Annotated in this window: 49 protein-coding genes and 1 pseudogene (2 of these 50 cut by a window edge); 23 read left to right on the plus strand and 27 right to left on the minus strand. The window is 63.7% G+C overall.

Annotation, left to right across the window (positions count from 1 at the left end):
• The 5 genes from BLT92_RS13690 to BLT92_RS13710 form a co-directional block, all read right to left on the minus strand.
• On the minus strand, positions 1-975 hold the 5' portion of the coding sequence (locus tag BLT92_RS13690) for a hypothetical protein (RefSeq protein ID WP_092106402.1). The gene continues 198 nt to the left of window position 1, outside the view; the window shows 975 of its 1,173 coding nt (coding positions 1-975); it begins with the start codon at positions 973-975; the stop codon falls past the left edge of the window.
• Positions 975-1,922, minus strand: coding sequence for a cytochrome c biogenesis CcdA family protein (locus BLT92_RS13695; RefSeq protein ID WP_231938833.1), 948 nt, complete (start codon positions 1,920-1,922; stop codon positions 975-977). Before BLT92_RS13695 ends, BLT92_RS13690 begins: the two co-directional genes overlap by 1 nt.
• A complete protein-coding gene (locus tag BLT92_RS13700) occupies positions 1,922-2,665 on the minus strand; it encodes a DsbA family protein (protein ID WP_092106404.1) in 744 nt (247 codons plus the stop codon). Before BLT92_RS13700 ends, BLT92_RS13695 begins: the two co-directional genes overlap by 1 nt.
• A 67-nt stretch (positions 2,666-2,732) precedes the next feature.
• Positions 2,733-4,022, minus strand: a complete 1,290-nt coding sequence (locus BLT92_RS13705) for a hypothetical protein (RefSeq protein WP_092106406.1) — start codon at positions 4,020-4,022, stop codon at positions 2,733-2,735.
• A gap of 6 nt (positions 4,023-4,028) precedes the next feature.
• Positions 4,029-4,763 carry a DsbA family protein gene (locus BLT92_RS13710; protein WP_197679616.1) on the minus strand — a complete coding sequence of 245 codons (735 nt, stop codon included), beginning with the start codon at positions 4,761-4,763 and terminating at the stop codon, positions 4,029-4,031.
• A 143-nt stretch (positions 4,764-4,906) separates the two neighbouring features.
• Between BLT92_RS13710 and BLT92_RS13715 the strand changes: the two genes are divergently transcribed.
• The 6 genes from BLT92_RS13715 (at position 4,907) to BLT92_RS13735 (ending at position 10,219) form a co-directional block, all read left to right on the plus strand.
• A complete protein-coding gene (locus tag BLT92_RS13715) occupies positions 4,907-5,497 on the plus strand; it encodes a hypothetical protein (RefSeq protein WP_092106410.1) in 591 nt (196 codons plus the stop codon).
• Positions 5,494-5,883 (plus strand): BlaI/MecI/CopY family transcriptional regulator, encoded by a 390-nt coding sequence (locus tag BLT92_RS13720; RefSeq protein WP_092106412.1) that lies wholly within the window; start codon positions 5,494-5,496, stop codon positions 5,881-5,883. The genes BLT92_RS13715 and BLT92_RS13720 overlap by 4 nt, the downstream gene beginning before the upstream one ends.
• Positions 5,880-6,866 (plus strand): M56 family metallopeptidase, encoded by a 987-nt coding sequence (locus BLT92_RS13725; RefSeq protein ID WP_092106414.1) that lies wholly within the window; start codon positions 5,880-5,882, stop codon positions 6,864-6,866. Before BLT92_RS13720 ends, BLT92_RS13725 begins: the two co-directional genes overlap by 4 nt.
• A 164-nt stretch (positions 6,867-7,030) precedes the next feature.
• On the plus strand, positions 7,031-7,636 hold the full coding sequence (locus BLT92_RS20910) for an MFS transporter (protein WP_231938834.1): 606 nt from the start codon (positions 7,031-7,033) through the stop codon (positions 7,634-7,636).
• Complete coding sequence (locus tag BLT92_RS20915) at positions 7,596-8,297, plus strand: MFS transporter (RefSeq protein WP_231938835.1); 702 nt, start codon at positions 7,596-7,598, stop codon at positions 8,295-8,297. The genes BLT92_RS20910 and BLT92_RS20915 overlap by 41 nt, the downstream gene beginning before the upstream one ends.
• Before the next feature lie 128 nt (positions 8,298-8,425).
• Positions 8,426-10,219: an MFS transporter gene (locus tag BLT92_RS13735; protein ID WP_092106416.1), complete on the plus strand. Its 1,794-nt coding sequence runs from the start codon at positions 8,426-8,428 to the stop codon at positions 10,217-10,219.
• A 323-nt stretch (positions 10,220-10,542) separates the two neighbouring features.
• Here BLT92_RS13735 and BLT92_RS13740 read toward each other — a convergent pair whose 3' ends face one another.
• The 6 genes from BLT92_RS13740 to BLT92_RS13765 all read right to left on the minus strand — a co-directional run bounded on the left by BLT92_RS13740 (position 10,543) and on the right by BLT92_RS13765 (position 24,173).
• The gene (locus BLT92_RS13740) at positions 10,543-11,295 is read right to left on the minus strand and encodes a 4'-phosphopantetheinyl transferase family protein (protein WP_092106418.1); all 753 of its coding nucleotides are present in this window, start codon (positions 11,293-11,295) and stop codon (positions 10,543-10,545) included.
• Positions 11,292-12,092: an ABC transporter permease gene (locus BLT92_RS13745; protein ID WP_092106420.1), complete on the minus strand. Its 801-nt coding sequence runs from the start codon at positions 12,090-12,092 to the stop codon at positions 11,292-11,294. Before BLT92_RS13745 ends, BLT92_RS13740 begins: the two co-directional genes overlap by 4 nt.
• On the minus strand, positions 12,089-13,024 hold the full coding sequence (locus BLT92_RS13750) for an ATP-binding cassette domain-containing protein (RefSeq protein ID WP_456236396.1): 936 nt from the start codon (positions 13,022-13,024) through the stop codon (positions 12,089-12,091). Before BLT92_RS13750 ends, BLT92_RS13745 begins: the two co-directional genes overlap by 4 nt.
• A 47-nt stretch (positions 13,025-13,071) precedes the next feature.
• On the minus strand, positions 13,072-13,278 hold the full coding sequence (locus BLT92_RS13755; RefSeq protein ID WP_009884248.1) for an MbtH family protein: 207 nt from the start codon (positions 13,276-13,278) through the stop codon (positions 13,072-13,074).
• Positions 13,279-13,316: 38 nt separating this feature from the next.
• Positions 13,317-23,846 (minus strand): non-ribosomal peptide synthetase, encoded by a 10,530-nt coding sequence (locus BLT92_RS13760; RefSeq protein ID WP_092106424.1) that lies wholly within the window; start codon positions 23,844-23,846, stop codon positions 13,317-13,319.
• A gap of 102 nt (positions 23,847-23,948) precedes the next feature.
• The gene (locus tag BLT92_RS13765) at positions 23,949-24,173 is read right to left on the minus strand and encodes a hypothetical protein (RefSeq protein WP_092106426.1); all 225 of its coding nucleotides are present in this window, start codon (positions 24,171-24,173) and stop codon (positions 23,949-23,951) included.
• 239 nt (positions 24,174-24,412) lie between these two features.
• Between BLT92_RS13765 and BLT92_RS13770 the strand changes: the two genes are divergently transcribed.
• A complete protein-coding gene (locus tag BLT92_RS13770) occupies positions 24,413-24,772 on the plus strand; it encodes a hypothetical protein (protein ID WP_092106428.1) in 360 nt (119 codons plus the stop codon).
• A gap of 84 nt (positions 24,773-24,856) precedes the next feature.
• On the plus strand, positions 24,857-27,013 hold the full coding sequence (locus BLT92_RS13775; RefSeq protein WP_092106430.1) for an MMPL family transporter: 2,157 nt from the start codon (positions 24,857-24,859) through the stop codon (positions 27,011-27,013).
• A gap of 4 nt (positions 27,014-27,017) precedes the next feature.
• Here BLT92_RS13775 and BLT92_RS13780 read toward each other — a convergent pair whose 3' ends face one another.
• A complete protein-coding gene (locus BLT92_RS13780) occupies positions 27,018-27,557 on the minus strand; it encodes a MarR family winged helix-turn-helix transcriptional regulator (protein WP_231938836.1) in 540 nt (179 codons plus the stop codon).
• 508 nt (positions 27,558-28,065) lie between these two features.
• Between BLT92_RS13780 and BLT92_RS13785 the strand changes: the two genes are divergently transcribed.
• The 3 genes from BLT92_RS13785 to crtI are packed head-to-tail and all read left to right on the plus strand — an operon-like array spanning position 28,066 to position 32,119.
• Entirely contained in the window at positions 28,066-29,601 is a 1,536-nt protein-coding gene (locus BLT92_RS13785) for an SDR family oxidoreductase (protein ID WP_092106432.1), read from the plus strand.
• Positions 29,602-29,615: 14 nt separating this feature from the next.
• The gene (locus BLT92_RS13790; RefSeq protein WP_092106434.1) at positions 29,616-30,512 is read left to right on the plus strand and encodes a phytoene/squalene synthase family protein; all 897 of its coding nucleotides are present in this window, start codon (positions 29,616-29,618) and stop codon (positions 30,510-30,512) included.
• Positions 30,509-32,119: a phytoene desaturase family protein gene (crtI, locus tag BLT92_RS13795; protein WP_092106436.1), complete on the plus strand. Its 1,611-nt coding sequence runs from the start codon at positions 30,509-30,511 to the stop codon at positions 32,117-32,119. Before BLT92_RS13790 ends, crtI begins: the two co-directional genes overlap by 4 nt.
• Here the strand turns inward: crtI and BLT92_RS20630 are convergent.
• From BLT92_RS20630 to idi, 9 genes are all read right to left on the minus strand, one after another.
• Positions 32,107-32,277 carry a transcription termination/antitermination protein NusG gene (locus BLT92_RS20630; RefSeq protein ID WP_172802599.1) on the minus strand — a complete coding sequence of 57 codons (171 nt, stop codon included), beginning with the start codon at positions 32,275-32,277 and terminating at the stop codon, positions 32,107-32,109. The two genes, crtI and BLT92_RS20630, sit on opposite strands and share 13 nt — an antisense overlap.
• A gap of 3 nt (positions 32,278-32,280) precedes the next feature.
• Entirely contained in the window at positions 32,281-33,108 is an 828-nt protein-coding gene (locus tag BLT92_RS13800) for an SDR family oxidoreductase (RefSeq protein ID WP_092106438.1), read from the minus strand.
• Positions 33,105-34,604 (minus strand): cryptochrome/photolyase family protein, encoded by a 1,500-nt coding sequence (locus BLT92_RS13805; RefSeq protein ID WP_092106440.1) that lies wholly within the window; start codon positions 34,602-34,604, stop codon positions 33,105-33,107. The genes BLT92_RS13800 and BLT92_RS13805 overlap by 4 nt, the downstream gene beginning before the upstream one ends.
• Before the next feature lie 142 nt (positions 34,605-34,746).
• Positions 34,747-36,300: an FAD-dependent oxidoreductase gene (locus BLT92_RS13810; protein ID WP_092106442.1), complete on the minus strand. Its 1,554-nt coding sequence runs from the start codon at positions 36,298-36,300 to the stop codon at positions 34,747-34,749.
• On the minus strand, positions 36,297-36,620 hold the full coding sequence (locus BLT92_RS13815; protein WP_092106444.1) for a lycopene cyclase domain-containing protein: 324 nt from the start codon (positions 36,618-36,620) through the stop codon (positions 36,297-36,299). Before BLT92_RS13815 ends, BLT92_RS13810 begins: the two co-directional genes overlap by 4 nt.
• Positions 36,610-36,963 (minus strand): lycopene cyclase domain-containing protein, encoded by a 354-nt coding sequence (locus BLT92_RS13820; RefSeq protein ID WP_092106446.1) that lies wholly within the window; start codon positions 36,961-36,963, stop codon positions 36,610-36,612. The genes BLT92_RS13815 and BLT92_RS13820 overlap by 11 nt, the downstream gene beginning before the upstream one ends.
• A complete protein-coding gene (locus tag BLT92_RS13825) occupies positions 36,960-38,189 on the minus strand; it encodes a cytochrome P450 (RefSeq protein WP_231938837.1) in 1,230 nt (409 codons plus the stop codon). The genes BLT92_RS13820 and BLT92_RS13825 overlap by 4 nt, the downstream gene beginning before the upstream one ends.
• Positions 38,186-39,250: a polyprenyl synthetase family protein gene (locus tag BLT92_RS13830; RefSeq protein ID WP_092106448.1), complete on the minus strand. Its 1,065-nt coding sequence runs from the start codon at positions 39,248-39,250 to the stop codon at positions 38,186-38,188. Before BLT92_RS13830 ends, BLT92_RS13825 begins: the two co-directional genes overlap by 4 nt.
• Entirely contained in the window at positions 39,243-39,785 is a 543-nt protein-coding gene (gene idi, locus BLT92_RS13835) for an isopentenyl-diphosphate Delta-isomerase (RefSeq protein ID WP_092106450.1), read from the minus strand. Before idi ends, BLT92_RS13830 begins: the two co-directional genes overlap by 8 nt.
• Before the next feature lie 256 nt (positions 39,786-40,041).
• Between idi and BLT92_RS13840 the strand changes: the two genes are divergently transcribed.
• Positions 40,042-40,413: a MarR family winged helix-turn-helix transcriptional regulator gene (locus BLT92_RS13840; RefSeq protein WP_231938838.1), complete on the plus strand. Its 372-nt coding sequence runs from the start codon at positions 40,042-40,044 to the stop codon at positions 40,411-40,413.
• Between the two features lie 184 nt (positions 40,414-40,597).
• On the opposite strand, the gene BLT92_RS13845 is transcribed toward BLT92_RS13840, so the two are convergent.
• Positions 40,598-42,055 carry an MFS transporter gene (locus BLT92_RS13845; RefSeq protein WP_197679617.1) on the minus strand — a complete coding sequence of 486 codons (1,458 nt, stop codon included), beginning with the start codon at positions 42,053-42,055 and terminating at the stop codon, positions 40,598-40,600.
• A 193-nt stretch (positions 42,056-42,248) separates the two neighbouring features.
• Positions 42,249-43,172, minus strand: coding sequence for a non-homologous end joining protein Ku (gene ku, locus BLT92_RS13850; RefSeq protein ID WP_092106454.1), 924 nt, complete (start codon positions 43,170-43,172; stop codon positions 42,249-42,251).
• A 174-nt stretch (positions 43,173-43,346) separates the two neighbouring features.
• Between ku and BLT92_RS13855 the strand changes: the two genes are divergently transcribed.
• A complete protein-coding gene (locus BLT92_RS13855; RefSeq protein ID WP_092106456.1) occupies positions 43,347-45,899 on the plus strand; it encodes an ATP-dependent DNA ligase in 2,553 nt (850 codons plus the stop codon).
• Between the two features lie 174 nt (positions 45,900-46,073).
• Here the strand turns inward: BLT92_RS13855 and BLT92_RS13860 are convergent, their stop codons facing one another.
• Positions 46,074-47,276 carry an IS110 family RNA-guided transposase gene (locus BLT92_RS13860; protein WP_092106458.1) on the minus strand — a complete coding sequence of 401 codons (1,203 nt, stop codon included), beginning with the start codon at positions 47,274-47,276 and terminating at the stop codon, positions 46,074-46,076.
• A gap of 729 nt (positions 47,277-48,005) precedes the next feature.
• On the opposite strand from BLT92_RS13860, the gene BLT92_RS13865 reads away from it, so the two are divergent.
• Complete coding sequence (locus BLT92_RS13865) at positions 48,006-48,311, plus strand: general stress protein (RefSeq protein ID WP_092106460.1); 306 nt, start codon at positions 48,006-48,008, stop codon at positions 48,309-48,311.
• A 56-nt stretch (positions 48,312-48,367) separates the two neighbouring features.
• On the opposite strand, the gene BLT92_RS13870 is transcribed toward BLT92_RS13865, so the two are convergent.
• Entirely contained in the window at positions 48,368-49,261 is an 894-nt protein-coding gene (locus BLT92_RS13870; protein ID WP_092106462.1) for an SDR family oxidoreductase, read from the minus strand.
• A 149-nt stretch (positions 49,262-49,410) separates the two neighbouring features.
• Positions 49,411-49,692: a DUF6480 family protein gene (locus BLT92_RS13875; protein WP_197679618.1), complete on the minus strand. Its 282-nt coding sequence runs from the start codon at positions 49,690-49,692 to the stop codon at positions 49,411-49,413.
• A gap of 142 nt (positions 49,693-49,834) precedes the next feature.
• Here BLT92_RS13875 and BLT92_RS13880 point away from each other — a divergent pair, with 142 nt between their 5' ends.
• The 8 genes and pseudogenes from BLT92_RS13880 (at position 49,835) to BLT92_RS13915 (ending at position 56,811) form a co-directional block, all read left to right on the plus strand.
• Positions 49,835-51,208, plus strand: a complete 1,374-nt coding sequence (locus BLT92_RS13880) for an NAD-dependent succinate-semialdehyde dehydrogenase (protein ID WP_231938839.1) — start codon at positions 49,835-49,837, stop codon at positions 51,206-51,208.
• A gap of 221 nt (positions 51,209-51,429) precedes the next feature.
• Positions 51,430-51,651, plus strand: coding sequence for a hypothetical protein (locus BLT92_RS13885; RefSeq protein WP_092106466.1), 222 nt, complete (start codon positions 51,430-51,432; stop codon positions 51,649-51,651).
• Between the two features lie 23 nt (positions 51,652-51,674).
• Complete coding sequence (locus tag BLT92_RS13890) at positions 51,675-51,935, plus strand: VOC family protein (RefSeq protein ID WP_092106468.1); 261 nt, start codon at positions 51,675-51,677, stop codon at positions 51,933-51,935.
• 205 nt (positions 51,936-52,140) lie between these two features.
• Positions 52,141-52,377 (plus strand): hypothetical protein, encoded by a 237-nt coding sequence (locus BLT92_RS13895; protein ID WP_092106470.1) that lies wholly within the window; start codon positions 52,141-52,143, stop codon positions 52,375-52,377.
• A 55-nt stretch (positions 52,378-52,432) separates the two neighbouring features.
• Positions 52,433-53,506 (plus strand): aldo/keto reductase, encoded by a 1,074-nt coding sequence (locus BLT92_RS13900; RefSeq protein WP_092106472.1) that lies wholly within the window; start codon positions 52,433-52,435, stop codon positions 53,504-53,506.
• Positions 53,507-53,717: 211 nt separating this feature from the next.
• Positions 53,718-54,518: pseudogene (locus BLT92_RS13905) on the plus strand (SDR family NAD(P)-dependent oxidoreductase).
• Between the two features lie 48 nt (positions 54,519-54,566).
• Positions 54,567-55,757 carry an NAD(P)/FAD-dependent oxidoreductase gene (locus BLT92_RS13910; protein WP_092106474.1) on the plus strand — a complete coding sequence of 397 codons (1,191 nt, stop codon included), beginning with the start codon at positions 54,567-54,569 and terminating at the stop codon, positions 55,755-55,757.
• A 115-nt stretch (positions 55,758-55,872) separates the two neighbouring features.
• Positions 55,873-56,811: an NADP-dependent oxidoreductase gene (locus tag BLT92_RS13915; RefSeq protein WP_092106476.1), complete on the plus strand. Its 939-nt coding sequence runs from the start codon at positions 55,873-55,875 to the stop codon at positions 56,809-56,811.
• Positions 56,812-56,869: 58 nt separating this feature from the next.
• On the opposite strand, the gene BLT92_RS13920 is transcribed toward BLT92_RS13915, so the two are convergent.
• Positions 56,870-57,379 carry a flavin reductase family protein gene (locus tag BLT92_RS13920; RefSeq protein ID WP_092106478.1) on the minus strand — a complete coding sequence of 170 codons (510 nt, stop codon included), beginning with the start codon at positions 57,377-57,379 and terminating at the stop codon, positions 56,870-56,872.
• Between the two features lie 193 nt (positions 57,380-57,572).
• Here BLT92_RS13920 and BLT92_RS13925 point away from each other — a divergent pair, with 193 nt between their 5' ends.
• Positions 57,573-57,671, plus strand: partial view of an XdhC family protein gene (locus tag BLT92_RS13925; protein WP_092106480.1) — the 5' portion only. It continues 1,122 nt past the right edge of the window; the window shows 99 of its 1,221 coding nt (coding positions 1-99); it begins with the start codon at positions 57,573-57,575; its stop codon lies off the right edge, out of view.

Raw genomic sequence — 57,671 nt, forward strand, 5'->3', positions numbered from 1 at the left:
GAGCCCGCCGACGGCAGCCTCTAAGACCACGGGCTCGGGCAGAGAGACGGGCAGTTCGTTCGTGCCCGTCTCATCGATGACCGTCAGGCCCTGCTCGTCCCTTGTGATGATCATCTCCGAGTTCGCATCTCGAGCGATCTCGCTGGCGGACTCGTCGAGGACATCACCAGTTTCTGCATCGATGACGGGCCCGGACCCATCGTGGGCATCGAGGTGGATGAGACCGTCGACCTGTTCGGGGAAGGCTGTGAGCCCCTCGACGCTCCAGTTGTGATCCGCCAGCGGAATCTCCCACGCGGTGTCTCCTCCGTCTGAGGCGGAGAGAGTGTCCTGATCAACACTGAGGATCGTCCCCTGATACTCGCCGAGGACGCGCGAGGTCGAGGATTCCTCATCTGCGACTTCACCAGAGTCAGAGTCGAGTGCCACAGCTTCTCCGTCATCGGTCTCGCCGTCATCGTCGGCGGGCGAGAAGACCGTTCCCGGGCCGTGCAGCGGACCGGGCACGTCTGCCGGGCCCCACCGCTGCTCACCCGATTCGAGGTCATAGGCGCTCGCCGTCACCTCGGTGCTGCAGCTTTCGTCAGATGCCGAGTCGGTGAGCACCGCCAGCGGTTTCCCCTCACTGTCGGCGGTCACGGTGAACCCGGTGCAGCCCGTGGGTCGCTGGGCCTGCCACAGGGTGGTGCCGTTGCTGTCGACGGCGCTGAAGTCCAGCCGATCCTCGCTGCTGCCTGCGGACAGGAACACATCGCCGAGGTGCTTGACGTCGAGATCCCAGTCCGGCTCCACGAGCTCGAGCGGTTCGACGATCAGAGGCAGCTGCAGGTCGGAGGCATCGACTGCGTCGAGTTCCGTACCGACCTGCTTCGGTTCGCGTTCGAGCTCGGGCGGTTCCTCGGCCGAGGTGCAGCCAAAGAGGGCCAGTATGGTGGTCAGCCCGATGGTCAGACTGCCGAATCCTCGCCTGGCCATCAGGGCCTTCGCTCGTCTCTGACCCGGTTCGGCGCCTTCGCGGTCTCGGTCCCGGTCTCGGTCTCCGATCCGGTCGCAGTCTCTGTCTGCTCCTGACTCTCGTCCCTGCCCGTCCTGTCCCTGTTGCGACGGCGCTCATGCCGGAACCACAGGGCGATGGCGACGACTGCCAACAGGCAGACGACGAGGATGTCGACCGTGGTCGACGTCCAGGAGCTCGCCCATTCCTGAATATGGGCAAGGGTTGAGGTTGAAACCAGAGACGGCGCCGAGACCAGACCGTTCGTCATCCAGAACACGATGCCGATGAGGATCATCAGGGCTCCGGTGATCATCGAGATGACGGGTAGCCGGCGGCCGAAGAAGTTGACCGAGCCTCCGCGCATGACCGACCTGGCTCGCGGCCCCATCCGCGACCACAGGGCCGCGATGATGAACAGCGGCACGACCATGCCGGCACCATAGATCGCCAGCATCACACCGCCGAGGAACACACTGCCACGTGTGGCCGCCAGAGTCAGGACCGCGCCGAGGATGGGCCCGGAGCAGACTCCGGCGATCCCGCTCGTGGCGCCGAGGAGGAATGTCTTCGTCGCTCCCGTCGCCGTTGCCGACTTGGACCTCATGGCGTCGGCGCCGGGCAGCGCCTTAGCGGGGTCGAAGCCGAAGCCGAAGAACTGGACGATGCCGAGAATGATGAGGATCGCCGAGGCGACGAGGACGATGGTGCCCCGATAGGCGGTGAAGAGCGCTCCCAGGGTTCCTGCCCCCATTCCCAAAGGGATGAGGACGAGCAGCATTCCTACGTAGAAGATGCCGCCGTGGAGCAGCAGTCGTGACCCGACCCCGACTGTGGAGCCGAAGAAGGCCGGCAGCAGCAGGGCCGCGCAGGGGCTGAGCAGAGCGAGGACGCCGCCGATGAAGGCGCTGAGCAATCCGATGTCCATCAGTTCGCTCCTTCCAGTTTCGCTTCGATGGCGTCGACGAAGACGCTGGTGGGCTGGGCCCCGACGTAGGGCTGAGAGTCGAGGATGAATGTCGGAGTCGAGAACGCGCCGAGTTCGGTGCCCATCGCCGCGTTCTTATCGACGGCCTCGGCCGTCTCAGACGAGTTCATGTCTTCCTCGAACTGGTCCATGTCGAGGCCGCTGTCGGCGGCCACGGAGGTCAGCGCTTCGGGCGAGAGCTCCTCCGGCGACCGTGGTTTGCCTCCGGCGAACAGCTTCTCGTGGAACTCCCAGTGCTTGTCCTGCAGGGCTGCGGCGTAGGCTGCCTCGGCTGCCTGTTCGGATGCGGATCCGAAGACGTTTACCTCGCGCCATTCGATGCGCAGATCACCGGAGTCGACGTAGTCGAGCATTGTCGGCAGAGTGTCCTGTGACCAGGCCGCACAGTACGGGCACTGATAGTCGGAGAAGACGACGAGCGTGACCGGGGCATCCACCGGTCCGTCGGCCAGGGGGTCGTCATCGTCAGTGTCGAAGTCGCTGAGATCCTTCTGCTCGGGATCTTCGACCTCGGTGACGACGACGTCCGGTTCCTTCTGTTTGCCGGAGGTCGAGAGGTCAGAATCATCGCCCTGCTCGCGATCCATGAGGAGGATCATGAGCACGAGAGCCAGGGCAATGGCGATGACCGTGAGGGGTATCCACCATCGGTATTGGGGCCTGAGCGCTTCGTGTCTCGGCATATCACCACTCCTGAGTTACTATGCGGCTTAGTAAAGTGTAGATGACGGCGGTCTGGCGCTGCCACCGTCAGCTCCGACTCGTGACCAACAGCGGTGTCTGCGGGTCACCGATGAGCGCGGCACCGGACTCGGAGATGTGGTGGGGCGACCCGAGGCGTTCGATCGCCTCGAGCAGGGCAGTGCCGCCTTCGGCCCGGCTTCCGTCCCGGGCAGATCTGGCAGTGACCGGCCGTTCCGTCTCCGCGCGATCTGAGTCATGACCGCTCGAGGAGCCGCTCCCACTTGTCGAGCGGCTCCCATTTGATGAGCGGCTCCCACTCTCCGAGTCGAAGACGATGAGACCGGCTCCTACGGCAGCGACCTCGGCGTTCTCGGGCAAAGGCGTGTTCCAGCGTTTGGTCCCGTCAGAGTCGAACCCGAGCAGATCGGACCCGGCGGTGACCAGGGTCTCGCTCGATGAGTCGAACCAGGCCCCAGAGATATTCGAATCGACGCTCGCCCCCGAGTCCAGGTCGATGAGCATTCGCTCCTCGCTACCGGCATCGCCCAGCAGCGCGTGGGTTTCACCGATCGGCTCCCAGGGAACCTCCCGGGCCTCGGAGGCAGACAAACCGAAGTCCTCAGCTGCCCGAGTCCAGAGCCTGTGCCCGTCGAGATCCTCCCCGACGATGTCGCCGTCCTGACTGCGAATGAGGTGCTCACCGAACAGCGCGACCACCCGCGGCGAGGCGTCGTCGCTCTCATTCTCGGTTTCGACAGCGGCCACATCTCCGGTGGCCGGGTCGAGCGCGGTGCGGGGCCCGGCGATTCCGATGAAGTCCTTCGGTGCGCCCGCGAAGACGAGGCCGTTGCCCAGCATCGCTCCGGGTGTTTCCACCGGTCCCCACCGTTTCTGGCCGGTTGTGAGGTCATAGCCGCTCGCCGTCGGTGTGAGTGAGTCACCTGTCGCAGAGCCCTGGTCCATGAGGACTGCGATGGGTCCGTCATCGGTGGTGGTGACGAGGTAGGCGGAACAGGCGCGGGGACGCTGTGCCGTCCACAGAACCTGACCACCCGAGTCGACGGCGCGATATTCGAGGCTGTCGTCGTTCTCGTGCATCGACAGGAACGTCCCGTCCGCTTCCTGGGCCGGGGCGTCCCAGCCGGGGTCGACGGTGCGTTCCGCAGCGGAAGCGCTGCCTGATTCACCCGACTCGACGCTCGCAGCTTCACCGGAGTCGAAGCTCGGAGCTTGTGAGCCTGCCGTGCTCGGTTCGGACGACTGTGAGCCCGAGCCGAACCCCGAGCAGGCGCTGAGTCCGAGGGCAACGACGAGAGTGAGGGGGAGAACCGCCGAGGCGGTGGACCGTGGTCGCACGCCTTCTCAGCCTTCCGCCTCGGCGAGGGCTTCGTCAACGGCGCCGACGAATGCCTTGGTCGGCTGCGCACCCACGAGAGGTTTGCCGCCGATGACGAATGTCGGGGTGCTGGCCACGCCCAGCGAGTAGCCCTCTTGGGCCGTGGCGTCGAACTCTTCGTGAGCCTCGACCGAATTCATGTCTCCCTTGAACTTCGTGGGATCGAGGCCGAGGTCCTTGGCGGTCGACACCAGAGAGTCGTCGTCGAGCTCGGACTTCGGGGGATGTTCGCCGCCTTCGAACAGGGTGTTGTGGAACTTCCAGTACTTGCCTTGGAGTCCGGCGGCATAGGCCGCGCGAGCTGCCCTCTCCGACTCCTCACCGAAGACGGCGAGGTCGCGCATCTCGATCCGCAGATCGCCCTTGTCCACGTAGTCCATCATGGCCGGCATCGTCTCCTCGTTCCAGGACGCGCAGTACGGGCACTGATAGTCGGAGAACATCACGAGAGTCACCGGCGCATCGACCTCGCCGAGCGCGTGGCTGTCGCCCTCGACCCTGTGCTCGACGAACGACAGATCGACCTCCTCGGTGCCGGATTCGGACTCGCCGCCGGATCCCGACTCGCTCTGCGAATGCGCGTTCGCGCTGTCCTCGGACGGGCCCTGGTTGACGATGACCACGCCGATGAGCACCGCAGCGAGGATGATGACAGCCAAGGGCACGAGCCACACCATGGGGCCGCGAGCAGAACGGAACACGGGAACCTCCTGAGGAAGTCGGGTCGGAAGAGTCGGATCAGAGCGCAGCCGAGGCAACGCATGATGGAACTTTACTATCTGGCATAGTATACTAACTCCCATAGTAAACAGACTGTTCGACGCTGCGCAAAGAAGGGACCAAGGTGCTGTTCTCATATCTCTCCGACGCGACCCGGGCGCTTCGCATGTGGAACACCCGCCGCATCCTCGTCGCCATTGCGACCGCCGGCGCCTCCGTGTTCATCATCGGAATGTCCACGGTGCTCATCCCCAATTCCTTCTTCTCCAGAGACATTCCACCGGTGTGGTGGGACTATCCGGTCTGGATTCTCATGTCGGTCCTCCTGGGCGTGCTCATCGCCACCTATGTCCGCGAGCCCGGCGCTCGCGCGACGAGTCCCCGTGGGACCCAGGACGTCGCCGATGAGGGAACGGGGACGGTCGAAGGCGCCGAGGCTGCCAAAGCCGAGGTGGTCGATGACCGGTCCGAGCGCCGCGGGGGCACGTTCGGCACCGTCGGCGGCATGCTCGGCTGGTTCGCCGTCGGCTGCCCGGTGTGCAATAAGATCGCGCTCGTCGTGCTCGGTTACACTGGGGCTCTCACATACTTCGCACCGCTTCAGCCCGTGCTGGCGGTCCTGTCGGTCGTCCTGCTGCTGGTCGCGGTGGTCGTCCGTCTCAAGGGGCAGTTCTCCTGCCCGGTGCCCACTCGCGAAAGGAGCCGTCTGCCATGACATCGGAATCGGCCGCGACCGAGAAATCATCGCCGATCCGCCTCGGCGCGCTCGAACAGCAGGTCATGGACCTGCTGTGGGACGAGGGGCCGTTGACGGTCAGGCAGATCATCGAAGCCTCGGACAACGTTCCCGCCTATACGACGATCGCGACAGTGCTGACCAATCTTGAACGCAAGCACCTGGTCCAACGTGAACGTCAGGGCCGATCAGTCCTCCACACCCCGAATATCAGCCGCGAAGAGCACGCCGCGACACTCATGCAGAAAGCACTGGTCAACGGGGGAGACCGGGCGGCATCGATCCTGCACTTCGTCGACGGCATCGGCGCCGAGGACATCGAACTCCTGCGCAGCTACCTCAACTCCAAGGATGAGCACGGATGAGTCTGCTGCTCATCGGCGCGGGAGCGGCCGCACTGTTCGCCCTCATCACCTGGATCGGTCCCTTTCTTGTGAGGACGGCTGCCCCGGTTCTCATGCGAGCACCGCGACTCGCTGTGTTCGGGCTCCTGTCCGTGCCCCTGATGTGGTGGGCGGTCGTCGCCGCCTTGAGCCTGCTGGCCGCCTCACTGTTCCAAGGTCCTGACGTGCTTCCGGTTCCCCTCGCGGACGTCTGTTCGCGCTGCCTCATCGCGGCCAGTCCGTTCCCGGACCTCGCACGAGTCGAAACCCTGATCCCGGTCGTCCTCTTCCTCGTCTTCCCACTCCTGGTCTCCGTCTTCTCCGTCGTGTGGGGTCTTCGCCAGCGCGCACGACGCCGCCGGGAGAACTCCTCCGCTGCGGCGCGGCTGCTGCGCGGCTCGACCATCGCCGATATCAACGGCCGGTCGCTGAACGTCCTCGACAAGGAAACTCCCTTCGCCTTCTCGCTGCCGCATAAGTACGGGGGCGTGGTCGTCTCCCAGGCGCTGTGCTCGAGCCTGGAGAAGGACGAGCTCACCGCCGTGCTCGAACACGAAAGAGCCCACGTCGAGGGCGGGCATCATCGGATCATGGCGATCATCGACACGTTCGTGCGGCCGCTGTCGTTCATTCCCCTGTTCGCCGAGGTGGCCGCCTCCATCCCCCTCTACCTTGAGATCGCCGCCGACGACCGTGCACGACGAACCGCGGGAACTCCGGCTCTGGCCAGCGCCCTGCTCAAGATCGGGCAGCCCACGGACGTGACCGGCCACCTCAGCGGATCCTATGCCCTCAACATCGCCGGACCCGACCGGATCCGGCAATTGGTCTCACCCGCTGACATGACGTCCGGGGTGCTGCCCGTCATGGCACTCGCCAGTGTGCTCGCCGCTTTCGTCACGGTCTTCTCCTCGGTGTTCTACTCCTACGCCACGGTCCTGGCCACCGGTTGCGTCATGCCCTGACCCAAGCACTGTCGGTGCACTGGCTGCGCACGGACGGGCCGACGCTGTCGAACCAGATCCGCGCCTTGTCCACGTGCTGCACGCCGTGGTCACCAGCCGGACTCATTCCACCGCAGCCGAGCCGAGGACTACCATGCTGGAGTGGAGCGCGAGGAGAGTGACGGGTGAACAGGAGAGAGCACGGGGCACCGGGACGAGGCCTTCTGACGGTCCTGTTGGGTGCTGTCGGCTCAGGGCCGCTCCTGCTCTACGGACTCAGCGCTGTCAGCGACTCGATCATCGTCGACCTGGGCATCTCGGAAGCCCAGTTCGGTTTGTTGGCCACTGTCTGTTTCGCCTGCGCAGCCATCGGCAATGCGACCCTGGGGCGGGTAGCGGACAGGCACTCCGACGTGTCTCTGATGACGCTGGTCTTCGTGCTCGCCGCAGCAGCGATGGCGCTGGTCGCAGTCCCTGCAGGTTTTTGGATGCTGCTCGCCGCCGCAGGCATCTCGGGCATCGCCCAATCCTTCCCCAACGGCGTCACCAATCGGGTCCTTCTCGAGCGTGTGCCGGTCACGAAGCGGATCGGTTGGGTGGGGGTCAAGCAGTCCGGAGTTCAGGCCAGTCAGCTGACGGCGAGCCTGGCCTTCCCGATGCTGGCGGCGGCTGCCGGATGGCGGGGCGCGGCGCTGGCCATCGCGATCGTCCCCCCTCATCCTCATGGTGCTGATGTGGCATTCTCTGCGCGTGACACCGCTGTTGACACTCACCGCCTCGCACCCTGCTGACACCACTGAGGCGACCGACACCAGGGCGACCGACACCGGGGCGACCGACACCGGGGCGACCGATGCTGTTCCCACCTCCTCCCCGCGGCACCCGGGTATGGTGTGGGCCCTGGCGGCCTTCGGGCTGCTCAACGGAATCGGGGTCCAGGCGACCAACGTCTACATGCCGCTGTTCTCCGTGCGTGAGCTGGGATTCTCACTCGTGCTCGGCGGCGTCACCGCGGCGGTGGCCGGTGCGATCGGTGTGGCCGCTCGAGTGGGTTGGGCCAGGCAGATGGCCCGTGGTGCTTCCGGTACACACCTGCTGCTGCTTCTTGCGCTGATCGCCACGGCTGGCGCAGCGATGTTCTACGGCGCAGGAGCATCCGGCTGGGTATGGATGCTGTGGGTCGCTGCGGCGCTGCACGGCACCTCGGCGCTCGGTGTCTCTGTGGTGCTGATGAGCGCGCTCATGCGGTCGATCCCCTCGACGTCGATGGCCTCCGCCAGCGGAATGGTCACGGCAGGCATGTTCACCGGGTTCTCCCTGGGACCGTTGGGCATGGGCGTGCTCGTCAGCTCACCCGGCGGCTTCCAGCTGGGCTGGGCCGCTGTCGGGCTGGTCTACCTGCTCTGCGTGCTGTTGGCAGTGGTGCTCATTCGCAAGTCGAGCAGAAACTGAGGAAGGATACTCTCCCTCGGGAATGATCACCAGCCCCTGTCGGGCCCTTCGCGACGTGCTTAAAATCCTCAAAATGGTGCCGGGGCGATACGGTGTCGGTGCGTTGCAGAGATACGGTGAGGTGTCTGATGAGCAAGGATGTCGAACTCGGTACGGTCAGCACAGATGTGCCTGCCCGTTTGGACCGGCTTCCGTGGGCGCGCTTCCACTGGATGGTCGTCGTCGGCCTCGGCAGCGTCTGGATCCTCGACGGACTCGAAGTCACGATGGTCGGCAATGTCGCCGCCCGGATGACCGAAGAGGGCAGCGGCATCGATATGACCGCTGGCCAGATCGGAATGGCGGGTGCGATCTACGTGCTCGGGGCGTGCGTCGGTGCCATCGTCTTCGGCCAGCTCACCGACCGATTCGGGCGGCGAAAGCTCTTCCTCATCACCCTCATCCTCTATCTCGTCGCCACGGTGGCAACGGCGTTCTCATTCTCCGCGTGGTATTTCTTCCTCGTCCGCTTCCTCACGGGTGCTGGGATCGGCGGCGAATACGCAGCAGTGAACTCCGCGATCGATGAACTCATTCCCGCTCGGGTGAGAGGCCGGATCGACCTCATCATCAACGGCTCCTACTGGCTCGGCGCCGCAGGTGGTGCCGCCACGACGCTGTTCTTCCTCAACACCGACATTCTGCCGAAGATGATCGGCTGGCGTCTGGCCTTCGCCGTGGGCATGCTGCTGGCGATCTTCGTCTTCGTCGTCCGCAAGAACGTCCCGGAGAGTCCGCGGTGGCTGTTCATCCATGGCCGGCAGGACGAGGCCGAACGCGTCGTCGGCGAGATCGAGAACGGCATCGAAGCCGAAACCGCGCAGACACTGCCCGCGCCGGACAAGACCATCACTGTGCGGCAGCGGAAGACGATCTCCTTCGTCGAGATCATGCGAGTCGCCTTCAAGCTCTACCCGAAGCGAGCGGTCCTCTGCCTCGTCCTCTTCGTCGGTCAGGCCTTCCTCTACAACGGGATCACGTTCAATCTCGGGACGCTGTTCAACGGCTTCTACGGAGTCGCCGCCACAACTGTGCCGATCTTCATCATCCTGTGGTCGCTGAGCAACTTCGCCGGGCCCGTGATCCTGGGCAGATTCTTCGACACCATCGGGCGCAAACCGATGATCTCCTTCAGCTACATCGGATCAGCGGTCGTCGCCGTCGTTCTCGCGGGCGTCTTCAATGCCGACATCGGAGGAGAATGGCTCTTCCTGCTCATCCTCGTCGTGTGCTTCTTCCTCGCCTCCTCCGGTGCCAGCGCAGCCTACCTCACGGTCAGTGAGATCTTCCCCATGGAGACCAGGGCACTGGCGATCGCGTTCTTCTACGCCATCGGCACGGCCGCTGGCGGCATTGTCGGCCCACTGCTGTTCGGCGGGATGATCGAGTCCGGTGACCGGTCGCTGGTCGCAATGGCGTTCTGCATCGGTGCGGGCGTCATGGCCCTCGGGGGAGTGGCCGAACTCATCTTCGGGGTCAAGGCCGAAGGAGCCGACCTCGAGGCCATCGCCCGTCCGCTGACGGCCGAGGACGCTGACGAAGAAACGGAAGAGACCGCCGAGGCGGGGGAGCGGGATGCGGATCAGAGCCGACGGCAGAAGCTGCGCCCGGGTCCAGGATCGGCGGGCGTGTATGCCCCGTGGCCGTCGGTGTCCTCACGCGATGTGCCACCGGAGGTCTCCGGCAACGAGGTGCAGGGCATCATCGACTACGTCCGCGACATGCAGCCGGTCTCCGAGACGGAGCTGCACCGCGCCATCGGTGCCCGCCGCTGGGGACCGGGTCGGTTCCACTCCGCGGTGCGCGAAGCCATCAGGCAGGGGCACATCAGACGCAGCCGTCGCGGCAGACTGGAGACGACGGACCGGGAATCTGAGGCATAGACACTGCCCCGGCGTCCCACAGTAGGATCGGGAGTATGCGTAAACGTGTGCTCATCATTGTCTTGGCCGTCGTCGCGGTGCTGGCCCTGGTCGCCAGTATGCTCGGCGGCGCTCCCTATTGAGCCCTATTGAGCCCCCAGTCTCAGACAGGGCCTGACGCAGGCACATTGTGAGGAGTGGACCATGGCTCCGTCGGCGGAGCCGAGAGGAATTCGGAGCGTGCCGCACTTCGAATCCAAGCGTCGTGTCGAAGAGTACCTCGGTCTTCTTCACGGACAACGTCGCCGCAACGAGGCCACTCCGAGACCGGATCGAATCGATCGTCACCCGGCGAGGAGATCCGACAGATCCAGTGAGGAGATACGTGGTGCTCCGGGACAGCTCAGAGCTGCACTGTACCCAGGACGGCACGGGACGGAGGCGATGTTCAGCTGGTTCAGGTCCGAGTACGCGGCAGCGCTGATTGAGGCGGTCCACTGCGCAGCAGAATGAGCCGGTGATGTCGCAGCAGCGGCCCGGACGACTTCGAGCTTGTTGGGTGCCACGGCGAGCCCATGTCCTGTTGTCTTCACCGCGGCTTCTTTGGCCACCCAGAGTTCGAGCCGTCTGCGTACCCCGTCCCCACCGTGGGGAACAGATTCCGTCGGAGCGAGTGCGTAGTCATCGAAGCCGGTGAACACCTCGGCGGGAATGCGTTCGACATCGACGCCGATGGGTGAGGAAGGCGGTGCCGAGGCGACCAGCAGCATGTCCCCCGAACGGGACATGCTGAGCTCCGCACCCGCGACCTCCCCAGCGATCTGAGGCTTGCCATGGGGGCCGCCGCAGCTGCGACACGTGCGGGTGAACCTCAGCTCACCGGCGTTGCTCGGATCGAGCCCCAGGCTGCGGGCGGCCAAGAGCCGGAAAATCAGATGCCCACAGCGATAGCCGGCCCGATCGTCGGCACGCCGAAACCGGTTGGAACGATCAATCTCGTCGGATGACAGCACCGAGTCGAGCCAGCTGTGCTCGGCACACGCCCGGCGAACTGTGCCGACATCGCAGAGGATGTACTCGATGGCTGCTGCGGTCATCGCCTGCTGATGCTTCGGTACTGGGACACGGCAACGGTGGAGAAGATCGCAATGACTGCCACGCAGCTGATCACCGCGTAGAGAATCGGATTGTCGGCCGCCCATCCCGAACCCGAGGTGTACCCAGCGGGAGAGACATTGCCGAAGAGTTCTCGGACACTGGTGGCCACGGCCGTGACCGGATTCCACGCGGCGATCGTCTGCAGAGGGCCGGGAAGCGTGTCGATCGAGACGAAGGCACCGGAGAGGAAGGTGACGGGAAAGAGCCAGATCAGGCCGAGGCTCTGAGCCACCTCGACACTTCGCGCCGTCAACGCGATGAACGCACCGATCCACGACATGGCGAAGCCGAAGAGGAGCAGGAGCAGGATGCCGAGGATCGCTGACCCCGGACCCTCGGTGATGCGCCACCCGATGATCAGTCCGCAGACCATGGTGACCACAATGGAGATCGCGCCGGTGGCCAGATCGGATGTGGTCCGGCCCAGGATGACGGCCACCCGAGACATCGGCAGCGACCGGAACCGGTCGATGAGCCCCAGCTGGAGGTCCTTGGCGAGGTAGACGGCGGTGAAGGAGGAATTGAAGGTCAGTGTCTGAGCCAGGATCCCGCCGATGAGGAACTCCCGATACGGCGCACCGCCCAGGCTGCCGCCGAAGACGAACGCGAGCAGGAACACGAAGATCACCGGTTGCACGACTCCGGTGACCAGTGCCCCGGGAGTGCGGCGCACGGTGAGCAGGTTGCGCCAGGCGATGACGGAACTGTCGCGTGCCGCCGAGGTGATGGCGCTCATGCTCCCACCTCGGCTTCCGAACGCGCCTGAGGCGAAGGCTCCGCCGAGGCCGGGTGCCCGGTCAGGTCCAGGAAGACGTCGTCGAGTGTCGGCCGGGTCAGGGCCGCCTCGGTGACGACGATTCCGCCTTGTTCGAGGGCGCCGAGCACCTCAAGCAGAGTTCTCTGCCCCTGGGGGGCCGGGACAGTGAGGTGCTGCCGGGTCGAGTCCAGCTGCGGCCTGACCGAGCCTCCGAGGATGCGTTCGAGGACGCGCAGAGTCTCGTCAAGAGCATCGGGGCTGGTCAGCGTCAGTGCGATCCGTTCGGCGCCGAGGCTGACCTTGAGCTCGTTCGAGGTCCCCTCCGCGATGACTCGGCCGGAGTCGATGACGGCGATGCGATCCGCCAGCTGATCGGCCTCTTCCAGGTATTGGGTCGTCAGCAGCACGGTGGTGCCCTGTCCGACAAGAGTGGAGATGACGTCCCAGGTGTCCAGCCTGCCGCGCGGGTCGAGGCCCGTGGTGGGTTCGTCGAGGATGACCACCGGCGGTCGGAAGACCAGAGCCGAGGCCAGGTCCAGGCGTCGTCGCATGCCACCGGAATAGGCGCCGGCGCGTTTGTCGCGGACGTCGACGAGGGCGAACTCCCGGAGCAGTTCGTGAGCCCGTGCGCGCGAATCGCTGCGGCCCATCCCGTAGAGACGGGCGACCATGAGGAGGTTCTCGTAGCCGGTGAGCTTCTCATCGACGGCCGCATATTGTCCCGACAATCCGATGCTGCGGCGCACAGCGGTGGGATCGGCGATCACCGAATTCCCCGCCACGCTCGCATCGCCGGAGTCGGGACGAATCAGCGTGGACAGAACTTTGACCGTGGTGGTCTTGCCTGCCCCATTGGGCCCCAGCAGCCCGAAGATCTGTCCCTGGTCGACCTGCAGGTCGATTCCGTCCAAGGCTCTGAAGCTTCCGAAGTTCTTTCTCAGTTGGTCAATGCGGATCACTATGACGCGATCTCGGCCAGCCGGCGCGGAGTGATGTCCGTCCAATTCGCCTCGACGAATTCGAGGCATTCATCGCGCTCGGCCGGGCCGAAGGCGATGGCCCACCCCGCGGGAGCATCGGCGAACGACGGCCACAGAGAATGCTGCTGAAGATCATTGACGAGCACGCGGAAAGTCGCTGTGGTGTCATCGAAGGGGTTATTCACGTTTCCTCATCTCCTGTTGAATGCTTGAGATGTATCTCTTACATGTGTGGTTCGGCGTCCTCGTCCACATGGATTGCCAGCACGGGAAGAATTTCGGACAGGGCCGTCGCCGAGAGCATGTCCCCGTGTCGTGCCGGCACCTCGGTGACGTGAATGTGACCAGTGACATAGGGTCGCCATGATTCGGCAGTGGGGGTGCCGGCCGGAACATCCTGGGTGGCGGCGAAGTGCACGAGGTCGCCGTTGAAGCGTTCGATCGGGGCTTCACGGATCAGTCGAGCCATGGTGAAGAAGCCCGCGGTCATTGCCGCAATGGTCTCGGGCGAGACATTGCCCAGCGGGTCGCCGTTCTCGCGCAGAACCTCCAGAGCCCGTTCGTCGTCGAGTCCCTCCGCGCCGACCCGAACGTCAGGATGATTGGCGCCGAGGTAGTCGACCCACAGTTGTGCCCCCTCGCCGACGTCGGCGTTGGTCTCCTGACCGGCGGGGTAGGCATCGAGGATCCCGAGGAAGGCCACCTCTTCACCCATCTCCTGCAGTCGCGTCGCCAGGCGATGTGCCAGGATGCCGCCGAAGGACCAGCCCAGCAGGTGATAGGGCCCCTGCGGCTGCACCGTCCTCATCTGCGTGATGTAGTCGTCGGCGAGTTCGGTCAGCGTGGAGGCAGTGATCTCCTCCGGATCGCCCGGTGCCAGTCCCGGCATCTGCAGGCCGATCAGCGGACGCTGAGGGTCGAGTCCGTGGAGCATCGCCGCGAACCCCCAACTGATGCCAGTGGCCGGGTGCACCGCGAACAGAGGAGGCTTCGCGCCCGCCGTGCGCAGAGGAAGCAGGCGCTGCAGGCTGTCACCGATCGAGTCCGCGGTCCCCGCATCTGCGTCGGCCACCAACTGTTCGACGGTGGGTGAGCGGAAGAGGGACTGGACCGAGAGTTCGGCGCCGAGGGCATCGTTGACGGCTGCGATGAGTGGTCGGGCCAGGAACGAATGCCCGCCGAGTTCGAAGAACGACTCGTCGACGCCGACGCGGGGCAGCGTGAGCACCTCGGCGAAGATCGTCGCCACGGTGTCCTCATGCGGTGTGCGCGGTGCCGAACGCGACCCGACGACAGCCTGCGAGGCGTCTGGCAGTGCTGACTCGTCGATCTTGCCGTGCGCCGTCAGTGGGATTTCGTCGAGGGCCACGACTCTCGGTGGGACCATGTAGCTGGGCACGATCGATCGCACATGTCGCCGCGCCTTGTCTGCGAGAGCTTCCGACCCGGCAGCATTCGTCCGGTCCGGTACAACATAGCCGACCAGCTGCATCGTGTCGGCGTCGGCACCGGATGATCGTACGAGTGCGTCCTTGACTCCCGGTGCTCCGCGCAGGGCTCGCTCGACCTCGCCGAGCTCGACACGGAACCCGCGCAGCTGGATCTGGTTGTCGCTGCGGCCGAGGAAGCTCAGGTCACCATTGCGGTGACGCACGACGAGGTCCCCTGTGCGGTACATGCGCTCGCCCGGTTCGCCGAAGGGATCGCTGACGAAGCGCTCGGCGCTCAGGCCGGGGCGGCCACGGTATCCGTGTGCCAACTGGCGTCCGGCGAGGTAGAGCTCTCCGGTCGTCCCGGCCGGCACGTGATGGAGCCGTTCGTCGAGCACATAGCCGCGCATGTGGTGCAGCGGCGATCCCAGAGTCGGCGTCGACGAGTCGGTGACCGGCCCCGCGAAGGCGTCCACGGTGGCCTCGGTGGGGCCGTAGAGGTTGTGGGCGTTGATGCCGGGGCGCTCGCGCAGCCACTCCCACAGCTCCTCGTCGATCGCCTCGCCGCCGAGGGCGAGAGTGATCGGAGCGTTCGCCGCGGCCGCTCGGTCGAGCAGGTCCGCGAAGTCCGGTTCGGTCCTGAGCGCACGCAGGTAGCTGGGGGTGGTCTCCCAGAACCCGATCCGCAGGTCATGAAGCAGCCGCGCGAGCTCCTGAGGGTCGCGTTGGGTTTCCGCCGAGGCGATGTGGATGCGATGTCCGACCAGCATCCACAGCAGCGGATCCCAGGCGGCGTCGAAGCCGACACCGGTGGTGTGGGCCACGGTGATCTGCTCGGGCTCGGAGGATGGTGTCGGCAGGAACGAGGCACGATGGGCGGCGAGCAGATTCGCGAGGGCGCAATGGCCCACCTCCACGCCCTTGGGCCGACCGGTCGAACCGGAGGTGAAGGTGACATAGGCGGCTGGGTCGTGCTGGAGAGTCGGGTCCGTGGCCGCAGCGGTCGAGGTCGGCCGGGGCCGGGCCGGACGGGTGGTGTCCACGGTGCCGTCGGCTGCTGAGATCTCAACGACGGTGGGCGTGACAGGGGCATCGGCGAGCATCGGCGCCAGTGCCTCGGCGGTTCCGGTCTCGGCCAGAACGATGAGAGGGCCCGCATCGGTCACGATCGCCCGAGCACGTTCGAGCGGATAGTCGATGTCGATCGGGTTGTAGGCCGCACCTGATTTGAGCACGGCCAACGTGGCGACGATGATCCCGACTCCGCGGCTGAGGCGAACGGATACGGTCGACCTCGGCCCCGCACCCAATCCGCGCAGCTCCTGTGCCAGGAGTTCCGCGGCTTCGTCGAGTTCGCGAAACGACATCGAGGTGTCAGCGGATTCGACTGCGGTGGCATGGGGCAGCTGTCGCACAGTGGTGGCGAAGACGTCGAGGACCATGGGCAGCGATGTCACCGGCTCCGGACCGGTGAGCTGGCCGATCGCTTGGGCCGCCTCGGCGGGGTCGAGGAGTGCGATGTCGTGGATCGGGCGTTTCGGGTCCTGCACGAGGCCGTCGGCGAAGCGGGAGAGACCCTGGCACAGGTCGACGATGGTCGCCGGCTCGAACATCGAGGAGTTGTAGTCGAGCACGACGTCGAGTCCCCTATCGGGAGTGTCTGTGCGGAAGGTGAACGAGAGGTCGAATTTGGCGTCGCCGGTCTCGACCTCAGGTTCGATGCTCGTGCGCACTCCTGGAAGGTCGAGGGTCGGCAAGGCCGTGTTCTCCAAGGACAACATGGTCTGGAACAGTGGATGGCGACCCAGCTCACGCGGCGGGTTGACGGTCTCGACAAGGCGTTCGAACGGTACGTCGTCGAGTTCCAGTGCGTCGATGGCCGCCGTGCGAGTCCGCGCCAGAAGTGTGCGGAAATCGGGTTGGTCACAGACATCGGTGCGGATCGGGACGGTGTTGACGAAGAGCCCGACCATGTCCGCAAGCTCTGGGTCCGAACGTCCGGCGCTGGGAGAGCCGATGACGACGTCCTCACTGCCGCTGATTCTGCTGAGGAACCCGGCGAGCACAGCGTGCAGGGCCATGAACAGACTGGCCCCCGCCTCGGCGGCGATCGCATTCAGGCGCTGCGTCGTCCGGTTATCGAGACTGAAGCGATGGTGACGACCCGACTGCCGGGCGGTGTGAGGGCGGGGATGGTCCGAGGGCAGGGGGAGTTCAATGGGTATTCCGTCCAGGCGCTCGCGCCATGACTGGGTCTTGTGGTCGAGGAGCGGACGGTCCTCACCTGGACGTGTCTGCGTCTCAAGCACATGGCGCTGCCACAGGGCGAAGTCCGCGTACTGGACGTCGAGATTGCGCTGCATCGGGCAGGCCGCACCGCGCAGTGCGGCATAGGCGGTGGACAAATCCTGCGTCAGCGGAGCCAACGAGGCGCCGTCGGTGGCGATGTGGTGAATGACGAGATGCAGGACCCACTGGCCGCCTTCGTCGAAGAGGACCGCGCGCAACGGCAGGTCGGTGCTGAGATCGAATCCCTTGGCAGCCTCCCGTGCCATGTCCTCCGAGGTCGCCGCCGGTGAGGACGTGGTCCGGTGGACGAGGATCCCGTGTCCGGCCGCGGGCGGAAGGATGTGTTGTACCGGGGAGCCTCCGAGGCTCGGATAGACGGTGCGCAGGATCTCGTGGCGCGTGATGACCTGGCTCAGGGACTCATCGAGCGTGTCGGGATCCAATTCGCCCTCGAAGCGAACCGCGAGGGAGATGGTGTAGTCGGAGGCCTTGGTGTCGAGCTGATTGAGGAAGTGCATCCGTGCCTGACCGTACGACAGCGGAATCACAGTCGGGCGGGTGCTCGACTGCTTCCAATCGGAGAGGCTGGTCGCCGAGGCAGCACTGCGGTCCGGGGTCGGAACCTGGTCAGACGTCGGGGTCTGCCCGCTGTTCGTGGGCAGCGTCGCGAGCGAAGCACCGGCCGAAACGTCGAGGCGCTTCAGCAGGGCAGCCGGTGTGGGTGCATCGAAGATCGCGCGCAGCGGCAGGTCGGTGTCGAAAGCCTCGCGGATGCGCCCGATGAGGGACACCGCCAGCAGCGAATGGCCTCCCAACTCGAAGAAATCGTCGTCGAGCCCGACCGAATCGGCCTCGAGCACGGTTGAGAACTGTTCGCACATTCTGGCCTCGTCCGTCGTCTCAGCGGCTCGGGAGGTTTCGCCTCCCGACAGCCGGGGAGCCGGCAGCCGGTCGCGGTCGAGTTTGCCGTGGGCGGTCAGGGGCATCGCGTCGACGGCGATCAGCACACGTGGAACCATCGGGGCCGGAAGCGCACTGGCGAGGTGGTCGCGGACGGTGGTCTCCTCTGCGTCCCCTGCGTAGTATCCGACGAGTCGTGCGGACTGCGGGTCCTGGGGATTGTCGACGACGGCTGCTGCCTGTTCGACGCCCGCGCAGGCGAAGAGAGCATTCTCAACATCGCCGAGCTCGATCCGATACCCACGCAGCTTGATCTGGTCGTCATCGCGGGAGACGAAGTCGAGGCTGCCGTCCAAGGTGCGTCGGACCAGGTCACCGGTGCGGTACATGCGCTCGCCGCTGCCGAAGGGGTTGGCGATGAAGCGCTGCGAGGTCTCAGCCGGCCGGTTGACGTATCCGGTGGCGATTCCGTCCCCTGCGAGGTAGAGCTCGCCGACGACACCATAGGGAACCTCCTGCAGGTGTCCGTCCAAGACCATGGCCGCGACGTTTCTGATCGGGTGGCCGATCCTGGCATGGTCTCCCTGAACCTTCGCCGTGACGGAGTCGACGGTGAATTCGGTGGGTCCGTAGAAGTTGTAGGCACGCACACCCGAGTGCTGGCCGAGTTCCTGCCACAGGTCATCGGGGACGGGCTCCCCGCCGAGGGCGATCGTCAGCGCAGCGGCCTCGTGGTGCCGGGCAGCAGAGGGCTCGGGGTCATCGAGGAGCCCGGAGGCGGTCAGCTGCCGCACGAAGGAGGGGGTGGTCTCGAGCGCATCGATCTGCGCTCGGCGGCAGAAGTCCACGAACGCCTCGGCGTCCCGGCGCACTTCCTCATCGACGATGTGCAGGCTCGCTCCGGCCACCAGCCAGAGCACCGGGTCCCAGGCGGCGTCGAAACCGAGGCCGGCGGTGTGCGCGACCCGGACCGAGGCTTCCTCGAGCCCCGCCTCGGCGAAGATCGTCCCCCGGTGCTGAGCGAGAAGATTGGCCAGACCACGATGGGGCACGGCGACACCCTTGGGCGTCCCGGTGGACCCGGATGTGTACATCTCATAGGCGCGGTCGTCCGGCGTCGGACGATGGGAGTCGTCTCGCACTGCTCCCTCGCCGAGGTTGCCCTCACCCCCGTCGTCCGCTGGGTCGCCGAGGTCGTCGGCACTCAGCTCTGCGGTGGAGACGGCCGTGCCCGGTCGCACAGGCACGTCGGGGGAGTCGACGACGACGGCCGCCGGGTCGCTCACGTCGAGGATCAGGCGGATCCGCTCCTGCGGATAGCTGAGGTCGATGGGAACGGCGATGGCACCGATGCTCAGCACTGCCAATGGCACAATGATGGCATCGGCTGATCGTGGCAGAGCGATGGCGACCCGCTGACCAGGCCCGATGCCTCGGGCGAGAAGCGCGCGACCGCAGCGGTGGATGCGGTCCCCGAGCTGCGCGAAGCTCAGTTCGGTGTCGTCGACCACGAGCGCCCGGCGCTGTGGAAGACGGGCGATGGTGGACTCGAGGGTGTCGATGATCGTCGTCACGAGACGGTCGCGATCGGCACCGCGGCTGTCGTCGCGGATGGTGCGCAGTTCTGCGGCGCTGAGGATGTCGAGATCCGAAACGAGGCGGTTCGGGTCGGTGACGAACTGTTCGAGTACGCTCACGAAGCGTTCGGCGATGTTCCGGGCCGTGGACTCGTCGAACAGCGCGGAATCGAATTCCAGGGAGCCGGTGATTCCGGCCGCATCCCCGCGACGTTCTGCCAGGTCGAGGAGCAGATCGAACTTCGCCTCCGAGACTTGTGGGCCGGGGGCCGCTTCGACGTGGAGATCACCCATGTCGATATCGACCGGGGTCGTGTTCTGCAGCGTCAGCATCACCTGGAACAGGGGGTGCAGTCCTTCCGAGCGTGGCGGGTCGACCTCATCGACGACGCGCTCGAAGGGGGCATCCTGATTGGCGTAGGCCGAGAGGTTGGATCCGCGGACCCTGTCGATGACATCGCCGGCGCTCGGATTGCCCGAGGTATCGGTGCGCAGGACGAGCGTATTGACGAAGAACCCGATGAGTTCATCGAGCTTCGTCTCGGTCCTGCCCGCGACGGGGGTGCCGATGGGGATGTCGCTGCCTGCTCCGAGTTTGTCCAACAGCACCGCGAATGCCGCCTGCAGCACCATGAACAGACTGGCATTGCGCTCGCTGGAGAGTCGGCGCAGTCCGGCATGGACTCTCGGGCCGATGTCAACGGGAATCGCACGGGAGACCGATCCTGGGACCGCCGCGTTTCTCGCCCGATCGGTGGGAAGCTGCAGCTGTGAGGGCGCGCCGGCCAACGAGGTCTTCCAGAAGACCAGCTGCTGCGACAGTGAACTGTTCGGGTCGTCTTCGGTTCCGAGCGCCGTTCGCTGCCAGAGGGCGTAGTCGGCGTACTGCACGGGAAGAGGCGGAAAGGCCGGGGCCCTTCCCCGCCCACGATTGCGATAGGCGGTGGACAGATCCCGGGCCAGGGGGCCCAGCGACCAGCCGTCGGCGGCGATGTGGTGGAGAGTCAGCAGCAGCAGATGCTCGTCCTCGTTGAGTCTGATGAGAAGAGCCCTGATCGGAAGCTCGCTGGAGACGTCGAATCCTCGGGTGGCCTCCGCATCCACGGTGTGGTGGACGAGGTCCTGACTGACCCCGATCGTGGACATGGCGATGCGGGCGTCGTCCGGGTTGAGAACGACCTGTTCGGGCTGGCCGGCCGTCCACGGGAAGACAGTGCGCAGGCTCTCATGTCGTGCGACGACGTCGTTGATCGCCGTGTGCAGCGCACCGACGTCGAGTCGTCCTCGCATACTCAGGGTGAGCGGTATGTTGTATGCCGCAGAACTCGGGTCGAACTGGTTGATGAACCACAGGCGTGCCTGGGCAGGGGAGAGTGGCAGCGATGTGGGACGGTCTCCTGCGACGAGCTCATGACCGGCGTCGACCGTGGTCGCCTTCGGGTCGAAGCAGGCACTGAGTTCGCGGACGGTGGGGTGTTGGAAGACCTCGCGCAGGGCGGGTGCGGCGGCGAAGCTCGTCCGCAGAGACGCGACCAGTTGAGTGGCCAGCAGCGAGTGTCCGCCGAGTTCAAAGAAGTCATCGTCGAGGCCGACGGAGTCCACGCCCAGCACGTCGCTGAAGGCCTCAGCCACGACCTGTTCCTGCGGGCCTCTGGGTGCCTCGGACTCGGAGCGTGCCGATTCCGGCTCCGGGAGGGCCCGGCGGTCGAGTTTGCCGTTGACCGTGAGCGGAATGCTCTCGATCTGCATGATGAACGAGGGGACCATGTAGTCCGGGACACGTGCCTTCATGCTCCGGCGCACCTCGGCGGTGTCGACCTGGGAGTGCGCGGTGACGTAACCGAGCAGCTGAGCGTATCCGGCCTTATTCTGCCTGAGTTCGACGACGGCCGACCCGATTCGGGGGTCGGCCTGCAGAGCGAGCTCGACCTCGGAGAGCTCGACACGGTACCCGCGCAGTTTGATCTGCTCATCACTGCGCCCGAGGAACTCGATGCCGCCGTTCAAGGGCCTGCGGACGATGTCTCCGGTTCGATACATCCTCGACCCGTCGTTGGAGAAGGGATCGGCGACGAAGCGTTCAGAGGTCGTTCCAGGACGGTCGACATAGCCGCGCGCCAAGTTGAGCCCGGCAATGTAGAGCTCTCCTGTTGCCTGTTCGGGCACAGGGGACAGTCTGGAATCGAGTACATAGTGTCGGGTGTTCGTGACGGAGTGGCCGAGGACCGGGGACGTGCCCGCGACGATGGGAGCGGTGAGACTGTCGACGGTCGTCTCCGCCGGTCCGTACAGGTTGTAGGACGTCACGTCGTCCAGCGCAGCCAGCTGCTGCCAGAGCCCGCTGTCGACTGCTTCTCCTCCCAACGCAATGACGCTGGGGTGGGCGGTCCCGCTGAAGCTGCCGTGGGCCAGAAGAGCCTTGGCGAACGAGGGAGTCGTCTCGATTGAGTCGATGCCGTGAGTGGTGAAATACGAGGTCAGCGCTTCGGGGTCGCGGCGGGTGAGGGTGTCGATGAGGTGGAGTTCGTGTCCGGCGAAGAGCCACAGCAGCGGGTCCCATGCGGCGTCGAAGGAGATCCCTGCGGTGTGTGCCACCCGCAGTCCGCGCCCGAGTCGTTCGACGGCCGGTGTGAAGATGGTCTCCTGGTGACTGAGGAAGAGATTGAGCAGCGACCGGTGTTCGACGCCGATGCCCTTGGGTCGGCCGGTCGACCCGGATGTGAAGATCACATAGGCGAGGTCGTCGGGGGCCGGCGTGGTCTCCGGTGCGCGCTGGGCCGTCCGGGACGACAGCCTGGCAGACAGCCGGTCCGAATCCAGATCGATGACAGGCCGATCCGTGGAGATCGTCGACTCCCCGGCGGGGCCCGACACAGTCGAGGAATTGAGCACGAGGACCGGGTCGGCATCGGCGACCATCGCCTCGATTCGGGCTGCCGGATGGTCGGGATCGAGGGGAATATAGGCTGCACCTGCCTTGAGGATCCCGAGCACGGTGACCGGCAGAGCCGTGGTCCGTCCGAGGCGCGCGGCGACGCGTGTGCCCGGGCCGGCGCCGTGCTCGCGAAGATAGCTGGCCAGCTGTGTCGACCTGCGATCGAGATCGGCGAAGCTGAGATGTCCGTCATCGGCCACGACGGCGGAGGCGAACGGGGTCGCACGGGCATGAGCGGTGAACTCGTCGACCACGGTGTGGCGGGGAATGTTCTGGACTCGGCCCATTCCGCCGGCGATGACGTCGTCAGCTTCGCTGTCATCGAGCAGGGACAGCCCCGCCAGAGGCTGAGCGCGACCGGGATCCAGCTGGGAGAGGACGGAGAGGAAGCGGCGCAGGTGTTCGGCGAGACTCTCCTGGGTGTAGAGCTCGGCATTGGCCTCAAACCGAACGATGGCGGCTCGCGAGTCCCTGCCGGAGGAGGTCTGGTCCGCTCCCAGGCCGTGGACGATGATCGACAGATCATCGACCGGACCCGTGGACATGAGATGCAGAGACGCCGAGGCCTGGCCGAAGCTGATGTCATCGACTGTCGGGAAGATGTTGACCGAGGGCCCGATGTAGCTCGTGTCGGTGTCGAGTTCCTGATAGTGGAACTGTTGGTGAATGAGCGTCGTGCGCAGGGCCGAACCCGTATTCTCAACGAGTTCGGGGGCGGTGGTCTCGGGTGTGGTGGCCAGCTGCAGCGGCAGGATCTTCGACATCATCGACGGCACCGATTTGGCCAGGGCGCTGCGCCGGGCCGTCACCGGCAGTCCCACGGAGACGGTCTGCCGACCCGTCATCTTGTGCAGATACGTCGCGGCGGCCGCGAGGACGAGGACCGGGGTCGATTGGGCACCGGCCAATTGTCCGGCCAGCTCCGCGGGGATGTCGGCGTCGGCTGTGACCAGCTGTTTCGCCGAGGCAGGTGGACGTCCCGCCAAGCCCGTGGCTGTCTCCGACTCTGAGATGGTCTGTGACCAGAAGTCGGCATCGGTGCGGAAACGCTGCGAGGATCGGTAGTCCGCCTCCTCGGCCACCAGGGCCTCCAGGCTGCCGAAAGGCGACTCCGATGGCTGTGCGCTCGGATCAGCCAGCTCACCGTACAGCTGCGACTCGCGTCGCAGGATGAGCACGGCAGAGTAGCCGTCGACGAGGAGGTGGTGGGCTCGCTGGTAGAAGATCCAATGGTCGGGGCCGAGGTGGAACAGCTCAGACCTGAGCAGCTCACCATCCTCGAGATCGTGAACGGTGGCGAGGTCGGCTTCCATGAGGGCCCGGGCCTTCGCCACCGGTTCGTCGACCGACTCGCCCCGCAGATCATGGAAGTGTAGGTGCCTGCGAGGCGAGCCGTGCTTTTGGAAGACTCCCCGGTCGTCTTCGCCGAAGACGACGTTGAGCGAATCGGCCTCTGCGACGGCGGTGCCGACGGCGCGTCGCATCACATCGACGTCCAGGGGCCCGAGAATTTCGACGTACAGCCCGATCTGGAAAGTCGGGTTGTCGGGTTCGATCTTCTGGGCATACCAGATGCCGCGTTGTGCAGAGGTGAGTTCGATTCGGGGAGAGTCGTCAGTCATTGTGTCTTTCGAACGCGAGGGTGTGGTGCCGTCTTGCTGGAACGTCAGATGGGCTGTTACTGGAACGTCAGATGGGCTGTTACTGGAACGTCAGATGGGCTGTTACTGGAACTGTCCGATGTTGATCGAGCCGATGAGGTTCATCAGATCACCGAGATCGATGAGCGGCCCTTCGACCAGAGAGCTGGAGGGCTCTGCATCGTGTGCCTGGGGCCCTTCGGCGGCCGACGCCGCTCCAGGGGCGGCGAAGACTCCGACCATCACAGCGAGAGCTGCGATTGTGGCACCGCCGATGGTCCGAAGACCTGTGCGTTTGAGGCTCAACATAGTCTCTGTCCTTTCCTGACACGTCGTGCAGATCATCTGCACCGGGCAAGCAGTACTGGTTCGGAGGGTTCGAGCGTGTGGATTGACGATTCGCCGAACTTTTTCGGATCGGCTGCCTCGCAGCCTTCTGATCGGCTGCCTTCGCCGCCTACGCTGCCTCGCAGCCTTCACCGCCTTCGCAGCGTCGGCGGTGACGGGCATGCTTCACGAATGACCACAATCAGAGCATAATAGAACGTATGAACGAATATTCCAGGCCGGAATGGCTCAGTCGATACCAGGACTTCAAGTCGCTGTGCTCCGACGTGTCGGGGGAGTACATCCGCTTCTACCTCACCACGGGCTGCGAGCAGGTCAGCTATACGCATTCGCAGAACACCGAGGGGCTGCCGACCTACTCCTGCCGGCTGACGTCAGATGACGGCACGGTTCTGCTGCTGCCACTCGACGACTGGCGTGACCGGATGGAGGAGGTGCCGGGCCTGGTGCGCACATGGCTGGACGAGCACTCGGATCTCAAGGGATGCAGGCCCTCCAAGTCGCACTATCAGGGTGACAGGTACTGGTTCGAGCAGTGGCAGCTGGCGAATCCCTGGTGATGGGCGGACAGGGGCGTGGGGTGACCGGTTTCTCGCGGCCACGCGTACTTGGTAATTAATTACACCAGGTGAAATACTAGCCAGATGAAAGAAAAGTTGGAGTCGTCGCGGCTTCCGCGACGGATCGTGCGCATTCTTGTCCCTGCGGTCCTCATTCTCCTGTGGCTGGCAGTATTCGGATTTGGTGGGATGAGCTTCGGATCGATTGACGAAGTCGCCACCGATGAGCGGTCGTCCTTCCTGCCCTCGAGCGCAGAATCGACCAAAGTCCAGAACGAGATCACTGAGTTCACCGGATCAGACGCAGTCCCAGCGATCATCGTTGCCGAACGCCAAGGCGGCCTCACCGACGCTGACCAGGCGGGGCTCGAGCGTCTGGCTGAACGCGCTGCCGATGTCATTCAGGGCGCCGAGTCCTCCCCGGTCATCTCTTCGGATGACAAGGAAGCGGCACAACTCGTTGTGTCGATTCCCGCCGATGCCGAGATCGGCGATGTTGTCACGCAGTTGGAGGAAGACGCGGGACAGGAACTCTCCGGTCTCGATTTCTGGGTCAGTGGGCCCGCAGGATTCAGTGCTGATCTGCAAGAGGCCTTCAGTGGGATCGACGGAATTCTGCTCCTCGTCGCACTCGCCGTCGTCTTCGTCATTCTCGTCATCGTCTACCGCTCACCTTTGTTGCCGGTCCTTGTGCTCGTCAGCTCACTCACGGCTCTCTGCGCAGCGGTGCTGATCAATGTCGCGTTGGCTCGTGAAGGAGTTGTCACACTCAACGGGCAGGTCCAAGGCATTCTCTTCATTCTGGTCATCGGGGCCGCCACCGACTACTCATTGCTTTACATCGCCCGTTGCCGAGAAGAGCTGCGGGACACTTTCACCCCTTCCCTCGCCGCGTGGAAGGCGATGCGCGGGGTATTCGAACCGATCCTGGCGTCGGGTGGAACCGTGATCGTCGGCCTTTTGTGCCTTCTCCTGTCCGACCTCGGATCGAACTCCGCACTCGGCCCGGTGGCGGCCGTCGGAATCGCGTGTGCCATGCTCACCACATTGACCTTCCTGCCGGCAATGCTCGCTGTCTTCGGGCGAGCGTCGTTCTGGCCGCGGGGACCCAAGTATGGCACCGAGCACCCGGTGCTCACCGGTCCGGGCGCCACAGGATTCTGGCCGGGGGTGGGTCGGTTCGTCGCCAGAGGCCCACGTCGATTGGTCGCCGGGGTCACGCTCGTTCTCGTCGTGGGATGCGCAGGCTTGGTATTCCTTGATGCCAATGGTGTCGCACAAAGTGAGTTCGTCCTCGGGGACAGCCAAGCACGCGACGGTCAGGCAGTCATCGACGATCACTTCGCCGGCGGGGCAGGCAATCCCGCGTACGTGCTCGCACCAAGTGACGAGCGTCGAGAGGTCGCTGAAGAAATTTCGTCTGCAGACGGTATCGACGACGTCTCTCTGGTCGCCCAGGATTCCCCATCGGGCACGACGCCGATTGACGACACTGGCAAGGCCATCACGGATTCACGACCGGGACCGCCTCCGGCAGAGCCTACGGAGATCAACGGTGACATCATGTTCTCCCTGACTCTGTCGGCTCCTGCCGACTCGCTCGAAGCCGAAGGAACCATTGAAGACCTGCGTGAGCACTTGTCCCCGACTCAGGCACTGGTCGGTGGCAGCACTGCTGTTGATCTCGATACGAATGAGACGTCATCACGAGACAGAACGGTGATCATTCCCATCGTTCTCATCGTCATCACCATCATGCTTGCCCTGCTGCTGAGATCCCTGGTCGCGCCGGTGCTGCTGCTGGCGACGACGGTCTTGAGCTTCGGCACGGCGTTGGGAGTCAGCGCTGTCATCTTCCGTCTGATCGGGCAGCCGCAATCAGACCCTTCGGTACCGCTGTACGCCTTCGTGTTCCTCGTGGCATTGGGAATCGACTACAACATCTTCCTGATGACCCGCGTTCGCGAAGAAACCATCACCTACAGAACCCGGGAAGGCACCCTGCGCGGACTGTCGGTGACGGGAGGGGTGATCACGAGTGCAGGAATCGTCCTCGCAGCGACCTTCGCGGCGCTGCTCGTCATTCCCATCCAGTTCCTCCTCCAATTGGCAATCATCGTCTCGCTCGGTGTCCTCCTCGATGCACTGATCGTGCGGACGCTGCTGGTGCCGGCTCTGTCGCTGTGGATCGGGGATCGTCTGTGGTGGCCATCGCGCCTGGCCAAGCCCAGCAAGCACTGAGTGTTCACTCTGCCTCGGGGGCGGTCATGTCCTTCTTCGTCTCACGGAGGAAGCGGATCACCACTTCGCGTTCGGCTGAGGTCAGCCGTGCTGCCGCGTGGAAGCGTCGAGACTGTTGGCGTCCTACAGTCTCGATCGCCGAAGTGTAGGTGTGTGGCGTGACACTGACTTTCTGAGCTCTGCGATCATCTGGGTGAGGGGCTCGTTCGATGTGCCCGGCGAGTTCTAATCGAGCGAGCAGCTTCGTCGTCGCCGAGTTCGAGATGCCCAGATGCTCGGCGATGCCTCCGGGTGTGCCTACGACATCACGGTGAGAGCAGATGATGAGGTAGTGGATGGCCCTCATGTCTGTGGCGTTGAGTTTCATGTACTGCTGAGAGGCCTCTGACATAGCCTGTTCGGCTTCGCGAAGCTCACCGAAGGCGGTCATGAGTTCACCGATCTGAGCCACAGCCGCGGCTGACATGCTCGATCGATCAATGAGCTTCTGCTGCGGATCACTCGAGTCAACATCGTAGACCGCTGACTTCTCAATGTTCGCCACCACATACCCCGCTGTTGCCCCTGGCGTGTTTCATCGTCGAGCCATGTGGACTCGTCGCAGATCGCCGGAACCCATCATAGTCGCTGAGGTTTCGTGCCCCTGGGCGCATGGTGGTCGTGAACCCCGAGTGACTTCAGCAGCACAGTGCGGATGGTCTGTGAACACCATCTGCAGGGAGGACTTCTTGCCCGCCGAGAAGCGGTGCAGCTTATCGGTCAACCCCTGCGTGTCAGGGTGATCACCTCGGGCGCACGGGAAGTCGCCTCTGTCATCCACTAGCCAGGCTAACGAATCGCGCTTATGGTGACAGCGTGGCCCTTCGCAGCTTCGCAGCTTCGCAGCTTCGCAGGTGGAGTGACGCGGTGTGCCGAGCAGTATGGTTTCAGCAGTCAGGCTCGATGAAGAACGGTGTGATCATGATCGAAGAACTCAGTGACCTGGGTACCAGGAGCCGGTGCACAGTGACAGGCATCTGCGCCCCATTGTGATGACCCCTGAGGACGTGCCTATGCCGCAATCTCAACCCGAAACCATCGAACCATCGCCTCATCCCCGCACGGTCCTGGTGCTCGGCGCCACCGGCTACATCGGGGGACGGCTCGTCCCTCGCCTCCTGCAGGCCGGTCACCGCGTTCGCGTCGCCGTGAGATCGCCGCACAAGCTCGAACAGGTGCCATGGGCCGATGACGTCGACATCCATCGCGTCGACCTCGACGATGGGGACGGCCTCGTCGAGGCGGCAACCGGGGCCGATGTCATCCACCACCTGGTCCATTCGATGGGATCGGGGCGCAACTTCGAAGAGAAGGAGGCCGCAACGGCCAGGCGGGTAGCCGAAGCGGCAGAAGCCGCCGGTGTTCGCCGCATCGTCTACCTCGGAGGACTCCATCCCGACAAGGCGAACTTGTCCATGCACATGCGGTCGCGGGCGCAGGTCGGCCGGATTCTCATCGACTCGCCTGTGCCCGCCGTCGCTTTCCAGGCGGGCATCATCATCGGATCAGGATCGGCCTCCTTCGAGATGGTGCGTCACCTCGCCCTGACCTTGAGACTGATGCCGGCGCCGAGGTGGGTCACCAATCACGTCGAGCCGCTGGCGGTCCGTGATGTGCTCTACTACCTCCTCCAGGCCGTCGACATCGACTCCGACGTCAATCGTGCGTTCGACATCGGATCCCATGATGTCCTCAGATACGCCGAGATCATGAAGCGATTCGCTGCGATCGCTGGACTCAAGCCCCGGCACGTCCTCACTCTGCCTCTTCCTGCACCCACGCTCTCCGGAATCTGGGTCGGCCTCGTCACCCCGCTGCCGTTCACGCTGACACTGCCGCTCGTCCAGTCGCTGCAAGAGGACGCTGTGACCAAAGACCGCGATGTCGACGCGGTGATATCTCCTCCTCCAGACGGTCTGCTCGACTTCGAGCAGTCTGTGCGTCTGGCTCTGCTGCGCGAAGCCGAAGGGGCCGTCGACACCAATTGGGATGCCGATGCCGGTGAACTAGCCCAGGCCGCGAAGCCGCTGCCCAGTGACCCCGAATGGGCTGGAGAGCGCGTCTTCACCGACGACCGGACACTGCACTTTCCTGAGCTGACCCCCGAGCGGATCTGGCCGGTCATCGAAAGCATCGGAGGGCGGAATGGCTGGTACTCGTGGCCGCTGGCATGGAAGGTGCGCGGAGTCTGGGACAAGATCGTGGGAGGTGCCGGCCTCAACCGCGGGCGGCGGCTGCCCGACCGCCTTCGGGTCGGCGACCCGGTCGACTGGTGGCGGGTCGAAGAACTCGAGCCTGAACATCGACTCCTCCTGCGAGCGGAGATGCGGGTCTCGGGCAGCGCCTGGCTCGAATTCACCACCACCGATGCCGGGCGCGGCTGCGAATTCAGGCAGCGAGCGATCTTCATTCCCAAGGGTGTCCGCGGCCGGGTCTACTGGGCATTCGTCTCACCATTTCACCGGTTCATCTTTCCTGCCATGGCGAAGAACATCGCCCGGGCGGCGAAAAAATCTCACCTCGATCGACGCAGAGAACTTGATCGTTAGCTAAGCTAGCGATTATGTTCTCACCGACGCATCAGGTGTTCAGCCACACGGCACAGCAGGCGGCCGAGGCCGTCATTTCGAACTATTCGACGTCTTTCGGACTGGCCACAAGGCTCCTCGGCCCCGCCCGCCGGCACCATATCCGCAACATCTATGCCCTCGTGAGGATCGCCGATGAGATCGTTGATGGTCTCGCCGCGGACGCAGGACTCGATGCGAGCGAGCAGCGTGAACTGCTAGACAACTTCGCTGATGCAACCCGCAGCGCACTGCGATTCGGCATCAGTGACAACCTCGTCATCCACGCGTTTGCCCAGACAGCCAGGACGACCGGAATCACGTTTGACCTCATCGAGCCGTTCTTCGCCTCAATGCGAGCAGATGTGGGCACCCCGAATGATCCTCCCGCACCCGTCCGTGGCCTCCTCGCGGACGAACATCGTGATTACGTCTACGGCTCCGCCGAGGTGGTCGGCCTCATGTGCCTCAAGGTCTTCCTCAGCGATCAGGACCGCACCCCTGCCCAGGTTGAGGCCCTGGAATTCGGTGCGCGGCAGCTCGGGGCGGCGTTTCAGAACATCAATTTCCTCCGCGATCTGGCCGACGACAGTGTGCGGCTGCATCGCAGCTATCTCACCGCTGAGAGTCGTCTCTCGGATTCTGACAAGACCGCGTGGGTGATCATTGTCCGGCAGCAGCTCGCACACGCTCAGGCCACGTTCTCCCTGCTGCCGAAGGATGCCAGAACGGCGGTGAGAACTGCCGCGGCGCTCTTCGCCGCTCTCAACGACAGGATCGCAGTCACTCCCGTTGATCGCCTGTATCAGGAGCGCGTGCGCGTGCCCAACGTGGTGAAAGCCAGGCTTGTATCGCGAGCCATCCTCTCCACAGTGAGGGAGGGGCGGCCATGACGCGACGCATCGGTGTCATCGGTGGCGGAGCCGCGGGGTTGGCCACTGCCGCACTCTTGGCGCGCGAGGGACACACGGTCGACCTCTTCGAGCAGAATTCGACTCTCGGCGGTCGTATCGGTTCGATCGAGCGGGACGGTTATCGGTTCGACACCGGACCGTCCTGGTACTTGATGCCGGAGGTCTTCGAACATTTCTTCAACCTCGTCGGAACCACAGCCGCCGCCGAACTGGATCTGCGCACCCTCGACCCCGCCTACACCGTCTTCAGCCCCGCCTCGGCATCCTCACACGCACAGGCGATCACAATTCCGCAGGGCCAAGCCCAGGTGCTCGAGGCCTTCGAGCACATCGAGCGGGGCAGCGGCCGTTCTCTGAACCGATATCTAGCATCGGCCAACCGCACCAAGAACATGGCGATCGACTACTTTCTCTACAACCCCTTCACCTCGCCGATGTCGATGCTTCGGTCCGAGATCATGACCGCGCTCCCGACTCTGGTGCGTCTGCTCGGGACATCTCTTGAACGCTTCTCCTCCGCCTCGGTGCGGCATCCCGTGCTGCGACAGATCCTCCAGTACCCGGCGATCTTCCTCGGTACGGACCCGCGGAAGGCGCCGGCGATCTACCATCTGATGAGCGCTCTGGACCTTGGCGACGGGGTCCAGTACCCCATGGGAGGGTTCAGGACCATCGTCGACGCCTTGACCCGCATCGTCGACGAATCCGGGGTCCGAGTGCACACCAATGCTGCTGTCAGACACATATCTGCCGTCCCGCAGAGAGGTCGACGCCGGAAAGTCACCGGCCTCGCCTGGGCGGACCAGGAGGGTCGCAAGCACGAGCACCGCTGCGATGTCGTCGTCTCCGCCGCTGATCTCCACTACACGGAGACTCGGCTCCTGGACCATGTCGATCAGAGCCGCCCGGAGAGCTGGTGGGAGAGGGTGACAAGCGGCCCGGGCGCGATTCTGGTCTTCCTCGGAGTCGAGGGAGAGATCCCGCAGCTTCCACATCACTCACTGTTCTTCACCGACGACTGGTCGACCAACTTCGACGACATCTTCGGGCCTCGACCGAAGATCTCCTCCCCGGCCTCGGCCTATGTGTGCAAGCCCAGCCACACCGATCCGAGCGTGGCACCGCCCGACCACGAGAATCTGTTCATCCTCATCCCCGTGCCGGCCGATGCCGGACTGGGCGCTGGCGGCCGCGATGGGAAGGGGGATCCGCGCATCGAACGTGCAGCGGATCGAGCCATCGATCAGGTTGCCCAGTGGGCCGACATCCCTGACCTGAGAGATCGGATCAGGTTTCGGCAGACACAGGGGCCGACAGACTTCTCCAGCAGCTACAATTCGTGGCTCGGGGGCATGCTCGGGCCCGCCCATACGCTGCGCCAGAGTGCGATGTTCCGCCAGCAGAATGTCTCCAACAAGGTGGAGGGACTCTACTACGCAGGTGCGACGACCGCTCCCGGCGTCGGCGTGCCGATGTGTCTGATCAGTGCTGAACTGGTCCTCAAGCGCATTCGAGGGGACTCAAGTCCGGGACCGCTGCCCATCGACGATGATCCCTTCGAGACAGCGGTGTCTCAGCCGTTGTAGGGCTCGAGCTCATCTGCGCTGTAGTAGTGCTGCGCGAGGTCGTTGACTCGAACGAGGTACTTGCCACGTTCTTCGTCGAAGACTTCGATCTTGCCGGTGCTGCCGTTCATGGGTTCGCCGGTGATCGTCACGGTGTCGCCTGTGTTGAATTCAGCCATACCTCAGTTTAGGCCCGCTGGCTCGGGACCGTGCAACTGGTGCGAGTATCCGTCGCGGAAGGTGGGGAAGTCCAACGATCCGAGGAAGTCATGGAACCGGGTGTTCTCGATCCGTCTTCCCGCTTCGGGTTCTGCCCTCAGATCTGGTGGAGGCGAGACGTTCAGCGCGGAGGCCAGATATTCGACGACCTCACCCAGCTGGACCGGACACGAGTCCGCGGCGTGCAGGAGCTGAGGTGGGTCAGGGGCGAACAGGAGAGCTTCCAGGCCTCGGATGAGATCACGGTGGTGAACGCGATTCGTCCACCGTCGGTAGTTCACGGCTCGGCCGGAGAGGACTCCGTCGACGAGCCGAGAGCCCTCGCGACCATAGATCCCGGCGGCCCGAACGATTGAGGCGGATGCGAACGTGCTGCGAATGAGCTGCTCGGTCTCCCAGAGAGTGCGGGCAGGGCCTGAGCCAGGGCGGGGCACAGTGTCCTCGTTCGCAGTCTCGCCGGGCGACGCACTGCCGAGGACTCGAGTCGAGGACACGAGGATCACCCGCTTGGGTCGGGAGCGCAGGATGCTGATCAGGCCTTCGACTCCGCGGCGATACGTCTGCTCATAGCCCGCATCGGAATAGTCATCGGGAGTCAGCGTGATGACCACCGAGTCAATGTCGTCGATGGTGGTGTCATCGGGGTTGCCGAGGTCCACGGCAAGCGTTTCGAATGAGTCGGGAAGCTGGTCAGGGTGTCGGCGCGCACCAATGACCTCGTGGCCGCTTCGCACCAGCCGCAGTCCCAATCGCGTTCCGAGATCACCGCATCCTGCCAGAAGCACCCTCATGTTCGGACCTCCTTCGTGTCATCATTCTCTCCGGACGCGGATCCTGCGGAGGCAGGTCCTGCTGACACATTCTTCATGTGATCGTAGGCACTCAGTGCGGCCTGCCGCGAATCCGCGAGACCGACGATGGGAGCGGGCGCGGCTTCCGGGGCGTAGGGCAGCCAGTCATCGATATAGGCGTCGTCGGGGTCGAAGCGTTCGCGTTGGCGTTCGGGATTGAATACACGGAAATAGGGAGCGGCATCGGCACCACTGCCGGCGACCCACTGCCAGGAGACCGGGTTGTTGGCTTCATCGGCGTCGACGAGGGTGTCCCAGAACCATTGTTCTCCGCACCACCAATGCTGGAGGAGGTTCTTGGTGAGAAAGCTCGCAGTGACCATGCGAACCCGATTGTGCATCCAGCCTGTCTCCCACAGCTGGGCCATTCCTGCATCGACGAGTGGATAGCCGGTGGTCCCCGACCTCCAATGGGCCAGCGCATCAGCGTCGTCTTCGTAGGGGAAGTTTCGGAACTCACTTCTGATCGGCGCGTAGTCGATGTCGGGGTAGTGGTAGGTCAGATGCCAGGAGAATTCGCGCCAGTAGAGCTGACGGATCCACGGTGCGCGATCGTCCGGGGTCACGGATGTCGTCGTCCGAGCGGCGTGGAGCAGCTGTCGTGGTGACAGTTCTCCGTATCGCAGCCTCGGCGAGAGTCGAGAGGTGCTCTGCGCATCCGAGGGAATATCCCTGGTGGTGCTGTAGCCGTCGATGCCCTCCGCCAGATCCTCAAGCTGGGCGGCAGCGGCCCTGGTTCCCGGCGACCAGTGGCTGGCGATGGTGTCCTGCCACCACCGGGGGCCGCGGGCTGCGGCGAATTCTCCTGAACCGGTGCCCGTGCCGTCGAGGAGTCCCAGTCCGTCGAGGTCGGTCACGGCAGTGCAGGCTCGTGCCGATTCCACCAGAGCCGGGTCCAGAGGTGACTGTGGCTGCGGCGTCGGCAGCGCGTCACCGACCTCGCGACCTGACACGGCCTTCCAGAACGGGGTGAAGACCTTGTAGTGGTCACCGCCCTGAGGTGCGGCCGTCCAGGGTTCGACGAGGAGGGACCCACCGTGGGAATGGACGACGAAGCCCTGATCGTTCAGAACGGTCTTGATCTGGCTGTCGAGAGCCCGGGAGGCGGGGGCGTAACGGCGTGACCACCGGAGTGCACCGACGCCGAGGCTGCCGGCCAGGTGCGGAATGATCACAGCAGCCTCACCTGCGGCGAAGAGCAGAGGAATTCCCAGGTCAGAGAGCTCTTGGTGGAGAACGGCCAGAGATTCATGTGCCCACCACCGGCTTGCCCCACCCATCGGTCTGGGCCCCAGCCCCTCGTCGTCGCGGACCTCACGGATCCACACGGCGATGACGCGGCCATCGGCACGCGCCGCCGTGAGCGCTGCGTGGTCGCTCACACGCAGGTCATCACGAAACCACACCAGGGTGAGGTCGTCGTCGGTTGCGCCCATCAGCGACCGCCCGTTCGAGCGCGCGTCAGACCTCGATCGTGCATCAGGCACCGACGCGTTTCGTCCGGATCGAAACGGAGGATCTCCGCATTGAGGGCAGTCGCGAATCCCACGGAATGATGAAGCGATTTCCAATCAGCGGTCATCGAAGTCTCCTCATCCGTCCCAGCACGCCGCGTCTCAGCAGTCCGCGAGTCGGTGGTGATCGCAGCGCGGTCCCCTCGACCCTCCACGACGAGAGCAGGTGATTGGCCGCCATGTATCCGGTCGTCGCGGCGCGTTCCATCAGTGCCACAGGGAGATTGCAGCGCACATAGTCACCGGCGACGACCAGCCCCGGAATCGGGGTGGCGGCTTCGGGCCGCTCATCCCACGGGCGGGTGTCCGTCAATGCGCAGTCTGCCTCGATGAGCAGCTCCTGGTCCACGATGGGCAGATGGGTGGTTTCGGGGTAGACCTGATGCAAGTCCGAGAGCAGACGGGCCACGATGCTCGCCCTGTCCTGCTCTGAAGGATCGCCGTCGATGTCGAGGGCATAGGCGTGGAGTTCCAGGACCGAACCGTTGTGGGATTGCGCCCATTGACTGGCCCCGTCCTCGAAGCGTTCGAGCACCGAGACATTGTCGAGGACGTCGTATCCGCTGGTGCCCAGGAACGCCGGCCGATGGTCAGCCACGGGTGCACCGAGCCAGAGACGAAGCACCGCGAAGGCGGGAGCGTTGGTCAGCGAGTCGATGTTCTCAAGCCACCGTTGTGCGGCTGGAGCGGCGCGCACGATCGAGTCGCGGCTGCCCCTCAGCAGCTCGCGGGCTCGCGCGGGATCGGCGGCGAGGACGACAGCATCGCTTTGGACATCATGGCCGCCGGCCGACACCGTCCAGCCCGAGGACGTGGATTCAAGCGAGGTCACCATCTCACCGGTGTGGATCTGCACCCCCAGTTCGGTGAGATAGTCGGCCAGAGGAGCCCAGAGAGCAGTGTCGTAGTCATCGACCGGGACGTCGAAGAGCAGCCCCTCTGCCGATCCGGCGAAGTAGGTGTGGAACATGGCGATGAGCTCACCGGCGGAGAAATCTTGCGGATCGGCGAAGAAGGAGCGTGCGAACACCTCAAGAGCCAGATGGCGGGCTTCGTCGGGGAAGCGCAGCCGGTCGAGGAAGTCGGCGGCGGACTCACCATCGTAACGTCGATAGCTCGCGGGAAACTCGACGTCGATGAGTTCAACCGCAGCCGGGATGTCGACATCGAGGAGCCGGCGGAGGGGAAACGTCGGACTCTGCCAGACGAACCCGAGGAGATTGAACGGTGGAGTCCGGGGGATCGAGGCGAAGGTGTCCGTGGAGCCTCGGCGATGGCGGAGGGGGTAGTCGTCGACGGGCTGCAGGCGGTGAAGCTCGGGATCTGCCCGACTGAGCAGATCGCGAAGGTTGTAGTACTGCCGAAAGAATGCGTGGAATCCTCGGCTCATGGTCCGATCGGCCGCGACCGGCCACGCGGCCACGCGCCCGCCGAGGTGGTTGTTCTTCTCGACCACCGTGACCTTGACGCCGTGTTCGGCAAGGATCGTTGCCGCGGCGAGTCCTGCGATGCCTCCGCCGATGACGGTGGCCTGTTTGGGTCGCAGCGGGCGGGGCCGTCCCTGCGGGGCCGGGATGGTCTCAGCGAAGCGATCTCTCGGTCGTGATCCGGGTGTCATTCTGTGCCCTTCTTCGAACGATTGAGCTGCCATTGCCACAGCATGAGAACCGCGGTGATCATGGCGAATCCGAATCCGAAGTCTTCGATCGGGATGTCCCAGGGGAAACGCAGATTCAGGAACTCGGACGGGTTGTAGATGACGATGGGGTCGCTCAGTTTGGTCAGCCATCCGTCGACCAGGCATTGGAATCCCAGGCAGATGGCGAGCGCAGCCCAGTATTTCGACCGTCGGAAGATTCCGCTGCGAAAGACGAAGAACTCGAGCCCGATGACGACCAGCATTCCGACTATCGTCATCAGCGTGTATTCAGGCACCATCGTTGCCTCCCCTTCTGTTCTTGGCCTTCTTCGTGAAGAAGTTGAGCACGGTGCCCACAGCTTCGTAGCTGAGCAGGGCGCAGATGGGGATGACGATGAAGAAGACGATCTCTTCCAACGGAAGGTCGCCGAGGTGGACGCCGGTGACGTACTTCGGGTTGTAGGTCCAGTGATCTCGGGAAATGGCGACAATGTCCCAGAGCGAGAAGATGAGGACGATCGGAACAAGAGATCCGATCAGCACCTTCCAGCGGCGATAGACCCGGGCAGAGAACAGCAGCTCCAGCGGAAGCGTGATCAACAGGCACGCGCCCATCAGCAGCAGGTATTCGAATGAGCTCATGTCGTCTTTCTCGTGGTCGCAGGACGTGACCTCGTCATCAGGCTCAGGTCCAAGCCGCGCAGGCGATATCCTTCGATGACGTTGTCCCAGCTGATCGAAGGCTCACGGAGAATGCGCGGTCGAGCGGCCAGGAGCCTGTGCAGGAGGGCATCGGTCTCGTAGAGGGCCAACGGCTGGCCGGGGCATTTGTGCGCGCCATCGCTGAAGGCCAATCCCGTCGTCGGCGTCCCCTGTCCCAGCTCGCGTCCGGGGCAGATCGAGTTCGGGTCTGTTCCCATCACATGTGGATCGGTGTTGGTCTGCCTCACGCACACGTCGATCAGGTCGCCTTCGGAGATGGTGTGCTCACGTCCCTCGTCTGTGATGGTGATATCGCTGTGTGCCCGCCGGTAGAGATGGCCGACCACAGGGTCGAGACGAATGATCTCCTCCAGCATCCTCAGCCTGGTCGACTGTGGGGCCGCAGCATACTCATGCCCCAATTCGGGATTCGTCAGCAGGTGCCAACACGCCATTGAAATGAATTCGCGCGTGGTGACCATGCCTGCGGTGCCGTAGGTCACGCATTCGACCAGGATGTCCGCGGTGTTGTAGCCGGAGGCCAGCAGATGAGACAGAACATCGTCGCGACGCTGTCTGCTGCGGGCCCGAATCGCCGGTCGAACATCGTTGCTGTAGAACTGTGCGATCGGGACGAGGCCGTTGACTGCGGCCTGGATCCACTGTCGACGTGTGCGTCCCATCGAGGGAGCGGAGAGATCGACAGGGGGCTGCCTGAAGAACCCGACGAGACGTTTGGCCATGGCGTCGGTGGGTGATTCGGTCAACCCCACCACCTCAGCGGTGACGGCGACCGAATAATGCAGAGCCACCTCGTCGAGGCGGCATCTGCCCTCTGCAAGGGCGGTGTCGACGAGGGCCTGAGCACGGTCATTGATGAAGTCTCCGTACTTCGCAGTGACCACAGCGGGGGCGAAGAACCGAGCGACCTCTCTGCGTTGCGCATCGTGATCGTCACCATCGGAGATCAGGATCGGATGATGGCGAAAATAGCCCCGTGGAATCTTCTCGGCGGTGAATCCGGCCTGCGTGGTCTGATGGCGTGCACGCAGCACCTGTCGAGCCGCTTCGAATGACCGGATTCTCCACATGTTTCGGTCATAGTCGATTCGGGGCCCACGATTCTCATCGTCGCGGACGGCTTTGCGCTTGGGCGTCGAGTTCATGCGGTGCGGCTGTTGCACTCGGAGGTCAGCTCGATGAGCTGATTGCTCAAGGCGGTCGGCAGAGCCGCCTCGCGGATGAGTCGGTACAGGTCATCACAGCGATCGGAGATGATGGATTCGACGAACACGAGCGCTCCTGATTCCTCGATGACCTGCCGCAGCCGATGACCATCGGCGGTGCTCAGCATCCTATCCCCGAACAGGCTGCGGACGGCGACCCAGGAAGGATCAGAGCGGGCGAAGGCGATCAGAAGAGTTTCCTTGCCTTCACGGAGATCGCTGATCGTGGATTTTCCTATCGTGCGTTCATCGCCGAAGAGTCCGAGGACGTCGTCGCGCAACTGGTAGATGACCCCGATCTGTCGAGCAATGACGGTCAATTCGTCGATGAGTCCGGTGTCGGCGCCGGCGAGAACGGCTGCGATGAGCAGGGGAGCCTGAAACGAGTACACTGCGGTCTTCTGGCCGGCCATCGCAAGGACGTCCTGAGATCGCGCTTCTTCCAGATGCAGGCTCAGCCACACGTCGGAGTGTTCTCCTGCGGCGCTTTCGAACAGCGTGTCATCGAAGATGTCGAGGATGGCCCGGCGTTTGGCGTCGTCGACGTCGAGTCGGGCGAGCAGAGAATGGGCGAGGGTGAGCATGAGGTCACCGCCCAGAAGCGCTGTTGCGTCTCCCCAGGCTTGAGCCTCGCGCCGGGCGGCACCGCGCAGCACCGCCTCGGCGGCGAATTCCCCGGAGATATTCGCCTCACCGCGACGGATGGTGTCGTTGTCGATGACGTCGTCGTGGATGACGAGTGCGATGTGCAGCAGCTGCATGGCACATGCCGCATCGACGGCGGCACGCTCGTCACGGCCGCCCAGGCCGCGATGTGCGTCCATGAGTAGTCGCGGCCGGATCAACTTACCACCGGTGGCCATGCGGGTCAGCGATTCCCAGAGTTGCCTGTACTGTGTGGAGGCGGCGCGTGAGCGGTGTCTGCCGTCCCTGAGTACCTGCGCGAGTCTGTCCTGGAACGAGAATGCGATGTCATCGAGTGGGGTGATGGAGTCAGTCATTGAGTCCCGCCTCGGCAATGTGCTCTGCGAGATGGGGTGCGAGTTCCGGGAAGTGTTCGACCATCCATGGGCTGAATGCCCAGGGTGCCGAGTCGATCGCCGAGGTCAGCTCTGCCGCCGTCGTCCACTGGGTCTGGGCCACCTCGGCGGGATTCGGCGTCAGCGACGATGTGGCACGGGCGATGAAGACGGGGCAGTGTTCGTTCTCTTCGATTCCGGAGGCATCTCGCGCGACGTAGGCGAAGTCGGGGATGGCGCAGGTGATGTGATCAACGCTCAGTCCGAGCTCGAATGCCGCGCGGCGACGGACGGCGTCCTCGAGTGTTTCGCCGGGAGCGGGGTGTCCGCAGAAGGAATTCGTCCATACTCCCGGCCAGGTCCGCTTCTCAAGTGCGCGTCGTGTGACGAGAAGGCGACCACGTTCATCGACGACATGGCAGGAGAATGCCAGGTGTCGTGGAGTGGACAGGCCATGGACGTCGGCCTTGTCCTGCACACCGATGGGGTCTCCGGTGTGGTCGACGAGAACAACCATTTCCACTGTTCGAACCCACTTTCGTTAGCCAGGCGAGAGGTTTAATCTAGCATAGCAACGGTAGGCTGTCATCGTGTCGAGCACAGAGCGAAGAATCCCCATGGATTTGGAATTGAATTATTTTTCGAACGGTCCCGAGTTCTCCGATCGTTCTCAGCTGACGCAGCCCGAAATAACGCAGTGCATGTCCGTCATGGAGGCGCTGCGAAACTGGCGGGAAGCCGATCGGGCGCTGTCAGAGGCGTCCAGGAGGTACATGCGCCTCAATGAGAGTGACATGCGCGCCATCCGGATGCTTATGCAAGCGCAGAAGCAGGGGCGGGTGGTCACGCCGAAGGATATTGCCCATGAGGTCGGAATCTCCAGTGCCTCGACGACGAAGCTCATCGACCGGCTGGTCGTGGCCGGGCATCTGATTCGCGCTCCGCACCCCAAGGATCAGCGGACGATCTGCATCGATGTGACTCCACAGACAGCCCAAGCGGCACGGGAGACGGTCGGTCGCCAACACGCGCGCCGCTTTGCAGCCGCTGCCGCCTTGAGCAGCGACGAGCGCGACGTCGTCGTCCGATTTCTCACAGCCTTGGCTGAAGCCGACGAACCGCAGGGAGATTTGGCCGCGCAGTGACCTCGGCGGACGCTTGGTGAGATACTGCGGGTAGTCACTTGTTCGAATGAGGAGGTGAGCCACCGTCGCGGCCGGCCGCTGGACAAGAGCCTGTCAGGCAGTCGCCCAGGGGAGGTTGAGCGCAATAGGCACCTCCTGCTTTCAGCTTCCTCGCACTGCCTCTGGGAAGGAAGTGTCGATGCCTTTATCGGTGCCAGCCTGCACCGGCGTCTGAGTCCGCGGTGCTGTCATCGTCATCGTCATTGTCGTTGAATCCGATGAGTTCATAGCCCATCTGCGCAAGTTCTTCGTCTTCGGATCCTGGGGGAGTGTCACCGTCGATGGGGCGTCCTGCGGTTTCGTTGAAGAAGTGGATTCCGATGAGGCCGATGATTCCGGCACCGACGAGGTAGACGGCGGGGAACAGGTCGAACCCGGTGGTCTGAATGACGAAGGTGTTCACCGCGGCCGTGGTTCCGCCGAAGATCGCGGTGGAGATGTTGTAGCCGATGGCGAAGCCGGAGAACCGCACCTGGGTGGGGAAGATCGCCGGCAGCGTCGCGGAGACGCACGACTGCATCATCACCTGGAGGAGAGCGATGATGCCGAGTCCCAGGAACTGGAGGAAGCGCCCTTCGGCATGCATGAGCATGAACGCCGGGACGGAGAGGACGATGAATCCGATCGCCGAGGTGTAGAGCACCGGTTTGCGCCCGATGGAGTCGGTCAGCCGACCCAGGGGACTGACGACGACGATCATCGCCGCCAGCAGTCCGACGAGCATGAAATTGCTCGTGACTTCGGAGTGGCCGAGGATGCCGCTGAGGTAGGTCGGCATGTACGTCAGGACCATGTACTGGCCGATGTTGAGCAGCACGACGAAGGCCATGAGCATGACGATCTGTTTCTTGTACCCGGTGAAGAGGTCCCGGAACGGCTTCCGGTTCGCCTGCTGCTTCGAGGTGGTCTGTGAGAATGCCTCCGGCTCATCGAGCTTCATCCGCAGCCAGAGGGCGATGGCGCCGAGGGGGAGAGTCAGCAGGAACGGCAGTCGCCACCAGCCGGCCTCCATGCCGTCGGAGCCGACGACAACGAGGAGGATGGTGCAGACCAATGCCGCCGAGGCTGTGCCCGCCAGCGTGCCCATTTCGAGGAAGGACCCGCAGAAGCCTCTCCGCTTATCGGGTGCCGACTCTGCCATGTAGACGGCGGCACCGCCGTACTCGCCGCCGGTGGAGAACCCTTGGACCATGCGGCACAGCAGGAGCAGGATCGGCGCGAATGCCCCGAGGGTGGCATAGCTGGGCAGGATGCCGATGAGTGTGGTCGGAACCGTCATCATGATGATGGTCAGGACCATCACGTGCTGACGGCCCACCTTGTCTCCCAGGGGGCCGAGGATGAGACCGCCCAGCGGCCGGAAGACGAACGACAGGGCAAGGGTGGCGAAGGTGAGGGCAACACCCCATTCGCCGGGGAAGAAGGTGCTGGCGATGTAGACCGACACGTACGAGTAGACGCCGTAGTCGAACCATTCGACCGCGTTGCCGAGTGCCGAACCGCCGATCGCCCGTTTGAGAGTCCGCTTCTGGCCGGGTGGCATCTTACTCATATCGATGCCGTCGGGGGTGGGGATCTTCTCATCACTCGACGAACTGCTCATTCCATTCCTCTCTCTCGTTGTGCGAGGCAGGCATCGTTGGGTCCTTCAGGTGTCTGACCCTGCTCTGCCGGTGTAGTGGAAGACGAACCCGCTGCGGGGCAGGGCCGGGAACTGGTTGAGCGGAATGGACAGGTCCTGCGTGGGCACGTCGAGTCCGCTGCTGGCCAGCTCCTGGGTATCTCATAGCCGCGCGCTAACCAGTCTTCTTCTTCCCTGAATTCGAAGACGACGACTTCCCCGACGACTTCTTAGCACCGGATTTGCCCGAACTCTTCTTCGCCCCGGATGTGCTCGAGCCCTTCTTGGATGAGGCTGAGCCCTTCTTCGAGGAGCGGGAACTGTCGACGGATTTCTGCAGAGCCTCCATCAGGTCGATGACGTCGCCGCCTGGCTCTTCGTCCTCTTCTTCATCGCCGAAGGCCTTCTCCAGGTCGAGGCTCTCGCCCTTGTCGATCTTCGCATCGATGAGTTTGCGCAGTTCTTCCTGGTAATCGTCGTTGAACTCCTCTGGTGTGAAGTCCTCCGAGTACGATTCGACGAGTTTGGCCGACATGTCCAGTTCCTTTTTGGAGATCTTCGCCTGGGAGTCCACGCCCTTGAAGTCGACGTCGCGGATCTCATCGGCCCACCGCAAGGTCTGGATCATGAGCACCTTTCCGCATACCCGCAGGGTTGCCAGTCGTGTGCGGGTGCGCAGAGTGATCGTGACAATGGCCGTGCGGTCGGTGTCTTCGAGGGTCTGGCGCAGAAGCAGATAGGACTTCGGGGTCTTCGACGTCGGCTCGAGGAAGTACGACTTCTCCAACATGATTGGGTCGATCTGATCATTGGGCACGAACTGGAGGACCTCGAGGTCGTCATTCTCATCAGCGGGCAGGGCCTCGAAGTCGTCCTTCGTGAGGATCACCCGATTCTCGCCATCGTCGTAGGCCTTGACCATGTCGTCAGACTCGACGACCTTCCCGCACTCCTGACAACGGTGCTGGTTGCGGATGCGGCCGCCGTCTTTCTCATGCACCTGGTGCATATTGACGTCGTGGCTTTCGGTGGCCGAGTACAGCTTCACCGGCACGTTGACGAGGCCAAACGCAATCGATCCGGTCCAAATCGCTCTCATTCCTCCATTGAAACCCAGTCTCAGAACCTTGGCTACCCCCGTTGGAGACGGTCCGACCTGCAGGCCCGCCCGACCTGGAAGGCCCCCGCCGAGGTGGTTGTGCCGTTGCCCGCGTCCGTGCCCCCTCGTGCAGTCCGTTGCAAGCGAGTAGCGTACACACCACAGGGGGTGTCCATGTCACGTCATGAGCAGAAGGTCGCCGTCGACGGGCATCGGTTGACGCTGACAAATCTCGACAAGGTCTTCTACCCGGAAACGGGCACAACCAAAGGTGAAGTGCTCGACTACTACGCGCACGTCGCGCAGCATCTGATCCGGCACGCCCATGGCCGCATCGCCACCCGCAAACGCTGGGTCGACGGAGTCGGCACACCGCAGGAACCCGGAGAGGTGTTCTTCGAGAGGAATCTCCCCGAATCCGCACCGTCGTGGATCACTTCCCGCTCCATCCGTCATTCCACCGGGTCCAAGAGGTACCCGCTGGTCCAGGACCGTGCGACACTGACCTACCTTGCACAGATGGCCTCACTCGAGATTCACATACCTCAATGGCGGGTCGCGAAGGGGTCATCCGATCCGGGCACCATCGATTCGACGACACGGCACCCCGACCGCATGGTCTTCGACCTCGACCCCGGTCCCGGCCGGGAACTGGCCGACTGCGTCGAGGTCGCACAGCTGGTGAGGCAGCTGTTGAACGGAATGGACCTCGACGCCTACCCGGTCACCAGCGGCTCCAAAGGGGTCCACCTCTATGCGCCGCTCGACGCCTCAGCCTCCAGCCAGCAGATATCGGACGTCGCCCACGAGCTGGCGCGCAGCCTCGAAGCCGATCACAAAGATCTCGTCGTCTCAGCCATGAAGAAGACGCTGCGAGAGAACAAGGTGCTCATCGACTGGTCCCAGAACTCCGCGGCGAAGACGACCGTGGCCCCCTATTCGATGCGCGGCCGCTTCACCCCCACCGTGGCAGCACCGCGAACCTGGGACGAACTCGACGACCCGTCCGCGGTCGAACAGCTGCACTTCGAGGAGGTTCTCGACAGACTCGACGACATCGGGGATCTGCTCGAACCCTTGGCGAAAACCGTCGGTGATTCCGCAAACCCGACACCCACCTCGGCGGGGGCGCCACCCGATTCGACGAAGGACTCGTCGACCTCAGCGGAGGCACCCCGCGACCGTCTCGATATCTACCGATCGAAGCGCGACCCGAAGCGCACGAGCGAACCGGTGCCCGAGGGCCACGGGACCAGTGGGGACGAGCTCAGCTTCGTCATTCAGGAGCACCACGCCAGCACCCTGCATTGGGACTTCCGACTCGAACACGACGGTGTGCTGGTCTCGTGGGCGCTGCCGAAGGGCCCGCCGAGCGATCCGGAACACAATCATCTGGCGGTCCAGACCGAAGACCACCCTCTCGAATACGGGAGCTTCGAAGGCACGATAGCGAAGGGCCAATACGGTGCCGGTGAGGTCACGATCTGGGATTCGGGGACCTTTGAGCTCGAGAAGTGGAAGGAAGGCAGCGAGATCATCGCTGTTCTCCACGGAGCCTCCGACGGTGGGCTCCAAGGAGTGCGACGGTTCGCACTGTTCAACACCGGCGAGCACGGGCCGAACAAGGAACCCGAAAAGAACTGGATGATCCACCTGACCAAAGACTCGTCCAAGAAGCCGTCCAAGGGCTCGCCGACGCGGGCCGCAGCCTCAACCAAGCGCACCGATTCCGGTCGCACCGATTCCGCGGAGGCCGAGCCCACCGATATGTCCCCGATGTTGGCCAGCATCGGCGATATCGCCTCCGTGCGTGCTCAGGCACAGGAGTGGGCGTTCGAAATGAAGTGGGACGGCATCCGTGCGCTCGCCTCCGTTCGTGTCGGTACAGAAGATTCGCCCGGGTCGATCGCGTTGACCAGCCGCAATGGCAAGAACCTGACGAAGGCCTACCCCGAACTCGGGGAGCTCGCCGCTTGTGTGGACGTCGACTGCATCCTCGATGGTGAGATCGTCGCACTGGGCCCGGGCAGCCGTCCGGACTTCGGGAGACTGCAGCGCAGAATGGGCCTGACACGAGAGAGCGACATTGCGCGTGAACTCGAGCGGACACCGGTGCATCTGATGGTCTTCGACGTGTTGCACGCCGACGGTGCTTCCCTCTTGAAAGCGCCATATTCCGAGCGACGCGAGCGACTGGGTGAGCTTGTCACCGAAGGCGAGAGCATCCATGTGCCGACTGCATTCGACGGAACCATCGACGAGGCGATGGAGTCCAGCCGCGAACTCAAGCTCGAAGGAGTCATGGCCAAGAAGACCGGCAGCACCTATCTGCCGGGCAGGCGAACCCGGACATGGGCCAAGCTCAAACACTCGGCGACCCGTGACGTGATCATCGTCGGGTGGCGCATCGGCAAGGGGGAACGCTCCGATACCTTCGCCTCGCTGTTGCTGGCGGCCCACGACGAGGACGGCCTGGTCTATCTGGGGCGCGTCGGCACCGGCTTCGACGAGCACCAGCTGCAGGCTCTGCGGGCCAAGCTTGATCGGTTGACCAGGAAGACACCGCCGGTGGAGGTCCCCGCCGCGGAGTCGCGAGATGCCCAGTGGGTGCGAGCCGGCCTCGTCGGCGAAGTCGAATACGGAGGAACCACCGAGGCCGGTCGTCTCCGTCATCCTGTGTGGCGTGGACTCCGGGCCGACATCGACCCGGAGGACGTCACCACCTGAACCGGGTGGGCCCGAGCATGCTCGCGTGGCCGACGACGCGGGGGGTGCCCCTATGTTTTTCGTCAAGGGGTAAAGGTCAGGTTTCTCTAGAATATTCGGTCGGGGTCGAGGGGCAGGGGTGATCTGTCCGGGAACTGTCTCCCGGACTGATCAGGCACTTCGCTTCGACACGGTTCAGGCAGCGGTGGCCACCTCGGGTGCGTGGAAGTAGGTGCCATCGCGCAACATCGCGTACAGCACGTTGCATCGCCTTCGTGCCAACGCGATCAACGCCTGATTGTGCTTCTTATGCTCGGCACGCTTCTTGTCGTAATACGCCCTCGACAATGGGTCCTTCAACGCCGCGAAGGCCGACAAAAACAGGGCCCGTTTGAGGATCTTGTTACCCCGCCGCGACGAGTGATCACCCCGAATCGATGTCCCCGACCGCCACGTCACCGGCGCCAGGCCGGCATACGATGCCAGGTGTCCGGCAGACTCGAAGTCCTTACCCACCACCTCGGTCAGGATCCTCGCCGTCGTCCTGACGCCGACTGCCGGCATCGACGTCAGGAGCCCGAAAAGCGGATGCGCCTGGACCAGCTCCTCGATGCGTACCAGCACTTCGTCCCGTGACGTGCGTGTCTTCGCCAATGAAGTTGCCAACTGCGGCAGCACGAGCCCGGCCGCGTCGGTGCCCGACACCACGACCGTCTGCCCGTCTAAGGCGGTGAAGATCGCTGCCGCCCACCGTTTCCAGGCCCGCGGTGCCTGCTTGCGCAGGAGAGTCTCGACTCGGTGTTTGCCGGCGTGCCGCAGGGCCTTGGGCGTCGGGTACTTCGCCAGTAGCGCCAGCATCGCTGGGTGGTCCAGGTGCGGGCCGATGGCGGTCTCTAATCCGGGGTGGATCTGGGTCAGCAGGCCGCGGATCCGATTCGATGTCGCCGTGGCCTGCTTGGCCAGGTCATCGTCGTAGCCGCACAGCATCGACAGTTCGGCGACGTTCTCATCGGCAATCCGGATGCCCCGCAGAGTGTGGGGCATGGTCCGGGCGGCCTCGGCGATGATCGCGGCATCTCTGGCATCGGTCTTCGCCTCACCAGGGTGTAAGTCGGCGATGCGACGCATCGCCAACCCCGGCAGGTAGGCAACCGGGATTGCCTCGGCTTGAGCCACCGCCACCGGCAGGGCCCCGATCGTGGCGGGCTGGTCAACGACGACGAGCAACTGCCCGTGCTTACGCAGTCGGGTGATCAGGGCCTTCAGTTTCGTTTCGTTCTGCGGCAGCGCCTTCGACAACAGTTGTTTTCCGTCGCGGTTGAGGGCGACGGCGTGGTGGTTGTGTTTGCCGACATCGATGCCGATGAATACGTCGATGTCAGCGTGGTTGGTGATCATGTCACTCATCTTCTTCGACTCATGTGATCGGATATTGGTTGTGGTTGGGCTGGCCGGTGATGTTAGGTGTGGCTCCAAGGTTCGGCATCCACGTTACGGTCGGGCTCAAGGCATGTGTTCTGCCAGTGGTTCTGGCCCCTATCAGCGATTTCCCTGGTGCCTTCGAACCCCGGTGACTACACCCCCCCTGATCATGGTGACTGGGGGACTAAATCATGCCGGGATCCTCAGGCCAGCGACCCCTTCTATCCTGACGGATGGTAGGGCTACTTAAAAGGTAACGGGGGGTACGAGACTCACGGGATCCTGTTACGGTGACGGCACCGGAGAGGTGCGGGAGCTACCGAGAACACGCGAACGACCCTCAACACTGTTCCCGATGAAGCGCCGCACGATGTTGCTGAAACGCCTGGAACAGACAACTCCACCAAAGAACACGATGACGCGTTGGTCGATGAATGGGAAGAGGAGTCCTTCCCTGCAAGCGACCCGCCAGCGCATTACTGACCGGCTCATGTCCGAACTCACCCGATCGAGCTCCGTCTTTCTTGTCGCCCGACCGTGACCGGGTGAAGGGACTGATGCTCAGTGCAGTAGGCCAACAGGTGTTGGGCCCTGCCAGCGTGACGACACTGGTAGCGTGACGACACTGGACAGCACGACAATTTCGGATCCGGTTACGCCGCGGGACGCGGAATCGGACAGAAGTCAGGACGAGGGTGAACTGGTATGAAACCGACTGTCAGGGCATTCCATGACGACATCGGGCTTCTCAACGCAGTCAGCAAACTGACATCCGAGGGTGTGTCGAAAGACGGACTCTACGTGATCGGCCACGATGACGCCCGTATGGACTGTGTTGTCGGTGACGCCGATGCTCAGCCCCACGACCTCTCGGATCTGGTCGCCGAACGCTACAACGGGAAGGGCGAAGCGCTTCGCAGTCTTCTTCGGTCGTTCGGCTTCGATTCTGACGAGTCCGGTGACCTTGAAGAGAAGCTCGACGGCGGAGAGCTTCTGCTGCTTATCAGATAGCAGAAGCCCTCCGCGATCATTTCGCAGCGACCTGAATGACCGGAATGCTGCGAGGATCAGGGGCTGGGCTGGCCCCCATTGACATTGAGAGTCTCGCCCAGGACATAGCTCGACTCCGACGAACTGAGAAACACGTAAGCGGGTGCCAGCTCGGTAGGCTGTCCAGCGCGTCCCAACGGGGTGTTCTTTCCGAAATGGGGCAGCGCCTCCTTCGGCTGGCCGTCCGACACCTGGAGCGGGGTCCAGATCGGTCTTGGAGCCACGGCGTTGACTCGGATGCCCCGAGGTGCCAGCTGAGTCGCCAGGCCCTTGGTGAAGTTGTTGATCGCAGCCTTGGTCGACGCATAGTCAAGCAGATGGGTCGACGGTGAATAGGCTTGTATCGATGTCGAGTTCACGATCGTCGATCCCGCCGGCAGATAGCCGATAGCCGCTTTCACGACACGGAACATCGCTTCGATATTCGTTCGGAAGGTGCGCTCCCACTGGTCCGCGGTGAGATCTTCGATTCTCTCGACGGCTATCTGTCGCCCGGCATTGTTGACCAGGGCATCGAGCCCGCCCAGTTCTTCCGCTGCCTGAGCGGCTACGTCCGCACAGTAATCGGGATCGGCGAGGTCGCCCGGGAGGGGAACCGCTCGGCGGCCTGACTGGCGAATCACCTCGCACACATGTTGGGCATCGGCTTCTTCTTCGGGCAGATAGGACAGAGCCACATCCGCCCCCTCTCGGGCGAAGGCGATGGCAACGGCTGACCCGATCCCTGAGTCGGAGCCGGTGATCAGCGCTTTCCGCCCTTCCAGCCTGCCGGTGCCTCGGTAGCTGTCTTCCCCACGGTCAGTGCCGGGAATGAGTTCCGCATCCAAGCCGGGCTCTGGCTGATCCTGTTTGGGCGGAGATATGTCGGGAAAGCGTTTGACTGGATCTTGAAAGCTCAACTGGTCACTCATGTGCTGTTCTCCTTACCTAGATTTCGCGAATTCCGCAGGCACTGCGCAGAAGCACTTCACCCGCCGGGGAGTTTGTCGGTTCAGGTCGTCACCTTCTGCGTCAGTCGTGAATCGCACCGACCGACGGTTCAGCTGAGCAGTGTGAGAGCTCAGTCGAACATTCCGACGGCGTAGGCGACGAAGACGACGATGATCACTGCCAGCACGGCACCGATCCCGACGATCGCCCATCGCGAGCGTGGCGCGCGGCGGTCTGGCGGGTGCGGCGGTGATGCTGTCGCAGAGTTCGATTCCGGCGGTGTGGCACCTGGAGTGACACCGCCTCCCTGTTCCAGATCCGGGTCCCCTTCGGGATCGGGGTCGAGATTGGGATTGCCGGTGGTGTGGCGCGTGTTGGTCGGATCAGACTCGTTGTTCTGGGGTGAAACCACAGATCTTCATCTCCTTCCGCGTGGGATCGCAAGCATAGCGGCTGGTCGAGGTCCCGGAAAGGGGGTAGCCGAGGCCGGGATGGTCTGAGACCGTGAAGCTATGGTCCGGTGGGACATCCCGGGCCCAATGAGAGGAGATACTGTGAGTGCGAAGTTCACGACCACAAATCCGGCAACGGGAGAAATCCTCAAAGAGTTCCCCACTGCCGAAGACACCGAAATCTCTGCACTGCTCGACGCATCCGATGAGGCCTTCCAGAAATGGCGCACGACGCCTGCCGTGGAGCGGACGATCCCGATCGATCGGGCCGCGGATCTCATGGACGAGCGCAGGTCAGAGCTTGCCGAACTCCTCACGCTCGAGATGGGCAAGCTGCCGTCCGAAGCCGAGGCAGAGGTTGAGCTCTCAGCCAAGATTCTGCGCTATTACGCTCGTCAGGGACCGCAGATGCTGGCCGATGAGCCGCTCTCGCCAGCCAGCGGTGGCCACGCGGTGCTCAAGCGTGAACCGATCGGTCCGCTGCTGGGTGTGATGCCGTGGAACTTCCCCTACTATCAGGTCGTGCGTCTGGCCGCGCCTAACCTGGTCGCCGGCAACACGGTCATCCTCAAGCACGCGTCCAACTGTCCGCAGTCGGCGTTGGCGTTGGAGATGATCATGCGCGATGCCAACCTGCCGCGCGACTGCTATCGGAATGTGTTCGCCGACAATGACCAGATCCAGACGATCATCGCCGATGAGAGGGTGCGTGGCGCCTCGCTGACCGGCTCGGAAGGCGCAGGTTCGGCGGTGGCCGCCGGCGCCGGAGAGCACCTGAAGAAGTCCATCCTGGAATTGGGCGGCAGCGACCCGTTCATCGTGCTCGATGCCGACGATCTTGATTCTGCGGTCAGCGCAGCAGTTGCGGGACGCATGGCGAACGCCGGACAGAGCTGCATCGCTTCGAAGCGTCTTATCGTCCTCGACGACGTCTACGAGGAATTCGTGGACCTGCTGACGGACAAGATGTCACAGTTCGTCGCCGGCGATCCGAGAGATTCAGCGACGACGTTGGCGCCGCTGTCCTCCGAACAGGCCGCGCAGGATCTCATGGAACAGGTCCGGGACGCGACCGACCATGGAGCGCATGTGCACACGGGCGGCCAACGTGTCGACAGCCCCGGTGCCTTCGTTCAGCCGACGGTGCTCACCGGCGTGACCGCGCAGATGAGAGCCTATGCTGAAGAACTGTTCGGCCCTGTTGCCGTCGTGTACTCCGTCAAGGACGAGGACGAAGCCATCGAATTGGCCAACGACTCCTCCTACGGTCTCGGCGGGACGGTGGTCAGTGACGATGTGGAGAAGGCACAGCGGGTTGCCGATCGCGTCGACACCGGCATGGTCTGGATCAACCAGGCCACGTGGACCGAACCGGACCTGCCGTTCGGCGGAACGAAACGCTCCGGCGTCGGACGCGAGCTCGGTGCGGAGGGCATCCAGGAGTTCCTCAACAAGAAGCTCATTCGCACGCCCTGACCGTTGAAGAATGCGATCGGAGCATCCGAGTGCTCACCTTGTCCACCACCCTTGCCACCTGCTGGTGGTGGCCTTAGCGTGGGCTCATGATCATGAGCCGCCGTAGGTGCCAGCTCTGAAGGCGAGGCCAGCGTCTGTGGCTGCACCAACGGAGCCACGCGCGCCCGCCCGGAGTTGCACCTGCATCGTGGGAGGACACCCAATGGATAGGAGGCAACACGATGAGTTCGAAGACACCGGCGTTCGACGCAGAGGTTCCTGACGTGGATCGCAACGAGCAGGAAATGGACGTGACTCCGCCTTCCTTCGCTGAGGGCTCAGATGAGAACCCAGGGTATGAACCCTCCTCCCGAACTGTCCAAGAGGCAGATGACGGGGACATTGTCGACCAGGCCGTCGTGGTCGAACTGGACGACGCAGACGACTACCCGCCGGCGGACTGATCGGTCGGCTGCACACCACAGCGATGGACTGCCCGCAGCCGTTCGAAACGGTCACGTTCTACCAGGCCCTCCTCGGTGGTTTCATCTCAACGGAGGACCAGAGCGTCGATTGGATCAACCTGTTCGAACCATCGGGTCGACAGATCCTGTCGTTCCAAAGAGCAGAGAACTACGTCGCTTCGACCTGGCCGGACAATACCGCGCCGCTCCAGGTGCATATCGATATTCTGGTCGATTCCTATGACGAGGCCGAACCAGCCGTCTTTGCAGCCGGTGGAGGCTGATCGATGGTTCCGATGACCATCCGAGTTCCCGGGGCTACGCCGGTCACATCGGCCGCCCGTTCTGCCTCGTAGTGGAATGAGGCCGAGCTGAAACGAGGCCGAGCTGGAACGGGGCCGAGGCAAGGCGGAAGAGACACCCCCTTCCGCCGACGGCGGTCTGGCATTAGCGTGGCGATGACACGATCACCACATCAGAGGAGGGATCATGTCGATCTGCGACACCTGTGGAAACGACTACGACAAGGCATTCACGATCACCAGAGGCGAGGAAAGAGGGGTCTTCGACAGCTTCGAGTGCGCGATAGCGACCATGGCCCCGACCTGCGCACATTGCGGATGCCGCATCCTCGGGCACGGCGTCGAGGCCGACGACACCACGTTCTGCTGCTCGCACTGCGCCCGTGAGATGGGCCATCCAACTGCGACGGACTCCAAGAGCTAGAGCACGGTCGATGTTCATCTGTTCTGCGTGGGAAAGTTGAAGGGAGAGGTTCACAATGGACTGCACACGACTGGGAGAATCAGGCCTGTACGTGTCCAGATTGGCACTGGGCACCATCCCCTTCGGGTCCGGAGGAGGATTCGAGAAGATCGCAGGCCTCCGCAGCGATGACGCCGAACGTCAGTTCCACGAAGCACTGGACCGCGGAGTCAACTTCATCGACACGGCCAATCTGTACTCGGCCGGCGATGCGGAACGAGTCCTCGGCGAGATCATGGGCAGCAGACGCGACGATGTCGTCCTCACATCGAAAGCACGCATGCCGACCGGTGACGGGCTCAATGATTCAGGGGCCAGCCGGTACCACCTGACGCGTGCAGTCGACGACAGCCTGAGCCGTCTGCAGACCGATCACCTGGACCTGCTCTACATCCACCAGTGGGACGGGCAGACACCGATCACCGAGACGATCGCCACCGCCAATGAGCTCATCAGAGCGGGCAAGATCCGGTACTGGGGAGTGTCCAACTTCAACGGTTGGCAATTGGCGAAGACGGTGTACGAGGCGAAGTTGGCCGGACTCGAGGGCCCGATAGCCCAGCAGGTGTACTACACCCCCGAAGCTCGGGAGATCGAGTACGAGATCATCCCGGCTGCCCGTGATCTGGGTGTCGCGACCTTCGGATGGAGTCCGTTGGGCGAAGGGCTGCTCAATGGGAAGGTGCGACGCGGTGAGGCGACTCCTTCGGATACTCGGCAGGGGACGGGCTGGCCGGAGCCGCACGTCACGGATTGGGACCGCGCCTACGACCTGATCGAACTCTTCGGCGAGATCGCCGGTGACTTGGGATGGTCGATACCGCAGGTGGTGATCTCGTGGATCCTGGGCCGACCCGGCATCAACGGCACGGTCATCGCGGCACGCAGCTTCGAACACCTCAAGGAGGACCTCGACGCCGCGGAGCTGACCCTGCCACAGGATGCACGCGATCGCATCACCACCGCTTCACAGCTGCCTGCCTACTATCCTCTGTGGCACAGGATGATGACGGCCCAGGACCGACCAGAGGCGGTCGAGTCGGAGTACTGCGCCGAACAGCACGAACACGTCTTCGGTTTGCAGCAGTAGACACGATTGCCGCGCAGCGGGTCTTCGCATACATCGCAACGATTCAGTTGACAAGCCCTGACACACAGCCCTGAAGTCACTTATCGTGTGGGTCTCCGATGGTCTCGTGGAAACCACCTGATCATTCGGTGAGACACGAACCGCGCACCATGATCGACGACACAGACGGATGGTCCTTCGGGACCATGACCAATGCAGTGGAGGGAGACAGATGGATCTCAATATTCGTGGCCGCACAGCACTCGTGACCGGGGCGAGTTCCGGCATCGGGTTCGAAACCGCACGCGTTCTCTTGAACGAGGGTGCCACCGTCGTCATGACGGGCCCCGACCCCGACGAGCTCAAAGATGCCGTCGATCGGCTCTCCGCCTTCAAGGACAGTCTCTTCGCCTATGATGCCGACGTCACGGTGGCCAGTGCCGTCGACCGGCTCGCCGCCGATGTCGCCGCCGAGGTGGGAGACCTCGACATACTGGTCAACAACGCCGGCATCCACGGCGCAGGAGGCCTGTTCCATGAGATCTCTCAGGAGGGATGGGACCGTACCATCGATGTCGATCTCATGGGTCCGGTTCGCGTCACCCGAGCGTTCCTTCCCGGACTTCGCCGAGGCGGTTGGGGCCGAATCGTCTTCGTCTCGTCCGAGGATGCGGTGCAGCCCTATGAGGACGAGCTTCCCTAATGCGCTGCCAAAGCGGGTTTGCTCTCCCTGGCCAGGGGCCTGTCACGGACCTATGCCTCCGAAGGGGTGCTGGTCAACACCGTGTCCCCAGCCTTCATCGCGACGCCGATGACCGACGAAATGATGAGCGCACGTGCGAAGGAGCAGAATTCCACCTTCGACGAGGCGATCGCGTCGTTCCTGCGCGAAGAGCGGCCGTTCATGGAGCTGGGTCGAAGGGGCCGCCCGGAGGAGGTTGCCCATGTCATCGCTTTCCTGTGCTCGGATGCGGCCAGCTTCGTCAACGGATCCAACTACCGGGTGGACTCCGGCTCCGTCGCGACCATCTAGACCGTTCGAACAGTCGCGCGCATCAGACCAACAGGAGGAGCATTCGCCATGACACACTTCCAGTACATGATCGTCGGCGGCGGGATGGCTGCTGACGCCGCAGCCAATGGAATACGGGAACTAGATGCCGACGGCTCCATCGCCATCATCAGCGACGATGTCGACGAGCCGTACACACGGCCCGCTCTGAGCAAGAAGCTGTGGACCGATGAGGAATTCAGCGAAGCCGACAACTTCCTCGGTACAGCAGAGAACACAGGAGCACAGATCTATCTGCGCACCGAAGTCTCCGCGGTCGACGCCGACAGGAGGACCGTGACGACGGCAGAGGAGCGGTTCGAATTCGACAAGCTGCTGTTCGTGACCGGCGGGCGGCCGAAGTCCCTCGATCTCGAGGAGGGAGAACGAGTCATCTACTTCCGCAGCTTCGCCGACTACCGTCGACTGCGGGAATTCTCCGGTCGGGACCTGAACGTGGCTGTGATCGGCGGGGGCTTCATCGGCACCGAGCTGGCGGCGGCCCTCGTGCAGAACAGCACGAACACAACGTTGATCTTCGACGACGAGACCCTGGGCGCTTCGGTCTTTCCCTCCGATCTTGCCCGCAGCTTCCACGATCTCTATCAGAAACATGGGGTGAGACTGGTCGCTGGGACGAAGGTCTCCGGAGGCCGCTCCGACGCTGATCATGTGTCGCTGGACTACGGCGACGGTTCGCACGAATTCGATGCGGTGGTGGTCGGCCTCGGGATCGAACCGACGACGGATCTGGCAGAGCAGGCAGGGATCACGACGGACGACGGGATACTCGTCGACGAGTCGCTGCAGACTTCCCGGCCGAACGTCTATGCAGCCGGTGACGTCGCCCGATATCCTGACCGTCTCCTCGGCCGTCAGCGCGTCGAACACGTCGACAACGCGACCCAGATGGGGACCGCTGCAGGTCGGATCATGGCCGGCAGCGACGAGAGCTACACCCATACGCCCTACTTCTACACGAACGTCTTCGACTTCGGGTACCAGGCCGTCGGCACCTTGGATCCGAGTCTTCGCACAGTGGAGGACTGGGTGCAGCCCCATTCGGAAGGTGCAGTCTTCTATCTGGATGAGGGTGAGCGCGTGCAAGGCGTCCTCGTGGTCAATCGGAAGGGTCAGCTCGATGCGGCTCGCGAGATTCTTGCCGAAGACTGGGCCCATGCCCCGAGTGACCTCGTGCACCGTCTGACATCGGATGACTGAGTCGCCTGCGGGGAAGCGAGACCAATGACTGAGTCTGGTCGGAGGAGGGTAGCCGCGCAGCGGCGACCCGCGTAGCCTCGAACCAGACTCAGTTCCTCGTCTCCAGGAGGTCGACATGCAAGCAGTTGGATTCCATCAACCAGGTGAGCCTGAGGTGCTGGAGGTCGTTGACCTGCCGACGCCGTCCCCGGGCACGGGGGAGGTTCTGATTCGCGTTCATGCGGCGTCCGTCAACCCCACCGACACCATGCTGCGCAGCGGCACGCGTGTTCGCGGGGGCAAAGATGAACCCGAGCTGCGCGTGCCCGGTATGGATGCCGCTGGTGTCGTTGAGGAGTTCGGAGACGGCGTTGAGACCGATCTCAAAGTCGGCGACCCTGTGATGGCAGTCCTCACGCCGACAGGGACTCACGGGGCGTATGCGGAACAAATCGCCGTGCCCATCGAATCAGTCGTCCGCGCTCCGCGCGGATTCGACCACCGTCAGGCGGCCACGTTGCCGATGAACGGACTCACAGCACGTTTGGCACTGGACACTCTCGGACTTGACAAGGGCAGCGTGCTGGCAGTGACTGGCGCAGCCGGCACGATGGGCGGTTACGCGGTGCAACTGGCGAAAATGGACGGGCTCACCGTCATTGCTGATGCCAAAGAGTCCGACGAGGAACGTGTCACCGGGTTTGGAGCCGATCTCGTGCTCAGCCGAGGCGACGACTTCCCTCAGCTCATACGAGAGCGGTACCCCGATGGCGTGGATGGTGTGATCGACGGCGCTCTCATGCTCGAGAAGATCGCACCGGCGGTCAGTGACGGAGGGAGCGTCATCACGGTGCGCGGCTACGCTGAATCAGGCGAGCGTGGCATCACATTCACACCCATCTGGGTCGTCGACTATGCACGAGAACATGCGAAACTCGATGAGCTCCGCCAAGCGGCTGAGAACGGAGCGGTCACTCTGCAGGTGGCCGAGACATACTCCAAGGACCAGGCACCGGCAGCACATCGTCGTTTAGAGGCGGGCGGCGTCCGCGGGCGACTCGTCCTGACATTCTGACCAGCTGCAGACTCCGGGGCCAGAGGCCGACGTGCCCCGTTCGCGGATAGACCCAGCTTCAGGGATCGATCACGCGCTCGTCGCTGTCGTGTCCGGGAGACAGATCACCGACATCGGACAGCCGCAGGGGAGCGAAAGACCCAGTTGTCTCGACCGAGACCACCTGCGCCGTGACTCCGACGTGGTCTCCTCCGTCGTCTGACATCACGATGCGCTTGACCAGCATTCGGTTCGGCAGAGCTCGGAGGAGGGGCACGCCGTCTGTGGTCGTATCGACATCGAGTCCGGAGAACTTGTCCGTTTCCTCGCCGGTGAGAGCGCCGAAGTGCTCTGCGACGGCCAGGTCCTCGGCAGTGAGGAAGTGCACGGCGAAATGAGTGGACCGCAGGCTCACCCGATAGGTGTGGTTGGCCTTCGACAGCCAGAAGCAGTAATGCTCGGGTGAGATGCTGGACTGCGAGTGGAATCCCACCAGGCAGCCCGCCCGTTCCCCCTCCGCCGAGGTGGTGACGACGATCATCGGGGAATCGGCTGAGGACATGAGATCGTCGATAGACCCTTCGCTCATGGTTCGGTCTCCTCACACATGATCGATCAATGGGATGGTGGCCTGACCAGGCTTTCCCGTAGCTCCGGGACTGACTCCGGCAGCAGAAGCGATGCGGCGCGTGCCGAGAACTCCATCTTGGCAGTCTACGAAACTCCGGCTCGACCCGCTAGTGCTCTGTTTCGGGCAGGCCGGAAGGTATAGGCTCGATGACATGCTGGACGTCCTGCCCGCCGCGCAGCAGCGGCTCTTCGACCCGGAGGAACCACAGGACATCGCGGTCGCCACCATCATCGGAACCGAGGGATCAGTG

The sequence above is a fragment of the Brevibacterium picturae genome (assembly GCF_900105045.1).
GTDB lineage: Bacteria > Actinomycetota > Actinomycetes > Actinomycetales > Brevibacteriaceae > Brevibacterium > Brevibacterium picturae.

Bases quoted from the DNA above. Each gene is read 5' to 3' on its own strand.
- BLT92_RS13695 (WP_231938833.1), bottom strand. From the start codon at position 1,922: ATGGACATCGGATTGCTCAGCGCCTTCATCGGCGGCGTCCTCGCTCTG.
- BLT92_RS13700 (WP_092106404.1), bottom strand. From the start codon at position 2,665: ATGCCGAGACACGAAGCGCTCAGGCCCCAATACCGATGGTGGATACCC.
- BLT92_RS13720 (WP_092106412.1), top strand. From the start codon at position 5,494: ATGACATCGGAATCGGCCGCGACCGAGAAATCATCGCCGATCCGCCTC.
- BLT92_RS13725 (WP_092106414.1), top strand. From the start codon at position 5,880: ATGAGTCTGCTGCTCATCGGCGCGGGAGCGGCCGCACTGTTCGCCCTC.
- BLT92_RS13735 (WP_092106416.1), top strand. From the start codon at position 8,426: ATGAGCAAGGATGTCGAACTCGGTACGGTCAGCACAGATGTGCCTGCC.
- BLT92_RS13740 (WP_092106418.1), bottom strand. From the start codon at position 11,295: ATGACCGCAGCAGCCATCGAGTACATCCTCTGCGATGTCGGCACAGTT.
- BLT92_RS13745 (WP_092106420.1), bottom strand. From the start codon at position 12,092: ATGAGCGCCATCACCTCGGCGGCACGCGACAGTTCCGTCATCGCCTGG.
- BLT92_RS13760 (WP_092106424.1), bottom strand. From the start codon at position 23,846: ATGACTGACGACTCTCCCCGAATCGAACTCACCTCTGCACAACGCGGC.
- BLT92_RS13765 (WP_092106426.1), bottom strand. From the start codon at position 24,173: ATGTTGAGCCTCAAACGCACAGGTCTTCGGACCATCGGCGGTGCCACA.
- BLT92_RS13770 (WP_092106428.1), top strand. From the start codon at position 24,413: ATGAACGAATATTCCAGGCCGGAATGGCTCAGTCGATACCAGGACTTC.
- BLT92_RS13775 (WP_092106430.1), top strand. From the start codon at position 24,857: ATGAAAGAAAAGTTGGAGTCGTCGCGGCTTCCGCGACGGATCGTGCGC.
- BLT92_RS13785 (WP_092106432.1), top strand. From the start codon at position 28,066: ATGCCGCAATCTCAACCCGAAACCATCGAACCATCGCCTCATCCCCGC.
- BLT92_RS13790 (WP_092106434.1), top strand. From the start codon at position 29,616: ATGTTCTCACCGACGCATCAGGTGTTCAGCCACACGGCACAGCAGGCG.
- crtI (WP_092106436.1), top strand. From the start codon at position 30,509: ATGACGCGACGCATCGGTGTCATCGGTGGCGGAGCCGCGGGGTTGGCC.
- BLT92_RS20630 (WP_172802599.1), bottom strand. From the start codon at position 32,277: ATGGCTGAATTCAACACAGGCGACACCGTGACGATCACCGGCGAACCC.
- BLT92_RS13800 (WP_092106438.1), bottom strand. From the start codon at position 33,108: ATGAGGGTGCTTCTGGCAGGATGCGGTGATCTCGGAACGCGATTGGGA.
- BLT92_RS13805 (WP_092106440.1), bottom strand. From the start codon at position 34,604: ATGGGCGCAACCGACGACGACCTCACCCTGGTGTGGTTTCGTGATGAC.
- BLT92_RS13810 (WP_092106442.1), bottom strand. From the start codon at position 36,300: ATGACACCCGGATCACGACCGAGAGATCGCTTCGCTGAGACCATCCCG.
- BLT92_RS13815 (WP_092106444.1), bottom strand. From the start codon at position 36,620: ATGGTGCCTGAATACACGCTGATGACGATAGTCGGAATGCTGGTCGTC.
- BLT92_RS13820 (WP_092106446.1), bottom strand. From the start codon at position 36,963: ATGAGCTCATTCGAATACCTGCTGCTGATGGGCGCGTGCCTGTTGATC.
- BLT92_RS13825 (WP_231938837.1), bottom strand. From the start codon at position 38,189: ATGAACTCGACGCCCAAGCGCAAAGCCGTCCGCGACGATGAGAATCGT.
- BLT92_RS13830 (WP_092106448.1), bottom strand. From the start codon at position 39,250: ATGACTGACTCCATCACCCCACTCGATGACATCGCATTCTCGTTCCAG.
- idi (WP_092106450.1), bottom strand. From the start codon at position 39,785: ATGGTTGTTCTCGTCGACCACACCGGAGACCCCATCGGTGTGCAGGAC.
- BLT92_RS13840 (WP_231938838.1), top strand. From the start codon at position 40,042: ATGCGCCTCAATGAGAGTGACATGCGCGCCATCCGGATGCTTATGCAA.
- BLT92_RS13845 (WP_197679617.1), bottom strand. From the start codon at position 42,055: ATGAGCAGTTCGTCGAGTGATGAGAAGATCCCCACCCCCGACGGCATC.
- ku (WP_092106454.1), bottom strand. From the start codon at position 43,172: ATGAGAGCGATTTGGACCGGATCGATTGCGTTTGGCCTCGTCAACGTG.
- BLT92_RS13855 (WP_092106456.1), top strand. From the start codon at position 43,347: ATGTCACGTCATGAGCAGAAGGTCGCCGTCGACGGGCATCGGTTGACG.
- BLT92_RS13860 (WP_092106458.1), bottom strand. From the start codon at position 47,276: ATGATCACCAACCACGCTGACATCGACGTATTCATCGGCATCGATGTC.
- BLT92_RS13865 (WP_092106460.1), top strand. From the start codon at position 48,006: ATGAAACCGACTGTCAGGGCATTCCATGACGACATCGGGCTTCTCAAC.
- BLT92_RS13870 (WP_092106462.1), bottom strand. From the start codon at position 49,261: ATGAGTGACCAGTTGAGCTTTCAAGATCCAGTCAAACGCTTTCCCGAC.
- BLT92_RS13885 (WP_092106466.1), top strand. From the start codon at position 51,430: ATGAGTTCGAAGACACCGGCGTTCGACGCAGAGGTTCCTGACGTGGAT.
- BLT92_RS13890 (WP_092106468.1), top strand. From the start codon at position 51,675: ATGGACTGCCCGCAGCCGTTCGAAACGGTCACGTTCTACCAGGCCCTC.
- BLT92_RS13895 (WP_092106470.1), top strand. From the start codon at position 52,141: ATGTCGATCTGCGACACCTGTGGAAACGACTACGACAAGGCATTCACG.
- BLT92_RS13900 (WP_092106472.1), top strand. From the start codon at position 52,433: ATGGACTGCACACGACTGGGAGAATCAGGCCTGTACGTGTCCAGATTG.
- BLT92_RS13910 (WP_092106474.1), top strand. From the start codon at position 54,567: ATGACACACTTCCAGTACATGATCGTCGGCGGCGGGATGGCTGCTGAC.
- BLT92_RS13915 (WP_092106476.1), top strand. From the start codon at position 55,873: ATGCAAGCAGTTGGATTCCATCAACCAGGTGAGCCTGAGGTGCTGGAG.
- BLT92_RS13920 (WP_092106478.1), bottom strand. From the start codon at position 57,379: ATGAGCGAAGGGTCTATCGACGATCTCATGTCCTCAGCCGATTCCCCG.